The organism is Bradyrhizobium sp. WSM1417 (assembly GCF_000515415.1).
GTDB lineage: Bacteria > Pseudomonadota > Alphaproteobacteria > Rhizobiales > Xanthobacteraceae > Bradyrhizobium.
Map to the genome: position 1 here is coordinate 2,530,840 of NZ_KI911783.1, position 56,547 is coordinate 2,587,386.

General features: G+C 60.9%; 51 protein-coding genes, 1 tRNA gene and 4 pseudogenes (2 of these 56 cut by a window edge). 28 read left to right on the forward strand and 28 right to left on the reverse strand.

Annotated elements, in window-relative coordinates:
- The 7 genes and pseudogenes from BRA1417_RS0112110 to BRA1417_RS40225 form a co-directional block, all read right to left on the reverse strand.
- On the reverse strand, window positions 1-45 hold the 5' end (the start) of the coding sequence (locus BRA1417_RS0112110) for a HypC/HybG/HupF family hydrogenase formation chaperone (RefSeq protein ID WP_027515999.1). It extends 252 nt beyond the left edge of the window; the window shows 45 of its 297 coding nt (coding positions 1-45); its start codon is at window positions 43-45; its stop codon lies beyond the left edge, outside the window.
- A gap of 26 nt (window positions 46-71) precedes the next feature.
- Entirely contained in the window at window positions 72-653 is a 582-nt protein-coding gene (locus BRA1417_RS0112115; RefSeq protein ID WP_027516000.1) for a HyaD/HybD family hydrogenase maturation endopeptidase, read from the reverse strand.
- 14 nt (window positions 654-667) lie between these two features.
- Window positions 668-1,411 carry a Ni/Fe-hydrogenase, b-type cytochrome subunit gene (cybH, locus tag BRA1417_RS0112120; protein ID WP_027516001.1) on the reverse strand — a complete coding sequence of 248 codons (744 nt, stop codon included), beginning with the start codon at window positions 1,409-1,411 and terminating at the stop codon, window positions 668-670.
- 9 nt (window positions 1,412-1,420) lie between these two features.
- Window positions 1,421-3,211 (reverse strand): nickel-dependent hydrogenase large subunit, encoded by a 1,791-nt coding sequence (locus tag BRA1417_RS0112125; RefSeq protein ID WP_027516002.1) that lies wholly within the window; start codon window positions 3,209-3,211, stop codon window positions 1,421-1,423.
- 29 nt (window positions 3,212-3,240) lie between these two features.
- Window positions 3,241-4,326 carry a hydrogenase small subunit gene (locus BRA1417_RS0112130; protein WP_027516003.1) on the reverse strand — a complete coding sequence of 362 codons (1,086 nt, stop codon included), beginning with the start codon at window positions 4,324-4,326 and terminating at the stop codon, window positions 3,241-3,243.
- 201 nt (window positions 4,327-4,527) lie between these two features.
- A pseudogene (locus tag BRA1417_RS40220) lies at window positions 4,528-5,938 on the reverse strand (nickel-dependent hydrogenase large subunit); the annotation flags it as partial.
- A 9-nt stretch (window positions 5,939-5,947) separates the two neighbouring features.
- Window positions 5,948-6,445 (reverse strand): annotated as a pseudogene (locus BRA1417_RS40225) (HupU protein); the annotation flags it as partial.
- A gap of 357 nt (window positions 6,446-6,802) precedes the next feature.
- On the opposite strand from BRA1417_RS40225, the gene BRA1417_RS0112155 reads away from it, so the two are divergent.
- Window positions 6,803-7,048, forward strand: coding sequence for a hypothetical protein (locus BRA1417_RS0112155; RefSeq protein ID WP_035968474.1), 246 nt, complete (start codon window positions 6,803-6,805; stop codon window positions 7,046-7,048).
- 1,403 nt (window positions 7,049-8,451) lie between these two features.
- Window positions 8,452-8,690 (forward strand): annotated as a pseudogene (locus BRA1417_RS42665) (DUF3551 domain-containing protein).
- Between the two features lie 65 nt (window positions 8,691-8,755).
- Here BRA1417_RS42665 and BRA1417_RS0112170 read toward each other — a convergent pair.
- The 3 genes from BRA1417_RS0112170 to BRA1417_RS0112180 form a co-directional block, all read right to left on the reverse strand.
- Window positions 8,756-8,986, reverse strand: a complete 231-nt coding sequence (locus tag BRA1417_RS0112170) for a hypothetical protein (RefSeq protein WP_027516007.1) — start codon at window positions 8,984-8,986, stop codon at window positions 8,756-8,758.
- Window positions 8,987-9,189: 203 nt separating this feature from the next.
- A complete protein-coding gene (locus BRA1417_RS40230; RefSeq protein WP_245286207.1) occupies window positions 9,190-9,444 on the reverse strand; it encodes a BrnA antitoxin family protein in 255 nt (84 codons plus the stop codon).
- Window positions 9,445-9,651: 207 nt separating this feature from the next.
- Window positions 9,652-10,995: an LLM class flavin-dependent oxidoreductase gene (locus tag BRA1417_RS0112180; protein ID WP_027516008.1), complete on the reverse strand. Its 1,344-nt coding sequence runs from the start codon at window positions 10,993-10,995 to the stop codon at window positions 9,652-9,654.
- Window positions 10,996-11,555: 560 nt separating this feature from the next.
- Between BRA1417_RS0112180 and BRA1417_RS0112185 the strand changes: the two genes are divergently transcribed.
- The 9 genes from BRA1417_RS0112185 to BRA1417_RS43915 all read left to right on the forward strand — a co-directional run bounded on the left by BRA1417_RS0112185 (window position 11,556) and on the right by BRA1417_RS43915 (window position 17,586).
- Window positions 11,556-12,485, forward strand: coding sequence for a TauD/TfdA family dioxygenase (locus BRA1417_RS0112185; protein WP_027516009.1), 930 nt, complete (start codon window positions 11,556-11,558; stop codon window positions 12,483-12,485).
- Between the two features lie 26 nt (window positions 12,486-12,511).
- Window positions 12,512-12,670 (forward strand): hypothetical protein, encoded by a 159-nt coding sequence (locus BRA1417_RS45580; RefSeq protein ID WP_245286208.1) that lies wholly within the window; start codon window positions 12,512-12,514, stop codon window positions 12,668-12,670.
- A gap of 18 nt (window positions 12,671-12,688) precedes the next feature.
- Window positions 12,689-13,582: an ABC transporter substrate-binding protein gene (locus BRA1417_RS40235; RefSeq protein WP_245286209.1), complete on the forward strand. Its 894-nt coding sequence runs from the start codon at window positions 12,689-12,691 to the stop codon at window positions 13,580-13,582.
- On the forward strand, window positions 13,579-14,442 hold the full coding sequence (locus BRA1417_RS0112195) for an ABC transporter ATP-binding protein (protein ID WP_027516010.1): 864 nt from the start codon (window positions 13,579-13,581) through the stop codon (window positions 14,440-14,442). The genes BRA1417_RS40235 and BRA1417_RS0112195 overlap by 4 nt, the downstream gene beginning before the upstream one ends.
- Window positions 14,443-14,449: 7 nt before the next feature.
- The gene (locus tag BRA1417_RS0112200; protein ID WP_027516011.1) at window positions 14,450-15,310 is read left to right on the forward strand and encodes an ABC transporter permease; all 861 of its coding nucleotides are present in this window, start codon (window positions 14,450-14,452) and stop codon (window positions 15,308-15,310) included.
- Window positions 15,311-15,576: 266 nt separating this feature from the next.
- On the forward strand, window positions 15,577-15,765 hold the full coding sequence (locus BRA1417_RS45585) for a hypothetical protein (protein WP_245286210.1): 189 nt from the start codon (window positions 15,577-15,579) through the stop codon (window positions 15,763-15,765).
- A 67-nt stretch (window positions 15,766-15,832) separates the two neighbouring features.
- Entirely contained in the window at window positions 15,833-16,120 is a 288-nt protein-coding gene (locus BRA1417_RS0112210; protein ID WP_027516012.1) for a helix-turn-helix domain-containing protein, read from the forward strand.
- Window positions 16,117-17,400 carry a type II toxin-antitoxin system HipA family toxin gene (locus BRA1417_RS0112215; RefSeq protein WP_027516013.1) on the forward strand — a complete coding sequence of 428 codons (1,284 nt, stop codon included), beginning with the start codon at window positions 16,117-16,119 and terminating at the stop codon, window positions 17,398-17,400. Before BRA1417_RS0112210 ends, BRA1417_RS0112215 begins: the two co-directional genes overlap by 4 nt.
- A gap of 27 nt (window positions 17,401-17,427) precedes the next feature.
- Window positions 17,428-17,586 (forward strand): hypothetical protein, encoded by a 159-nt coding sequence (locus BRA1417_RS43915; protein WP_156948695.1) that lies wholly within the window; start codon window positions 17,428-17,430, stop codon window positions 17,584-17,586.
- A gap of 615 nt (window positions 17,587-18,201) precedes the next feature.
- Here the strand turns inward: BRA1417_RS43915 and BRA1417_RS42670 are convergent.
- Window positions 18,202-19,884 carry a PAS-domain containing protein gene (locus BRA1417_RS42670; protein WP_245286211.1) on the reverse strand — a complete coding sequence of 561 codons (1,683 nt, stop codon included), beginning with the start codon at window positions 19,882-19,884 and terminating at the stop codon, window positions 18,202-18,204.
- A 189-nt stretch (window positions 19,885-20,073) separates the two neighbouring features.
- Window positions 20,074-20,283, reverse strand: a complete 210-nt coding sequence (locus BRA1417_RS42675) for a hypothetical protein (protein WP_084462206.1) — start codon at window positions 20,281-20,283, stop codon at window positions 20,074-20,076.
- Window positions 20,284-20,441: 158 nt separating this feature from the next.
- On the opposite strand from BRA1417_RS42675, the gene BRA1417_RS43920 reads away from it, so the two are divergent.
- Window positions 20,442-20,630, forward strand: a complete 189-nt coding sequence (locus BRA1417_RS43920) for a hypothetical protein (protein ID WP_156948696.1) — start codon at window positions 20,442-20,444, stop codon at window positions 20,628-20,630.
- 581 nt (window positions 20,631-21,211) lie between these two features.
- Here the strand turns inward: BRA1417_RS43920 and BRA1417_RS0112245 are convergent.
- The gene (locus BRA1417_RS0112245) at window positions 21,212-23,683 is read right to left on the reverse strand and encodes a bifunctional diguanylate cyclase/phosphodiesterase (RefSeq protein WP_027516014.1); all 2,472 of its coding nucleotides are present in this window, start codon (window positions 23,681-23,683) and stop codon (window positions 21,212-21,214) included.
- 1,266 nt (window positions 23,684-24,949) lie between these two features.
- A pseudogene (locus tag BRA1417_RS43925) lies at window positions 24,950-25,153 on the reverse strand (transposase); the annotation flags it as partial.
- Window positions 25,154-26,579: 1,426 nt separating this feature from the next.
- Here BRA1417_RS43925 and BRA1417_RS0112270 point away from each other — a divergent pair.
- The gene (locus BRA1417_RS0112270; protein ID WP_027516017.1) at window positions 26,580-26,801 is read left to right on the forward strand and encodes a hypothetical protein; all 222 of its coding nucleotides are present in this window, start codon (window positions 26,580-26,582) and stop codon (window positions 26,799-26,801) included.
- Window positions 26,802-26,821: 20 nt separating this feature from the next.
- The gene (locus BRA1417_RS0112275; RefSeq protein WP_027516018.1) at window positions 26,822-27,226 is read left to right on the forward strand and encodes a hypothetical protein; all 405 of its coding nucleotides are present in this window, start codon (window positions 26,822-26,824) and stop codon (window positions 27,224-27,226) included.
- A 152-nt stretch (window positions 27,227-27,378) separates the two neighbouring features.
- Here the strand turns inward: BRA1417_RS0112275 and BRA1417_RS0112280 are convergent, their stop codons facing one another.
- The 4 genes from BRA1417_RS0112280 to BRA1417_RS43930 all read right to left on the reverse strand — a co-directional run bounded on the left by BRA1417_RS0112280 (window position 27,379) and on the right by BRA1417_RS43930 (window position 28,849).
- Window positions 27,379-27,723 carry a hypothetical protein gene (locus BRA1417_RS0112280; protein ID WP_156948697.1) on the reverse strand — a complete coding sequence of 115 codons (345 nt, stop codon included), beginning with the start codon at window positions 27,721-27,723 and terminating at the stop codon, window positions 27,379-27,381.
- 337 nt (window positions 27,724-28,060) lie between these two features.
- A complete protein-coding gene (locus BRA1417_RS0112285; RefSeq protein ID WP_027516020.1) occupies window positions 28,061-28,282 on the reverse strand; it encodes a hypothetical protein in 222 nt (73 codons plus the stop codon).
- A 2-nt stretch (window positions 28,283-28,284) separates the two neighbouring features.
- Window positions 28,285-28,506, reverse strand: a complete 222-nt coding sequence (locus BRA1417_RS0112290) for a hypothetical protein (RefSeq protein ID WP_051448479.1) — start codon at window positions 28,504-28,506, stop codon at window positions 28,285-28,287.
- 79 nt (window positions 28,507-28,585) lie between these two features.
- Window positions 28,586-28,849: a hypothetical protein gene (locus BRA1417_RS43930; protein ID WP_156948698.1), complete on the reverse strand. Its 264-nt coding sequence runs from the start codon at window positions 28,847-28,849 to the stop codon at window positions 28,586-28,588.
- A gap of 610 nt (window positions 28,850-29,459) precedes the next feature.
- On the opposite strand from BRA1417_RS43930, the gene BRA1417_RS0112305 reads away from it, so the two are divergent.
- A complete protein-coding gene (locus tag BRA1417_RS0112305) occupies window positions 29,460-29,639 on the forward strand; it encodes a hypothetical protein (protein ID WP_027516023.1) in 180 nt (59 codons plus the stop codon).
- A 570-nt stretch (window positions 29,640-30,209) separates the two neighbouring features.
- On the opposite strand, the gene BRA1417_RS0112315 is transcribed toward BRA1417_RS0112305, so the two are convergent.
- Window positions 30,210-31,061: a GIY-YIG nuclease family protein gene (locus tag BRA1417_RS0112315; protein ID WP_084462480.1), complete on the reverse strand. Its 852-nt coding sequence runs from the start codon at window positions 31,059-31,061 to the stop codon at window positions 30,210-30,212.
- A gap of 700 nt (window positions 31,062-31,761) precedes the next feature.
- On the opposite strand from BRA1417_RS0112315, the gene BRA1417_RS0112320 reads away from it, so the two are divergent.
- The gene (locus tag BRA1417_RS0112320) at window positions 31,762-31,995 is read left to right on the forward strand and encodes a hypothetical protein (protein WP_027516026.1); all 234 of its coding nucleotides are present in this window, start codon (window positions 31,762-31,764) and stop codon (window positions 31,993-31,995) included.
- A gap of 900 nt (window positions 31,996-32,895) precedes the next feature.
- Here BRA1417_RS0112320 and BRA1417_RS0112325 read toward each other — a convergent pair.
- Window positions 32,896-33,681 (reverse strand): IclR family transcriptional regulator, encoded by a 786-nt coding sequence (locus BRA1417_RS0112325; protein WP_027516027.1) that lies wholly within the window; start codon window positions 33,679-33,681, stop codon window positions 32,896-32,898.
- Between the two features lie 168 nt (window positions 33,682-33,849).
- On the opposite strand from BRA1417_RS0112325, the gene BRA1417_RS0112330 reads away from it, so the two are divergent.
- The 8 genes from BRA1417_RS0112330 to BRA1417_RS0112365 all read left to right on the forward strand — a co-directional run bounded on the left by BRA1417_RS0112330 (window position 33,850) and on the right by BRA1417_RS0112365 (window position 43,487).
- Entirely contained in the window at window positions 33,850-35,001 is a 1,152-nt protein-coding gene (locus BRA1417_RS0112330) for an ABC transporter substrate-binding protein (protein ID WP_027516028.1), read from the forward strand.
- Window positions 35,002-35,066: 65 nt separating this feature from the next.
- Complete coding sequence (locus tag BRA1417_RS0112335) at window positions 35,067-35,942, forward strand: branched-chain amino acid ABC transporter permease (protein ID WP_027516029.1); 876 nt, start codon at window positions 35,067-35,069, stop codon at window positions 35,940-35,942.
- 4 nt (window positions 35,943-35,946) lie between these two features.
- Window positions 35,947-36,927, forward strand: a complete 981-nt coding sequence (locus tag BRA1417_RS0112340; RefSeq protein WP_035968477.1) for a branched-chain amino acid ABC transporter permease — start codon at window positions 35,947-35,949, stop codon at window positions 36,925-36,927.
- Window positions 36,924-37,661 (forward strand): ABC transporter ATP-binding protein, encoded by a 738-nt coding sequence (locus BRA1417_RS0112345; RefSeq protein ID WP_027516031.1) that lies wholly within the window; start codon window positions 36,924-36,926, stop codon window positions 37,659-37,661. Before BRA1417_RS0112340 ends, BRA1417_RS0112345 begins: the two co-directional genes overlap by 4 nt.
- Window positions 37,648-38,355: an ABC transporter ATP-binding protein gene (locus BRA1417_RS0112350; RefSeq protein ID WP_027516032.1), complete on the forward strand. Its 708-nt coding sequence runs from the start codon at window positions 37,648-37,650 to the stop codon at window positions 38,353-38,355. Before BRA1417_RS0112345 ends, BRA1417_RS0112350 begins: the two co-directional genes overlap by 14 nt.
- A 21-nt stretch (window positions 38,356-38,376) precedes the next feature.
- Entirely contained in the window at window positions 38,377-39,693 is a 1,317-nt protein-coding gene (locus tag BRA1417_RS0112355) for an aspartate aminotransferase family protein (protein ID WP_027516033.1), read from the forward strand.
- Window positions 39,694-39,771: 78 nt separating this feature from the next.
- On the forward strand, window positions 39,772-41,442 hold the full coding sequence (locus BRA1417_RS0112360) for a hydantoinase B/oxoprolinase family protein (RefSeq protein ID WP_027516034.1): 1,671 nt from the start codon (window positions 39,772-39,774) through the stop codon (window positions 41,440-41,442).
- A gap of 2 nt (window positions 41,443-41,444) precedes the next feature.
- Window positions 41,445-43,487: a hydantoinase/oxoprolinase family protein gene (locus BRA1417_RS0112365; protein ID WP_027516035.1), complete on the forward strand. Its 2,043-nt coding sequence runs from the start codon at window positions 41,445-41,447 to the stop codon at window positions 43,485-43,487.
- A 173-nt stretch (window positions 43,488-43,660) separates the two neighbouring features.
- Here the strand turns inward: BRA1417_RS0112365 and BRA1417_RS42690 are convergent, their stop codons facing one another.
- The 7 genes from BRA1417_RS42690 to BRA1417_RS0112395 all read right to left on the reverse strand — a co-directional run bounded on the left by BRA1417_RS42690 (window position 43,661) and on the right by BRA1417_RS0112395 (window position 51,064).
- Window positions 43,661-43,945 (reverse strand): tyrosine-type recombinase/integrase, encoded by a 285-nt coding sequence (locus BRA1417_RS42690; protein WP_245286359.1) that lies wholly within the window; start codon window positions 43,943-43,945, stop codon window positions 43,661-43,663.
- Between the two features lie 527 nt (window positions 43,946-44,472).
- On the reverse strand, window positions 44,473-44,769 hold the full coding sequence (locus tag BRA1417_RS0112370; protein WP_027516036.1) for a DCL family protein: 297 nt from the start codon (window positions 44,767-44,769) through the stop codon (window positions 44,473-44,475).
- 37 nt (window positions 44,770-44,806) lie between these two features.
- Window positions 44,807-47,404, reverse strand: coding sequence for a DEAD/DEAH box helicase (locus BRA1417_RS0112375; protein ID WP_027516037.1), 2,598 nt, complete (start codon window positions 47,402-47,404; stop codon window positions 44,807-44,809).
- Window positions 47,401-48,399, reverse strand: a complete 999-nt coding sequence (locus BRA1417_RS0112380) for a DUF1837 domain-containing protein (RefSeq protein ID WP_245286212.1) — start codon at window positions 48,397-48,399, stop codon at window positions 47,401-47,403. The genes BRA1417_RS0112375 and BRA1417_RS0112380 overlap by 4 nt, the downstream gene beginning before the upstream one ends.
- Window positions 48,400-48,810: 411 nt before the next feature.
- Window positions 48,811-48,885, reverse strand: a tRNA-Val gene (locus BRA1417_RS0112385).
- Between the two features lie 155 nt (window positions 48,886-49,040).
- Window positions 49,041-50,339, reverse strand: a complete 1,299-nt coding sequence (locus tag BRA1417_RS0112390) for a hypothetical protein (protein WP_027516039.1) — start codon at window positions 50,337-50,339, stop codon at window positions 49,041-49,043.
- Between the two features lie 119 nt (window positions 50,340-50,458).
- Window positions 50,459-51,064, reverse strand: a complete 606-nt coding sequence (locus BRA1417_RS0112395; RefSeq protein WP_018458350.1) for a DUF1134 domain-containing protein — start codon at window positions 51,062-51,064, stop codon at window positions 50,459-50,461.
- A 139-nt stretch (window positions 51,065-51,203) separates the two neighbouring features.
- On the opposite strand from BRA1417_RS0112395, the gene BRA1417_RS0112400 reads away from it, so the two are divergent.
- Complete coding sequence (locus tag BRA1417_RS0112400; protein ID WP_027516040.1) at window positions 51,204-51,689, forward strand: YHS domain-containing (seleno)protein; 486 nt, start codon at window positions 51,204-51,206, stop codon at window positions 51,687-51,689.
- Window positions 51,690-51,702: 13 nt separating this feature from the next.
- On the opposite strand, the gene BRA1417_RS0112405 is transcribed toward BRA1417_RS0112400, so the two are convergent.
- Complete coding sequence (locus BRA1417_RS0112405; protein WP_027516041.1) at window positions 51,703-52,539, reverse strand: 3'(2'),5'-bisphosphate nucleotidase CysQ; 837 nt, start codon at window positions 52,537-52,539, stop codon at window positions 51,703-51,705.
- A gap of 170 nt (window positions 52,540-52,709) precedes the next feature.
- On the opposite strand from BRA1417_RS0112405, the gene chpT reads away from it, so the two are divergent.
- The 3 genes from chpT to BRA1417_RS0112420 all read left to right on the forward strand — a co-directional run.
- Window positions 52,710-53,363 carry a histidine phosphotransferase ChpT gene (gene chpT, locus BRA1417_RS0112410; protein WP_018458347.1) on the forward strand — a complete coding sequence of 218 codons (654 nt, stop codon included), beginning with the start codon at window positions 52,710-52,712 and terminating at the stop codon, window positions 53,361-53,363.
- Window positions 53,364-53,560: 197 nt separating this feature from the next.
- A complete protein-coding gene (locus tag BRA1417_RS0112415) occupies window positions 53,561-56,356 on the forward strand; it encodes a hybrid sensor histidine kinase/response regulator (protein WP_027515044.1) in 2,796 nt (931 codons plus the stop codon).
- Window positions 56,357-56,386: 30 nt separating this feature from the next.
- Window positions 56,387-56,547, forward strand: partial view of a chemotaxis protein CheW gene (locus BRA1417_RS0112420; protein WP_007606277.1) — the beginning only. Its footprint extends 310 nt past the window's final position; only the first 161 of its 471 coding nucleotides appear in the window; the start codon lies at window positions 56,387-56,389; its stop codon lies beyond the right edge, outside the window.

Sequence of the window (56,547 nt, forward strand, 5' to 3'; positions counted from 1 at the left end):
GATCCCGTTGGTCTCGACAATCGTCATGGGCAGGCCGAGGCACATGGGCAAATCTCCGGCAGTGTGGCCGATCAGGCCGGCCGCGTCTCGTAATGGAGATGATCAATGTCATTGGCGAGCAGCCGCTCGATATCTGGCAATGGCTCGGCGCGTTGGCTCACCGTGAGGCCCCATTCGGCCAGGATGGCGCAAGCGAGATTGATCGCCGGCGCGATCTGGTCGCGCACCGGCGGCGTCAGCGGCCCACCCCAGTCTTCGAGATCGAGCGGCTGGCAGCCGATCAGCACCAGATGTTTCGGGCAACGGCCGAGCAGGTCGGCCGCGCTGATGACTTCCTGGAAACCGGTCTGGTGCAGGCTCATCTTCTTGGCGCCGGTGAAACGCGGCACCTCGTCGTCACGCACAAGCTTCAATTGGCCGGGCTCGAGGCCATAGTCGATCGCGTCGAACACGATCAGGCGGTCCGCCTCTTCCAGATAGTTGACGAGATAGAGTCCCTGCGTGCCGCCATCGAGGATGGTGACGTTGTCGGGCACGGCGTAGCGGCGGTGAAATTCCTCCACTGCGCGCACGCCAAACCCTTCGTCGGCCCACAGGATATTGCCGATGCCGAGCACCAGGATGCGATCGTCTTGCGAGAATGTCGGCTTCACTTGGCGTTCCCGTCTCAGTCGCGGAATTGCCGTTCGCCGGAGATCATCGAGGAGATGATGCTCTGGCGCGACATGATGTCTTCGCGGATCGCGGTGTAGATGTGCACCATCACGAACACGACCAGCGCCCACATCCCGAGATGATGCCAGGTGTGAACGTCCTGGCTGTTCGGCCAGATCGCAAACACCCAGCCGAACAGCTTGTGCTGCCAGCTGTCGATGCCCTGACCTTCCGAATAGAGCGCAAACCCGGTGATGATCATGAAGGCCACGAACAGCGTGAATCCCGTGAACATCGCAATCTGCGCCAGAGGATTATGGCCGACATACATCTTGGGCTCGCGCTCCAGGAACGCGTACCAGCGGATTTCATGCAGCACTTCTTTCCAGAACTGCCTGCGATGCACCGGCAGATAGAAAATCTGCCGGGAGTGGTGGTTGCCGACGAAGGCCCAGAGGATGCGGGCGAGGAAGAACACCGCCAGCACCTGCCCCGCCGCGAAATGGGCAAACCGGATGTAGCCCATCACGAAGTTGTCGGACGCCTCGCCCGCGACCGTCGGCAACGGCGTTCCGATCAGATAGCCGGTCACCATAAGCACGATAATCGAGAACGCGTTCACCCAGTGACAGATCCGTACCGGCGCTTCGTAGACATAGACGCTGGGACGACCCACCGCACGTTCTCCGGAAGCATCGGCTGCGATCGCCGCGAGGTCGGGCCTGGCGTCCGAGGCGGGAGCAACTGCATCCATCATGATCCTCTCCTACCTGACCTTGACCTTGGCGAGCTCCTGGCCGTCCGGGCTCATGACGTGCGTCGAACAGGCCAGGCACGGATCGAAGGAATGGATGGTGCGCAGGATCTCTAGCGGCTGCTCGGGATTGACCATCGGCGTGTTCATCAGCGACGCCTCGAAGGCGCCAATATTTCCCTTGGGGTCGCGCGGCGAGCCGTTCCAGGTCGTCGGCACCACGCACTGGTAGTTGTCGATCTTGGTGTCCTTGATCTTGACCCAGTGCGCGAGCGCGCCGCGCGGCGCCTCGGTGAAGCCGACTCCCTTGGCCTCCTTCGGCCAGCTCTCCGGCTTCCACTTGTCGACATTGGCGGTCGAGCTATCGCCGGCCTTGATGCTGGCGACGAGCTTGTCCTGGAAGTAGCGCATCTGGCGTCCGGCCCAGACGGATTCGAGCGCACGCGCCGCCGTGCGGCCGAGCGTCGAGAACAGCGCCGACATCGGCAGGTTCAGATCCCGAAGGAACTTGTCGACCGGATCCTTGAACTCCGCCTTGTTCTGCGCGTAGCCGACGACCCAGCGCGCCAGCGGGCCGACCTCCATGGCGTGACCGCGCCAGCGCGGCGCCTTGATCCAGGAGTACTTGCCGCTTTCGTCGAGCTGCTCAATCGCCGTCTTGGTGCCCTTCGCGTTGGGTCCCAGCACGTAATTCGGCTCGGTGACGCCGTCCCAGGGATGAAGTCCCTTGGTCTCGTCGGGATATTTGTACCAGGAGTGCACCACGAACTCCTGGATCTCGTCGGGATTGGCGTGGTCGACCGGAAGCACCTCGGACAGGTTGCCGTTGATAATGGCGCCGCGCGGCAGCTTCAGGCTCTTGGCGGAATAGTCGTTGGCATGTTCTGGCACATCGCCATACGAGAGTACGCTCTGGCTCGAAAGGCCGCCGCCATAGAGCCAATCCTTGTAGAATGAGCCGATCGCCGCCACGTCGGGGAGATAGACCATTTCGTTGAACTCGATCAGACGGTCGATGATCGAGGAGATCAGGTTCAGCCGTTCCATGTTGACGGCGCCGACAGCGCCGGTGCCGTCGACATTGATCGGACAGGGCACGCCGCCGACGAGCCAGTTAGGATGCGGGTTCTTGCCGCCGAAGATGGTGTGAATCTTGACGATCTCCTTCTGGAAATCGAGCGCCTCCAGATAATGCGCCACCGCCATCAGATTGGCTTCGGGCGGCAGCCTGTACGCCTTGCTGCCCCAATAGCCATTCTTGAACGGACCGAGCTGTCCGGACTCGACGAACTTCTTCAGCCGGGTCTGCAGATCCTTGAAGTAGCCGGGCGACGACAGCGGCCAGCTCGAGATCGACTGCGCTAGCGTCGAGGTCGCCCGCGGATCGGCCGAGAGCGCGGAGACCACGTCGACCCAGTCCAGCGCGTGAAGGTGATAAAAATGGACGACGTGGTCGTGCACCTGCAGGGCAAGCTGCATCAGGTTGCGGATCGAATTGGCGTTCTGCGGGATGGTGATCCCGAGCGCGTTCTCGACCGCGCGCACCGAGGTCAGCGCGTGCGTGCCGGTGCAGACGCCGCAGATCCGTTCGGTGAACGCCCAGGCGTCGCGCGGATCGCGGTTCTTCAGGATCACCTCGATGCCGCGCCACATCGTGCCAGTGGAGACCGCGTTGCGGATGACGTTGTCGGCGTCGACATTGACCTCGACCCGCATGTGACCTTCGATACGTGTCACGGGGTCCACGACGATGCGCTTGCCGGAATTGTCGAGATTGAAGCCGTTGGGAGACTGGATACCCATGATTGTCCTGCCCTGCTGTGTCTTTTCGATCAGCTATTGTGGTCGGCGTCTTCGCGCTTGGTCGCGAGCCGCTTGACAGCGGTCACAGCCGCATGCACCGCCACCGCGGCGCCGACGGCGCCGGCCGCCACCATGCCGATCTGATCGGCGGTCTTCTCGATGCCGAACTGCTTAATGTTGGTGAGACGGTCGTAGAACGAGCCCTTGTCCCAGAAGCCGTCCTCCGAGCAGCCGATACAGCCGTGACCCGACTGGATCGGGAAGGACACGCCGCCGTTCCAGCGCACGGTCGAGCAGGCGTTGTAGGTGGTCGGCCCCTTGCAGCCCATCTTGTAGAGGCAATAGCCCTTGCGCGCGGCCTCGTCGTCCCACTCCTCGACGAACTGCCCCGCGTCGAAATGCGGGCGCCGGTAGCACTTGTCATGAATGCGCTGCGAGTAGAACATCTTCGGTCGGCCCTGGCGATCGAGCTCGGGCAGCTTGCCGAAGGTGGTGATGAAGGTGACGACGCCGGTCATCACCTCGGCGATCGGGGGGCATCCCGGCACCTTGATGATGGGCTTGTTGGTGATCACCTTGTCGATCGGAGTTGCCTGTGTCGGATTGGGCTTTGCCGCCTGCACACAGCCCCAGGAGGCGCAGGCGCCCCAGGCAATGATTGCCATCGCGTCCTCGGCCATCATCTTCAGCTTCTCGACGAACGGCTTGCCGCCGTCGATGCAGAACATCCCGCCTTCGTTCAGCGGCGGATTGCCTTCCACCGCGAGGATATACTGGCCTTTGTGCTTGGCGCGGGTCTCCTCGAGGATGGCTTCGGCCTGGTGGCCCGCAGCCGCCATGATGGTGTCGTCGTAGTCGAGCGAGATCATCGACAGCACCGCATCCTTGACCAGCGGATGCGCGGAGCGGATGAAGCTCTCCGAACAGCAGGTGCATTCGAGGCCGTGCATCCAGATCACGGGCACGCGCGGCTTAGTCTCGAGCGCGTTCGCGATGCGGCTCGCCGCCAGCGGTCCGAGACTTGTCGCCGTCAGGCTGCAGAATTTATGAAAGCTCCGACGCGTGATGCCTTGCCGCCTGATCACGCTGTAAAACGTTTCCGTCGCCGCGCCCATGAATCCTCCCGCCTTCGGCTTTGACTTTTCGATGACACAAAGGGTAGCAAGAAGCAGGCCAACAGCCTGGAGAGATTCAAAAGTGGAGAGATTCCATAACGTTGCAAATTTGAACCACTTTCATGAACGGTACGCGAGGACGCTGCCAACACGAGAAGCAGAAACAATTCGATTTGCAGCCGGCAACGAAGTTTCCGGTCCATGCGCGGTGCACACCATGCAGGGATCGAACGAGCGCACGATGTGCTGGATCGCAACCGCACGCGGGCCGGCGTCGCCGACATCAGTGCCGACCAGCGCCTGCTCCAGCGGGCCGCCGAGGTCGAAGGAATCGCGCGGCGAGAAATTCCAGGTGGTCGGCGCGATGATCTGGTAGCGCTCGATCTTGCCGTCGCGCACCGCCATCCAGTGCCCGAGACTGCCGCGGGCGGCCTCGACCAACCCGACATAGCTTCCGTCGGGGAGCTCGCGCGATTTGTCGCAGAACGGCTCCGACAGCCGCAGCGCGCGCGTCCGCTGCTCCATGGCGCAAGCGCGATGCGCGCGGTCTCGATCAGGCGCGCGATCACGCGGCTGCGCACGTTGGTGCCGTCCCGCGCGACCAGATCCGTGATCATGCCTGGCCCGCCACCGTCTGGCGCACGATCGCACCCACCTCGATCGGCTGGCCCGACAGCCGCGGCGCCTTGCACCAGCTATAGGCCGCCGGCTTGTCGGGATCTGGGACTGTGCTGCTATGGGCGGGATCCGCAAAGGAATTCCGCATCAGGCATGCGAGACGTCCTCGGTGATCTGCGCCAGCGGCAGCGGTTCGACGATTGCGCGCTGGCTGAACAGGCCGCGCGGAAACAACTCGCCATCGGCACCATGATAGGCGCCGTAGCTCATCATCGGCCCCGTGCCCCGACCGAGCCCGGTCAATGCCAGACTGTCCGCAAGCCGCAGGAAATGCGCGAAGTCGCCGCGGCCATCGCGCCAGCCGTCCAGCTCGTCGGCGGTTGCGATCGCCAGCACGTTCTCCAGCGAATCCGCGAAGACGATACGCTCGAGGAAACCTCGAAACGCCGTCGTGATCGACAAGAGCCGGATCCGCTCGCCGAGATCGATGGCGCGCGTGGTGCCGCCGTGCTGGAGCGCCAGGCTGTGGGGCCATTTTCCGGCAATGATCCCATGGTCTCGAGCAGCCGCGCCCGCGCCGGCAAGGCACCGCGCTGCCGCGGGTGGCGGCAAAGCGCTCGCGCGCCTCCTCGTGCCAGCCATGGGTGGCATAGGCCTCGCGGGCAAAGTCCGGCATAAAGTAGATGTAGAAATGGGTCAGATGGTCGGCCGCGTTCTCCGCGGCATGGGGGATGTTGGTGGCGAGCAACCCGTTGGGCGCCGCCTCGATCGACATGGCGGCGCGCAGGGCGGCCGCAGCCGCGACCGATTACGAGACCGAACAGATGCCGCGGATCCGCGGTGCCAGCGCCAGCGCATCGAGCGGCGGCCGACCTTCCAGGATCTGCTCGAAACCTCGGTAGAGCGGCGCCGTCGCCTCGGCGCGCATGACGCGGCCACTCTCGACATCGAGGCGGACTTCTAGATCGCCCTCGACGCGGTTGAACGGGCCGATCGGCTTGCCCTTCGTCGTCGCGCGACCCGGCGGCACGACCACATGGTCGGCGGTCGCGTTAAGCCCCACGCGGCGCGGCGTCGCGGACTTCGACAACGCGTCGAGCGCGACGAACCACGCCTTCGGCACGTCGGTCGGAAGCCCGACCGGAATGCCCGCGAGCTTGGCGGTCTCCAGAAAGTTCTGCCCCCCTTCGAAGCCCGGCGACGTGCAGGCGATGCAGGCATAGCCGCCCTTGGTGCAGGAGCCGCCGCCGTTCCAGGAGCGCAAGTTGCAGTCGCCGACCGCCTGCGTCGCCTTGCAGCCCAGATGCTCCATCAGGCAGCCCCGCTCCGACATGGTCTCGGCGCTGGCCTTGAACTCGTAGAACTCGTTGCGCGAGCAGCCGTGACGGGCAAGGTGATTGGCGAGGAATTTGGGCCGCCCGTAGGAATCGAGGTCGGTGGCGGCAAGGTCCTTGGTGGTCAGTGCCACGATGGTTTCCATCATCCAGCCCGGATGCGGCGACGTTGACACGTCAACATCGCGACTGAGCTGCCGAGTTGCTTCCTCGAGCACCAGACGGATCACAGCGTAGGAAAGCGCTCGCACCGGCCTTGCAGATCCAAATGGTCCGCAATTATCGGACAATCGGTGTGATGAAATCCGTCGAAATGAGCGCTCGAACGCGGAATTTAAGCGTCAAAGCGGGACGCGTTGCATTTATCAGTATCGACATCTCGTTACTGTACAGCATCGAACGCAACACACGAGCCGATTGTTGCGTAGTCCCAATTAGCGGTGCTCGCTGCCTCCTGCCAAGCTTGGTATACGTCTGCGAAAATTTTACTCACCAATAGGTCTCTGTTCAATTGGGAGTTCGCCATGGCACGTTTCTACTTTCACCTACGTGCCGGCGACGAGATTACGCTCGATGAGGAAGGAACGGAGCTACCAGATTTATCTGCGGCTGAGGGTGAGGCCGTATTAGTCGCGCGGGAGCTTCTAGCCGAAGCGATCAAGAGCGGTACGCCAGATGTGTCGGAGGTTTTGGTCATCGCAGATGAAGTGGGGCGACCGCTCAGTACCGTACCCCTCGCAACCGTTCTGCCGAGGCTCTTAAAGAAGTAGGGTGCCTCAGTTAGTGATCTGAGCATCATCCCGACGGTATTGCCGGTCCCGAGCATCCTTATTGCAGATTTATCGGCTTGCCATACGGCAGCGCCGCTATCCAAACTGCTGGATGGTGGTCCGACCAGCAGCGTCACTCAAGCGAGCGCTGGATCGCGCGCAGGCCTATTTCTTCAGGCGAACGCCCCTTCAACCTCCGATTCGTGATGGCCCGTTTCGCTTCTAGGTATCTCCGCACGACGCGTGGAAGCAGGTCTTCCTTTTAAGTTCGCACGATCAGCCTTGTATCTTGTCTATCCGCCCCGCATTCCCGCGGACACGGCTGCGCAATCAACGACGTGTAGGCGTCTCGCACCCTTTCACGGGCGCCGGATTAGCCAAGGCTGAAGATCAAATAGAGCAGGATCGCGGCCACGACGACTGTCCAGCCGATCGACGTGGCGAGAGCCCATACTTGCGGCGGCATCGGACGGCCTCTCCCGATGAAGCTAACGAAGAGATCGCTGGCGCTGGACCGCGATCTCTTGAACCCGCCTGAAAGACTCTTCGAGATGAAAGCCCTTGCCCAGGGTCCACCACTATCAAAAGCCGGACTCGCCCTGTGAAGTCAAAAACGATTCAGAGGCCAATGGAACAATCGTGACGTTGCGAGCGCGACACACCTAGTAAGCTAGGCCAGCACCGGTGGAGGGCTCGTCCTCGGGCCGAAGCCAACCAATTTGATATAGAAATGAGTGACAGTGCTCGGCGCGCAAGCCGGCGGCTGAATTGTGGGCTATTTCACAATGCTGATATTTAAAGTGAGCTAGGTAAGCGTTCGCCAAGTGCCAAATATCGATTTGCCGGGCAGCAGATGGAACGCAAGCTATCATCATTGGAGCGGCAGGCTGCCGACGCTCTCCGTCGTGCAAGAAGGTTACCTATTGGCGCGGACCGCAACGACTTACGGCAACTTGCCCGAGGGCTTCTTTGGCTGCACCGCAATGGCATGGATGCGTTGATGAACGAACGTAGTGGCAATTGGTTAGAAAAGCCGGGGCTAACTGCCGCAGCGCAATGACAGGATGGACCAAACGCCGACATGAGACCGTCGGCTTGAAATGATTGAGGTCCCAACTGAGGCGCGGTTGCGAAGCTGCAATTGGGATGGTCAAATTGAAAATGAAAAGCGCGATTGCCGCGGAGTTTTATCCGTCCCAAGCGATGAAGGCCATCTCCGGTCACGCGTGATACTGCGCGCGCATATCCTCTAAGGTTAACCTATTCGAGACCACCACCTGCGTAGTTTTGTGAGCGAGAACGTGAATTGACTTGGATCAATATTGCCTCCCGCTTAAGTGCACTAGCGTTGTGTCGACTTCGAGGAGGTTCCAATGCGCACTGTAGCTTTGACTATTCTGATGATGAGTATGGTTTTGGCAGCAGGGCAAGCCTCGGCTCAGACCTATGATTTTTCGCCTGCGCCTGCAGGGCCGGATAGCTACTGCTTGCAAGGGCCATATGGGGCTATCCCGGCAATTGCCAATTCTCCAGCTACGCCCAATGCATGGCCACCGCGAGCGGTACTAACGCCTATTGCGGGGTCAATCCCCGGTATGCGTTCGCGCGCCAGCGGCGCGGCGCCTATCGGGACCGATACTGAGCGGCAGTCACGCGGTATCGTAGCACAGTGCTGTCGGCGCAATAGCGGAGGAGCTCGCGAGGGATTCAGCGCAAACGCCAGATTGTGCTGTGCGATTGGCGCGCGCGAAGGACGGCATCGATCTCCGCAAAGTCCCTGGTGAACCGGACCTTGCCGAGCGTAGACGCAGTGTCCTTGCGCCCATAACGGAACATTTTCTGGATGAGCTGCAAAACGTTCAATCCGCGTCTCGTTGCACTGCCGCGGTCGAGCTCGGCGTCGTGTTCCCAGAAGCCGTCCGGGTCGAAAAAGATCATGGGCGTGAAATCGGCAGCCGTCTTTGTCCTACTAGTCTGTTCCGCATCCTCGAACACCTCGCGGAGAGTGCCGCCACGCCTTGCGCGTAGACGATACCGGTGCGCGATTGGGTAGCAGCGCCTCTTCCGGATGCTATTGTGGAAATGACTTCGCATACGTGGTCGCAAGGGGGAGGCGCGCCGGCGTTACAGTCGCATCGAAATCAAGTAGCCGCGATCAAAGCTTGTACGTCAAATGGGGCGAAGCGGCTGTCGAGGGACGGGCCTACAGTGTCGCACGTCACGCGCGCTTCTTCGGCTTCGTCTTCTGCTGCCTGTAGGACTGCAGCACCGCCTCGACGGCGCTGATAGCCTTCGCCCTCACGCTTGAAGAACTCGAGGACGTCCTCATCGACGCGAATGGAAATCGCCTTCTTCGGTGGAATCACGAGCACGGCATCCGACCAATTGACGTCCATGAAGTCTTGCCAGTCGGGATCATTCTTGATCGCCGCTTTGATCTCCTCGTCGGTCGGCGCCGCATCAACACGCCTCTAGTCAGCCTTGCCTTCCGGCGATCACCCCATTTTCGCCGCACAATCAACCGGATCAAACCATCGCTGCCACCTACTCGTGTCCGTACGATTGTTTCGTGAAGAACCGATAGTTTGGAGAGTGTCGGAGACCTAGGCAATCGCCCGAACCAAACTGGAGAAGAGGTTCGCCGGCCGCCTAAGGCCGTAATGATCGCGCAGCGTTGTGCCTGTGTAGTCGTGACGGAACAGGCTGCGCTTGCGCAGAATGGGCACGACCTGCTCGGCGAAGATGTCGAACCCGCCGGGCAGCCAGGGCGGCATGACGTTGAAACCATCGGCTGCGCCGTTCTCGAACCAGTTCTGGATGTTGTCGGCGATCTTCTCCGGCGGTCCGGCAATCACCCAATGGCCGCGGGCGCCGGCCAAGCGCTGCACGAGCTGACGAATCGTCGGCTTCTCGCGATCAACGATGTCGATCACCAGCTTGAAACGGCTGGCAACGCCGCTGGCGCCCTCGGTATCGATCAGATGACGAGGAAAGGGGCCATCGAGGTCAAACCCAGAGAGGTCAAGACCGATCATCTGGCGCAGCTGGGTCAGCGAATACTCGGGCTGGATCAGCTCGTTGAACTCGTCCTGCAGCCGATCGGCCTCGATTTGCGTGCTGGCGATGAAAGGACTGATGCCGGGCAGAATCTTGATCTGATCGGGACTACGGTCGAAGGCGCGCGCCTGACGCTTGATGTCGGCATAGAATTCCTGGGCGCTCGCCAGTGTCTGATGCGCAGTGAAGATCGCCTCGGCGAAACGCGCGGCAAAGGCACGTCCGTCCTCGGAAGAGCCGGCCTGGACATAGACCGGTCGTCCCTGCGGCGTCCTTGAGATGTTGAGCGGCCCACGCACGCGAAAATGCTTTCCGATGTGATTGATCGCGTGGATCTTGCCGGTGTCGGCAAAAACACCCGAGATGGGGTCGTTGACGAGCGCGTCGTCCTCCCAACTGTCCCAAAGCCGCGTGATGACGTCGAGATATTCCCGCGCCCTCTCGTAGCGTTCGTGATGCGGAGGATGCTCGGGCAAGCCAAAGTTCTGCGCGGCCTGCGGCGCGCTCGTTGTCACGATGTTCCAGCCGGCGCGGCCACTACTGATGTGGTCGAGCGAGGCGAACAGCCGCGCCAGGTTGTAGGGCTCGGTATAGGTCGTCGATGCGGTCGCGATCAGGCCGATACGCTGGGTGGCGGAGGCGATCGCGGTGAGCAGGGTGATCGGCTCGAGCCGAAACCGTTGCGCATAGCGCACATTGTCCGCCAGCGCAGGGCCGTCGGCGAAGAAGACCGCGTCAAACTTGTGCGCTTCGGCGCGCTGCGCCAGCTCCTGATAATAGGTGACGTCGAGGATGCGATTGGCTGCCGAACTCCTGTGGCGCCAGGCCGCCTCGTGATGACCGTCTGGATAAATGAAGAAGTTGAGGGAAAGCTGCCGTCGTTCGCTCATGTGTTGATCCGCGTGCATTGGGAGCTGTAACAAGCGAGACTCTACGTCTGCAGTCGGATGTCGATGAAATGAATTTGCGTTGTTGAGTTGGATGCAAGCATGAAGCTTGCGCGCAGAGCGCCAATGAAAAACCAGGGCAGTCGTCACGACGAGAAGCGGCGGCAGCTGTAGCGATTTTATCGCGTTTCTGGACGAGAAGTGCGTTGCGCCGCGTCTAATTACGTTACTCTTGCAGCCCGCCGGGCGGTCATCATTGCAAATCTTTCAGTGTCAGCATCGCTGGCGAAGCATTCGTTGCCTGTCGCCGAAAACAAAGCTGGTTTCGTTTCATTGACTGACGATCGATCGCTCGTACCATTCAAGGCCTCAACGCAAGGCCGTTTCATCATGCTCCAATCCGAACCCAGTGACCGATGTCCCGGCTCGGGCCGTCTGCCGGAGCACGTTGCGCCCGAGTAGGGCCCCTAGCCAGAAATGATTTCATCTATCTCCGCCGTCGTTTCCGCGACCGGCGCATGGCGGAGCTTTGTCCAGGGGATCGCAGTAACGAGAGCACGACCATGAGCAACACGACAACAATTGATAACGTCATTCCGCGCGCCGACATCGTCAAGCGTGCGGCCAGGCTTGGCGCCGAGATCAGGAACATCAAACTGTCGGGCGAGCTTTCGGACGAGACCATCCGTGCCATCAACCAAGTGCTGCTCGAACACAAGGTCATCTTCTTCCGGGACCAGGGACATCTCGACGATGCCGAGCAGGAGCGCTTTGCCATCAGGCTCGGCAAGCTGGTGCCCCATCCGACGGTCGGTGCGATCAAGGGCACGACGTCGATCCTGGAGCTGGACTCAGGCCGGGGCGGTGGCCGCGCCGATCAATGGCATACCGATGTCACGTTCGTCGAAGCCTATCCGAGAATCTCGGTGCTGCGCGGCGTGGTGATTCCACCCTACGGCGGCGATACCGTCTGGTCGAACACGGCAGCCGCCTATCTCGACCTGCCGGCGCCCCTGCGCAAGCTCGCCGACGAACTGTGGGCCGTTCACAGCAACGCCTATGATTATGCCGTGAAGACGCGGGCAACCGAGGCGGACAAGAAGCACTTCGACGAGGTGTTCACCGGAACGATCTTTGAGACCGAGCATCCGGTGGTGCGCGTCCATCCCGAGACAGGCGAGCGCACGCTCGTGCTCGGAAATTTCGTGCAGCGCTTCGTCGGCCTGCCGAAATACGACGGCCAGAAGCTGTTCGAGCTGTTCCAGTCGCATATCACGGCGCCGGAAAACACCGTGCGCTGGAACTGGGAGGCCGGCGACGTTGCGATCTGGGACAATCGCGCCACGCAACATTACGCGGTCAACGACTATGGCGACCAGCACCGCGTTGTGCGCCGCGCCACCATCGATGGCGATGTACCGCTCAGCGTCGACGGTCGTCGCAGCGTGACGCGCGTCAAGACATCCAAGCCCCAGACAGCCAAAGCCGCTTGATCCGGATTCGCTCAGGAGAGTTCGCAATGGTGAATACTATACTTCGATGGCTTGCCGCAACGCGCGCCGGGTTGGGACGTGCCACCCGCAAGACGTTGCGGATCTTGTTGGCCGGCGCCGTGGCGCTCGGCCTCGCGGCCCCGGCATTCGCCGAGCCGCCACTCGAGAAGACCGAGATCCGCTAGGGGGGATCGGCCGGGCAGGTGACGTTTATCGAGCTGGCCGAGGACCTCGGCTATCTCGCGCCGCTCAAGCTCAAATGGGTCGGCAACACCATCAGCGGGCCGCAGGACATCCAGACCGTCGTCACCGGCGATATCGACATCGGCGGTGCGTTCTATGGAGCGATCCTCAAGTTGATCGCGGCGAAGGCGCCGATCAAGGCGGTGGTCGGCTATTACGGCTCCGATGCCAACACGTATTATGGCTACTTCGTGAAGGAGGACAGCCTGATCAAGACGGCGCGTGACCTGATTGGCAAGAAGGTGGCGGTCAACACGCTGGGCGCACATTTGGAGTTCGTGCTGCGCGAATATCTGGCCAGGTCCGGCCTCAGCGCCGGTGAGGCCAGGCAGGTCACGTTGGTGGCGATCCCGCCGGTCAGCGGCGAGCAAGTGTTGCGCCAGGGCCAGGTCGAGGTGAGCGCGTTGAGCGGCGTCTTGCGCGACAAGGCGCTGGAACGGGGTGGCATCCGCTCGCTCTTTGTCGACACCGATCTGTTCGGCCAGTTCACCGGCGGTGCCTATGTACTGCGGGACAAATTCATCAAGGATAATCCCAATGCCTCGCGTAAGCTGGTGGAGGGGATTTCGCAGGCGATCGAATGGGCCCAGACCACAGCTCCGGAAGAGGTGAGGGCCCGGTTCGACAAGATCATCGCCGAGCGCAAGCGCAATGAGGATGCCTCCTCGATCAAATACTGGAAGAGCACGGGTGTTGCCTCCAGGGGCGGCGTGATCTCGGATGCCGAAATCCAGGTCTGGATCGACTGGTTGGAGAAGGATGGCCTGTTCAAGCCGGGTCAGGTCGAGGCTTCCGACACCTACACCAATGCGTTCAACTATTTCCGTCCCGGAAGGACGGCGGAGGCCCGATGACCACTGTGAAGATCCGTTTCGAGCATGTCCGCAAGGAGTTCGTCGTGCGCGGCGAGAGCGGCGGACCAGGCCGCCACTTCACCGCGCTTGAGGACATCACGCTCGATGTTCGCTCCGGCGAATTCCTCGCCCTGGTCGGCCCAAGCGGCTGCGGGAAATCCACCTTGCTTGATCTGCTGGGCGGGCTCACGCCGCCGACCAGCGGCCGGATCCTGCTCGACGGCCGGCCGATTGCAGGACCCGGTCGCGACCGCGGCATCGTGTTCCAGCAGTATGCGCTGTTTCCTTGGCGCACCGCCGAACAGAATGTCGAGTTCGGTCTCGATATCGCCGGGCTCAAGGCCAAGCAGCGGCGCGACATCGCGCGGCATTTCCTCGAGCTGGTCGGGTTGTCCGGCTTTGCCGACCGCTACCCGCATGAGCTCTCCGGCGGCATGAAGCAGCGCGTGGCGATCGCGCGAAGCCTCGCCTACGATCCGGAAGTGCTGCTGATGGACGAGCCGTTCGCCGCGCTGGACGCCCAGACGCGCGAGACGCTGCAGGGCGAACTGCTGCGGATCTGGCGCGCCACCGGCAAGACGATCGTCTTCATCACCCACGGCATCGACGAGGCCATCGTGCTCGGCCAGCGGGTGGCGGTGATGACGTCGCGTCCGGGCCGGATCAAGCAGATCATCGACATTCCGGACGTGCTGCGCAGCGAGGCTGACGACGTGCGCTCGCTGCCTGAGTTCGGCCGCGTGCGTCACGAGGTCTGGAGTCTGTTACGCGACGAAGTCTTGAAAGCGCAGCAAGGACAATTGGCCGTCGGCGCTGGTGCGCGCGCCGATCGCAAAGTGGAGGAGGTCACCCATGTCTAGCCTCGAGATGCTGACATTGCTGGAGGTTGCGCACGGGCGCCGAGAGCCGCTGACCAGCGTGGAAAGCACGGCATCGCCGGTTGTGGACTGGATCCACGCCGCGGCCCGCGGGCTGGCTGCCTTCGGGCACCGCTCGTTGCTGCTGATTGCCCTGTTGGCGGCCTGGGAGGTGGCGCCGCGGCTCGGGTTGATCGATCCGGTGTTCCTGCCACCCTTCTCGGAGGTGATCGCCGCGGGCTGGCAGCTTGCGCAAACCGGCGAGCTCTATGATGACGTCTCCGCCAGCCTGCTGCGTGCCTTGAGCGGATTTCTGATTTCTGTCGCCTTGATCGTCCCGCTTGGCGTGGCCGTCGGTTGGTATGCGCGTCTCGGCAATCTCGTGAACCAGTTCATCGAGATCTGCCGCAACACCGCGCCGCTTGCGCTGCTGCCGGTCTTCATCCTGCTGCTCGGAATCGGCGAAACGTCGAAGATCACGATGGTGGTCTATAGCTGCGCGTGGCCGCTGCTGCTCAACACCGTTGCCGCGGTGAAACAGGTCGATCCGTTGCTGATCAAGTCGGCGCGGACCATGGGTGCAACCCCGCAGCAGCTGTTTCGCAAGGTCATCCTGCCGGCTGCGCTTCCCACTATCTTCGTCGGTATTCGTCTGGCCAGCGCGTCGGCCATGCTGGTGCTGGTGGCCTCCGAAATGGTCGGCGCCAAGGCCGGACTGGGCTATCTCATCATCAATAGCCAGTACAGCTTCCTGATTCCGCAAATGTATTTCGGCATCCTCAGCATGACCGTCATCGGGCTGGTGTTCAATGCCATTCTGGAGGCACTGGAGCGGCGCTTCATGCGGTGGAAAGCGCCAGTGACGGCATGAGATATGGAATCAGGCGCCGCTCGGAACTTTCCGCGCGGTGGCCAGCGTCACCATGCTGCCCGGCGGCACGTCGCGGATCAGCCAGACATTGCGCCGACGGTCGATCCGCGGCTGATCGTGATTCAGCCAATGGTGATACGGCCAAGGATCGTTTCGCCGACGTAGAACACGACGCCGTCGTCCAGGATCGGATGGCGGGTGTCGCCCTTGATCACCTTGGCCTTGTCATCCGTCGGAAAGTCGCGCCTCGAGCGTGACCGCCTGATATGCAGACATTGTCGCCGATAACGGCCGATCGCGACCCCGGTGCCGTTATCGATGAAGAAGCTGGAGCGGAAGCCGGTGCGAGCGCCGGGGTGAATATGGATGCCGATCGGCCTGGCTCAATTGAAAACACATGCGTTTTGGGCGAATGTCAGCGATCGATGACATTTAACGATGTCATCGAGCGCTGACATTTTCAAATTGTCAACGAACGCCGACTTATGCTAAAGTAAGCGAACGCTGACATTTGGAAATCCCATGCTCGTACGCACACCGGCCGAACTCGGCGCCGTCCTTCGTGACCGACGCAAGAAGCTTAAACTCGATCAATCGACTTTTGCCAAACGCATTGGCGTCAGCCGCCAATGGGTGATCGAAGTTGAGCACGGTCACGCGCGCGCTGAGCTCGGTCTGATCCTTCGCGCCCTTGACGCCCTGGACATCCGCCTGGATGCGAGCACCGAACAAGCGCCGGCCGGCGGGGCCACCAGGCCAGCCGTCGATATCAACGCCATCTTGGCCAAGGCCAGGAAGAAAAAGGCATGACGAGCGAACTTGTTGCTCTGCTGGATGGTCGGGAAATCGGCCGCGTGCGCAATGACGCCCGCGGCCGGCTCACCTCTGTCTATGACAACGACTGGCGCCAGGCCGAAGGAGCCTATCCGCTGTCGCTGTCCATGCCGCTCGCGGCCGAAGAGCACGGACCTTCCGCCGTGCAGGCATTCCTCTGGGGACTCCTGCCCGACAACGAGCGCGTGCTCGAACGGTGGGCCCGAAGATTTCAGGTGTCCGCGCGCAACGTGTTTGCCCTTATTTCCCATGTCGGCGAGGATTGCGCGGGAGCCATTCAGTTCGTCACGCCCGATCGGCTGGAGGCCCTGCGAAGCGGGGCCGAAGACAAGGTCGATTGGCTCGACGAAACGGCGATCGCCAAACGCCTGCAGACCTTACGTGAGGATCACGCCGCATGGCGGTTGCCGCGCGATACCGGCCAATTCAGCCTTGCGGGTGCCCAACCCAAAACCGCCTTGCTTCTGCAAAAAGGCAAGTGGGGAATTCCCTCTGGACGCATTCCGACCACGCATATCCTTAAACCGCCGACCGGCCATTTCGATGGACACGCGGAAAACGAACATATCTGCCTCATACTTGCGCGCAATCTCGGTCTGCCCGTCGCCGACACCCAGGTGATGCGCTTCGGAAAAGAAATCGCCATCGTCATCGAGCGCTACGACCGGCAGTTCAGTGGGAACGAGATCGTCCGTGTCCACCAGGAAGATATCTGCCAGGCGCTCGGCATCCTGCCGACCATGAAGTATCAAAACGATGGCGGACCAAGCCCTGCCGCTGTGATCGAGCTTTTGCGCACCTACTCCACGGATCGCGTCGCCGACGTTGACACGTTTGTCGACGCGCTCGGCTTCAATTGGCTGATTGCGGGTACGGATGCTCATGCCAAGAACTATTCGCTGCTGCTGGCCGGAGGCCCTCACGTACGGCTCGCCCCGCTCTACGACATCGCCAGCATTCTTCCCTACGATGACGTCGATCTGCAGAAGATCAAGCTCGCGATGAAAATCGGCGGTGATTACGAGCTCAGCCAGATTAGTTTGCGCGATTGGCAGAAGTTCGCGCGCGAAACGCGCCTCGATCCTGACAAGGTGATCGCCGGACTGATTTCCATGGCCGAGCAGCTTCCGGACATTGTAGCCGCCGTACGGAAGCAAGCGCAGAAAGACGGATTGGACAATGCCATCATCGGGCATCTCGCCAAGCACCTGATCGCGAGAGCCAGGCAATGCCGTCGACTGCTCGGTGAGGCATAGTTTCCGGCGACGGCCGCCAGCAGCATCATGATGATCGGCAGCATGGTGCCGATCATCATCGGTCGACATGTCGTTGTCGAAGCCAACGGCAGCAACAGCATCAACACCGCCGCGATCGGCATGCCGATATCGATGTCGATGTCGACTACGATCGGTGATTGCTCGCGATCCGTGGCAGCCGCGTAGTCACTGCGGCTGGCGTCACCTCACGTTCGGCGTGTCCTTTCAAGGCTACGGCAGACAGCGATTTCTCCTCCGCGGACTTTCCCAATTCGGCGGGGCGCTTGCAGGTCCTCTTTTTGGCACACCCCTACGCGCCCGGCAGTCCCGTGGTCACGGCTGCGCAATCACGACGATTAGGCGTCTCGCCCCCCTTTAAGAGGCGCCGGATTAGCCAGGGCTGAAGATCAAATAGAGCAGGATCGCGGCCACGACGGCTGTCCAGCCGATTGACGTGGCGAGAGCCCACACTTGCGTCGGCATCGGACGAACTTTCCCGATGAAGCTAACGAAGAGACCGCTGGCGCTGGACAGCGGCCTCTTGAACCCGCCTCAAACTGTCTTCGAGATAAAAGACCTTACCCCGGGGTCCGCCATAATCAAACGCCGGACTCGCCACCCTGTGAAGTCAAAAACGATTCGAAGGCCAATGGAACAATTGTGACGTTGCGAGAGCGACACACCTGACAAGCTAGGCCAGCACTGGTGGAGAACTCTTCCTCGGGCGGATGCCAACCATTTGGCACAGAAATGAGCGATAGTGCCCGCATTCGCCTGCGGAGGGTGACGTAAGGCCAGCTGCTAGTCGACGGCCCCAACCTGATCGGAGAGGTCTTCGACCATACTCACGAACATGTGCGATTCCGCCCCGGGGGCGCCAATCTGCAAACGCCTCCACGAGATCACCCGGCGGCCACGAACTGGATTGCAGATCGTATCGACAATAGGCTCGAGCTGCTGGCTCTGCGCAAGTAGCTGCTGGTCGCGCTTTTCGATCAGCTCGGCCGTTTCCGGGGAAAACAATTCGCGCGCGGTCTTGCCGACAATGTCGGTGCGCGACATGCCGATCTGCTGTTCGGCCGCTTTGTTGATGAACAGATAGCGCAGACTGCGCGCGTCCTTGGCGATGATACCTTCGCGCACGTTCTCGACGACCGTGGCGAGCAGCCGTTCGGTACGCTCGAGAATACGCTCTTTCTGCCGCTGTTCCGTGACGTCCTCCTGTACGGAGACCCAGCCGCCCCCATCCATAGGCCGTTCATAAATCTTGACGATCCGGCCGTCGTTGAGCCTTACCTCGTAAGCTGCCGGCTCCTTCTTTCCGATGCGAACGAGAATGGCCGAAACGTATTTTTTGATGTCGCCGCTGAACAGCCCGTGCTCCAGGATCTCCTCGAGCGAAGACCCTGACTCGATGGTCTCGGGCAGATTATACATCCGGCGGTAGTTGTTGTTCATTGCAATCACACGTGCCTTGCCGTCGAGCATGATGAGGCCTTGCGGCATGCTGTTGATAGCGGCGGAGAGCTGCCACTTTTTGGCCTGGTACTTCTCGTTGAACGCGTCGCGCTCGGCCATCGCGGCGTCGCGCTGCTTGCTGAGGTCTAATTCAAGCTGTTCGAGTTCAATAACTTGAGCGACAGCAGCGCGGAAGTTCTGCACGGCGCGCGCCAGGTGGCCGATTTCGTCGCGCCCTCGCAGATGTGGCACCTCGCTTCCGATGTCCCCGGTTCTGATACGATCGGTCGCCTGGGCAATGTCTGAGAGCCGCGCCAGCACTGAATCCCGGATCACGAGAACATTGAGCGCGGCAAGCACCAGCGCCGCCAAACCCAGCATGAACAGGTACCCTGCCGCACAGCGATTCTGTTCGGCGAGCCCATCTGCTTCGCGAGTGCGTTCGTTGTAGCCGCGCTGCAACGCTTCCAGATCCGCATTCAACCTGCTGCGAACCGTGCTGCTGGCTTCGGTGTCCCCAAACTCGCGGGCAGCTGCGGGGCTAATCTCCACCGCCCGGCGCACCAACTCCCGGCGGAAATCGATGAATTTGGCAATCCGCCGTTTGAGGGATGCGAACTGTTCGAAGTCTTCCGAACGGACCGTAGGCTCCCAGCCGTTCATCACCTCCGCAAGCTCGTGGTTGCGCTTGAGGATTCCGTCCCCGAACTCTTTCACCTTGGCTCGTTCGGTGGACATGTAGATGCCGCGTGAGTCCATCACGATCGCATAGACGGATGCGTTGACCAGTCCGGAATTGATCGCCGCAGCAGCGGAGGAGGCTTGCATATTACGATAGGAATTCTGCAGTCGCACGGTCTGGACCGACATGACCAGAAGAAAGGCCGTAACAATTCCCAAAAACCCGGCGATCGCATAGACTTTCTCGGCGACTGTCAGGTCGTCGACCCCGCGCGCAAAGCAGATATATTTTTTCAAAAGCCGCGCGACCGGCCCGGCTCCAAGGGCTGCTATCGCAGCATTCACCACACATCCCAGCCTAAACCTGCGCAACATAAAACTATCCGATTGTCCAACCTTAAGGTTGTGCCGGTTTACGGGGGCAATGTGCGTTGAGGATCGGCCGGCGTCGGAGAGCACGTCTTCGGGGGAGAGTGGGCCGTAAGCATCCCCGCATAGGCCGCGGGCTCATTGGATTATTCTGGCGGCGAACGCTTAGGCGGCTTTATAGATCCGGACATGTTCGATCAGGTTGTCGATTCCGAAGTTAGTGAAAACCTGCATGCCATGTTCTCCGGCGCCATAGCCCCAGATTGCGCCATGTTCAATCTCAATTTCATTGGCGACTTCTCGCAGGCAACGTGACGAACCGGTGACGTGCATGGTTACACAGCTCAAGCGGCGATCGCTGATGCCAGCCTTCAATCCCAGGGAAGCAGTCCGTCCAGCCGATGAACTGGATGAGCAGAGAGGGGCCACACGAGCGACGGCTCACCTCATGTGAAGACGAAGACAAGCAGGCTCGAGCAGAGTAGCGCAACTCCTACTGCGGTCAGCCCTAGGAAACTGCTGGAGACAAGATCATGACTGCCCATGAGCGACCTCTGCGGCGAGGAATAGAGATCGGCAATCGCCGCTTCGTTCCCTTTCCAGCCAATCTCGAGATTATTATTCAAATGAGGCGCACAATTCCTGCTGGCCCCGCGATGGGACGCACGTTTCCAGCAAAATCGATGGGCAGTTCGCCGCGTTCCGGCGGCATCCTCGTTTAATGCTATGGCATCTGCAAACGGATCGCGCTCCCTCGAGGTGCAGCCAGGTTGGGGATAGGTCGAGCTCGGCAGGATGTCGATCCAGGCCTTCAATGTCTTTCACGCTCGCGACCGTCAGCGCAGGCGACTTATCTTTAAGAGAATGCTTCAGCTGCTCCAGAAAGGTTTCGCCGTTGGCCGACGAGAACGACGTCGTCCAGCGTTTCAAGCCATACTAACGCGTCGTCGTCAGTTTCGCGCCGTAGCAAGATTAACGCGTACTCTCCCTCATAGGAAAGTCAAAAGCGGCGTCGCCCGCGTTGTGCTCGTTCTTCGTGGTCTTCGTGGTCAAGCCCGCCTTTCCTAGCTGATGAGATGGATTCTTACAGCAGTCTCTATCCGGTGTGCAGCATTTGCAATCGGACTACATCATGTATCGGCGTAGGAGTTGCACGACAGGCGGTCGGGCGCATCCTCGCCACCGGCTAGCGCAGCAAAAAAAAGCGCTCCCAGATGCGGCGCCGTCACGAGAGACGGTCTCCGACCCCGATCCGGATCTGTGCGCAAATCCTTACGAACCTGGTGCTGTCGGGCCCGAAATTTCACGCCGCTCTCGAGGCCCTCGCGCCAAAACGACGCAAGAGCTGCTCCACCTCAGCGGCCGGCCTGGCGCCGCTGAATAAGAATCCCTGCACCTCGTTGCAGCCCTCTGCGCGAAGCCAATCCAGCTGCTCGGTCGTCTCCACCCCTTCCGCAGTTGTGGTGATGTTGAGGCTACGCCCGAGGCCCGAGATCGCGCGCACGATAGCGACGCAGTCGGAACGTTTCGCGAGATCCTTCACAAAGGAGCGATCGATCTTGATCTTGTCGAACGGAAAGCTGCGCAAGTAGCTCAGGCTGGAATATCCTGTTCCAAAATCATCCAACGAGATGGAAACTCCCAGCTCGCGCAGCTTGTGCAGGATCGCGAGATTGGCTTCGGTCTCCGCCAGGAACACCGACTCGGTGATTTCGAGCTCGAGCCGCTTGGGCGACAAACCCGAATTGGCGAGCGCTGAAATCACCACCTGGACCAGATTACGGCTACGAAATTGTGCCGGCGACAGGTTGACCGCGACCTTGATTTCGGACGGCCACTTCACCGCCTCGTTGCAGGCTTCACGCAATACCCACTCGCCGAGCGAGACGATCAGTCCGATATCTTCCGCCACCGGAATGAACTCCGCCGGCGAGATCATGCCCTTCTCCGGATGGTGCCAGCGCAGAAGCGCCTCAAAACCTGAGATCTTGTCAAGCGCGACGTCGACCAGCGGCTGGTAGTGCAGCTCGAATTCTCCATTGGCATAAGCGCGGCGCAAGTCGAGCTCTAGCTCGCGGCGCCGCTGCACCTGGTGATCCATCTCGCGCTCGAAGAAACGCTGCGTGCCGCGGCCATCCTGTTTGGCGCGATAGAGCGCCATGTCGGCGTTGCGCATCAGTTCCTCGCTACTCGTGCCGTCGCCAGGCGAAAGTGCAATTCCGATCGAGGCGCCAATCACCACCTGATTGCCGTCGATCTCATAAGGCTCACTCAACATACTGATCAGCCCGGCGGCGAAATCGCTCGCCTGCTTCGGCGAGGTATCGTCAGCAAGGATGATTCCAAATTCATCGCCACCGAGGCGTGCCGCCAGATTGTTGCTGGCTACACGCGACCGCAGCCTGTCGGCGACCTGCTTGAGCAGGCAATCGCCCATGGGATGGCCGAAGGAGTCGTTGACGTTCTTGAAGAGGTCAAGGTCGATGCACAACACCGCGACGCGTTTGCCGGCTGCATTGCCACTTCCGAGCGCCTCGCCTAGCCGCTCCTGGTGGAGCGCGCGGTTGGGGAGGTTGGTCAATCCATCGTGGAGCGCCATATGTGCGATGCGAGCCTCGGCCTTACGCCGTTCGGTGATGTCGACCACCGCGACCAGGTAACCTTCGCGCCCTTCGAGCACGATGCGTCGCCCGAAGGTGAGCACACAAATCTCGGTGCCGTCGGCTTTCACATGACGCCAGTGATGTTCGGACTGGTAGGTATCGCCGACGTCCCGCAGCGCCTGCGTATAGCTGAGCCACTCCTCCTTTGGCCAGATCTCGCGAACTTTCATCCGCAGGAAGGTCTCGCAAGCGTAACCGTAGTGCTGCACCGCCGCGTCGTTGACCCTCATAAAGGCCATCGTCTCGCAGTCCAACGCCCACATCGGCATTGGATTGGAGTCGAACAGCATTCTGAACGAAGCGTCTCGGCGCTTTAAGGACGTGACGTCGGAAATGACCAGGGAAAGGATCCCGCCGAAGGCGGTAATTGCCAACCGAAGGCTGCGATCATCGCTGTCGATCTCGAACTGATCACCCTGGTCGTCCTTAACCGCAGCCCGCAACCGCCCTACGACCGCTTGCGAACAGAGCAGATGGCCTCCATTGCTCAGACGCTGCCATAGCAGGCTTCGCTCTGCCACGTTGAGGAGTCTCACTGCTGCTTGATTGTGGTGCACGACCTGAAAATCAACCGGCTGGCCCGTCGCATCGCGAATGGTCGAGAGCGAGATTACGCCGTCATCGGTCGTAGAAAAGATCGCATCGGGCAGATTGTATTCCGTGCCGCGCTCGTTGATGTAGGCGCTGACCAGCGTGCCGCCCCAACGCGCCAAGGTCGGCAGCGCGAGCACGTCATACGTTCGCACCATGCCGTTGCGTACGCAATGAGCGGCGGTGAGATAAGGACGGTTGTTTGCAATCGCGTTCGCGGCTGCCTCACTGAGGACGGTCGCGCAATCCGGGCGCAGCGCGTCCATCGGAACGTCCCAGCGCTCATCGCCCAGCCATTCCTGCGCATAGCGACCCGTCCGCGAAACGGCGAATGCGTCGTTCTCGCACTTGAGCAGCATCATGTGATCGGCGAGTCGCCCGAGGCTGCCCAGCAGCACATCTTCGTAGCGGGGAAGAGTTTGGCCGGGCTTGAGTGCAGCCTGCCACTTGCGACGCAGGACCGGCATGCCCTCGAACATTCCCGTATCTAATTTCACGGATTGCTTCCTGGCAGCACCCATCACACATCCCCGAGATCCAAGCTTCCTGTCCGCGCGGCATCAAATCCTGCTCTGCTTAATTCGCTGTAAACGATTGACTTGGGCTGCAGCGAGTAGCCGATTGCGACAATCTTAAATCAGCTAGTGGTTAGCGCGCGCATGACGGATGCGCGAAGGAGTTGTGCACAGGCGGGAGTTTCGCGCGACTCTTGGTAAGAGCCGACACTGTGCTCACAAGCTTGCGAATCCTTATTTGCTATGGGTCATCGACGTACCCGGTGCAATTGGCTCGGGGCACGGCCTCATTAACGGCCTGCTGCAGGGCCACCTCGTGATCGCTTCCATGCAACGGGATGCAGGAAATCCTCGGCACAGCGGGAGAATTCGACGCAAATAGGCTGGCGAGGCCGTATGACGATGAGAAACTTCGAATGGACGTTTTGAACGTCGCGTATTTTACTGGCGGAGGTTTCATCCGTTACACGTGTCTGTACGGGCTGATGTTTGTCCGATTCGTACCAACTATGATCTGCCGGACGGACCGAGATGACGAGGAATCTGCGCGGCCAGCTGTTGCGCGAGCTCTGTCGAGAATGGAGACTTCTTTCGCCGGTTTGGCTGCGACATCGACCTCCATCGCGTGTATCTATGTGAACTTCGTCGGTACACGCGCAAGGGGTGGGCATCAGCGGACCCGCAATGTTGATGGCGACCGAGGATCTGGGCAAAGGAGATGTGCCGCAACCAAGTATATGTTGAAGAATCGTGGCGACGCGCAGCGTCAGGAGTCGGAGCATGAGAAAGAGTGATGCGACGTGGTCCGAGTGCGGTGCTGGCTTCCGCCGTCTTGAGCTTACCTCCGAGCGTGGCACGGAGGGCAGGTACTATTGCCCTGCTTGCGGCAATCTGATCGAGGCTTTCGGAGCGGCTCATCTCGTTGTTTACCGGTTGACGATACAGCCATCAATTAAAGTGCTCCGCTATCAGTAAGGCCATCTCGGTTGGCAGCCTTTGTCTTCAATATCCGGACATAGGCGCCTGACTCGTGCAGCTCGAGCCATCCGCGTTCGATGGCGGGATGGAGGCCGGTGTTATTCGGCGGCGGTGGCCTTGAGCTTGAAAAGCATCGCATAGTTGACCAGCTCGATATGCGATCGGGCATTGTTGGCTCGCGATTCATCTCCGCCGCACTGAAGCACTTTCCCAAGCGGCGATGGCCGGCATCGTCGGGGCGCCACTCTCGCGTTCGATCCTTTGGATGAGCTCGCCGAGCTTGAGCTTCTTGATCTTTGTCGCGCCGTTCTGGCGGTAGTCCTTCCAGGTGAAGGTGACGTGATCCTCGTCGAGGGCTACGAGCCGGCTGTTGGCGATTGCAACGCGATGGGTATAGCGGCCGAGATAGGCCAGCACCCGCGCGGGGCCGCCGAACGGCCGTTTGGCGTAGACGATCCAGCTGATGCGCCGCATGGCGACGAGCTGGGCTGCGAAGGCGGCAGGCTTGCCAGGGATGCGAGATCGAAGAAGTTCAGGGTGCCGGCGGTCAGAGATTCGAGGAATACGCGAATAGACTTTGGCGTCCCGCTCATGCAGATGCAGTTGGGCTTGGTAGCCGTCGGCCTTGATCTCGTAGACCCATCCCTCGCAGCGCAGCGGATTCTAGCAAGGCCACCAGCTTGCGCTGTCCCTGGGGGGTAGCCGGGAAGATCTGCCGCAGCGACAAAGAGCGAATACACGTATCCACCTTGTCCTTTGGCGACATCGATACCCACGACAACGAGATCACCTTGTGCCATCATCCACTCCCTTCCTTGCTCGGTTCGGGCTCGAAGCCCTTGCAACTGTTCGGGTTGAGGAAGACGCCGGAGCTGTCCCTCGCTCTTTTCCAAGCTCTGTCGCTTTTGGGCGCAACGGGCTCAGTTCAAGCAACGGGCGGTTGGGGCGCAACCGCCCGTTCGCACACTCTGACAGCTTTTACGGACACAAGGGCGCAGGGGAGGGCTCGGCAGCACCGCTCGCGCGAAATCGCCGTGGCGACACGGCCGCCGGTTCTCACTATGCCCAGAACCCCGCATCTGAACGCCGGGCCTGCTTTCTCGGGTGAGATCACGCGTCGTTTCAGGCCTGACCGGAAGCGGTCGATGAGCACGCAGGGCGTTCGGAGCCCGGTCAGTTCCACGACGGCGGTCGATCCCGGCCACATTCGGGTCCCGGGGCATTCGCTCAAGGTCCAGGCCTGCCATGGTGATGTTCTCACTTCCAACTCTCCCGCATCGAGCTCGCAGCGGTATCTGCGCTGCGTGTCGAAAAGCTCGGCCGGTATCGGGTGGACCTGACGCAGATTGGGCAGGCGAGGCTGCCTTCGGGCGAGATGCCTCTGCCGAACGAAGGGACCTGCGTGTGCGTCGCCTTCGACGCCGTGGCCTTCTCTCATCACGATCTCGCGCTGCGGTATCTTACTGAAATGGTGTCCCTGATCTGCGAACACTGCCGCAACCATCCCTTTCAGAACGAGATCATGCATCGTCGAGTCGGGCCCCAGCGAACCGTCTTGAAACACGGTCCAGATCGCGGCCTAGCGCCTTGGCGCGGGTCGCGACGCGCCGGATTGTCCGTTGGGGTTTTCCTGTCTTAGCGGCGGTATCGGAAGTAAAAGACGCCAGGTTGGCATCTTTTTTCCCGCGGCCCCCGGTCGCGCCGTGCTTCGTCTCCGGATGCACGGCTTCATATGCCGCCTTCCGCTTCGCGATCAGCTCGCTGCGCTGCGCTGCGCTGGGGTCCGGTCGCGGCGGATCAGGCTTTCGTCGATGCCGCTCACGGGCGCCTAATGGGACACAGAGCAAATTTCCCCGGACTAGGAACACCAGCCGGCGCCGCGAGGTTCTTCCACGCTAGGCTAGGACCTACGGAGTTCTCTTCCATGGCTACCCAGATCGTGATGGACCACACAGGCGACAGCAGACATTTTTTTGACCAAACCGCCCCCAAGGTGCTGGTCAAGGCTGAGCGGCGTTTCAAGAAGTTGACAGACCAAGGATTTACCGCTGCTACTCGGACGCCGGCCGGCGATCTCAAGGTCGTACGGACATTTGATCCGACTGCGGACGAGACGCTGTTTTACCCGCGCCTCGTCGGCGGCTAGCCACCCTCGCGGCACAGCATATCGTTTTGTTCAGACGCAACGGCGTCGGCAGTAGTGCGCGTTTGCGCGCCCTGCGTTCGCTGTATTGGAGCTTGATCGAGCAAAATGGGCCGGAAGCGCGTGCACGGCGTCTCTTGCGCAATTTTCTGTCTCCGGATCAGCGTGCGCAGTTTGATGCCGAGGGTTATTTGGAAGTCACGGGCTCTCACACCGGCCGACGATATCAAATTCATCAGGGCACCATGAGCAATGTTTTGGAGCTTGATGAAGAAACACAGCCTAAGATCGGGTGGTGTTTCGTTCCCGAACGGGCTCTGGCAGCTGGCGACGTGATGCTCGCCCAGAAGATCGCGCTCGCAACCGACGAAGCCGCAGTGCTCGCGTTTGCCCGCCGGTTTTCTCCGAGACTGCCCTCCCTGCCCTGAGTAGTGCGGGGTGCTTACTAGGCCGCTTACGGGCGGGGCCGCCGCTTGTGATGGCGGCGGCCCCTTGCCGCGAAGGCGGCGGTTACGCCAGACATAGCCACCTCAGCGACGACCGGTAGCATCAACGCAGCGCTCGCCTTACGCAATCGGATCTACTTGTTAGCCTTACTCGTGATGATCTTCTCAACATCTGCCATCGTTTCAGTGAATGCATCCCACAGCCGTTTCGCCTGAGCGGCGCTCTCTGCTTCGGTGAGATATGCAGTCTTGATCAGCAACCGGTTCAAGAGATACGTGACGCGGTCGTTGTCAGAGTGCCGGGTTCGCAGAGCGATAATCTGTCGACGCATCTCGACGAGGTCGAGCGTTTCGTGTTTTGACGGCCTCTTCAAAATCACACTCGCGCGCGTGGCCGGGCAAACGAAGCCGCCACGCCGAATATGATGGCGCGACGGCTTCGCCTGGGCGGACCCGGACGGGGGCAATGTCCGGTGCACAAAGCTAACCCTCCGATGCGCCGCTGCAATCAATTCTTCAAGTTAAGCTTGATCTCCTCGCGGGAAGTTAATTCGGGAACCGAGAAGCCCCACCGGAATGTACTTGCCGGTGAATGCCCAAGAAGGAACGTCAGGGCCTGCGTCGGAATTCCTGACTGAGCAACAGCTGCGAAACTTCGAGATGCATCGTGAGCTGTGACTGCGCGAGCCTCGCCAAATGCTTCGGGTTCTTGACCGCTATTGGTTCCGTTCACGACCCGCGAGATAGCGCCGATCGCGATCCTCTTGGAGATAACGCCCGTCGAGGCTGCGCCGTACGCGACGACGGCGGACCGTCCTACTGTTGAGGATTGCCGATGTCGAACGCGCCTAGACGGTAATCTTCGCCTACCGATTGCTCAGTCGTCGGCCGTGTGATCAAGGTGAAAGTGGCGTCGGGGTAACGCGTCCACACTTCGATGTCCTCTGAAGTGACGGTCAGATATCCGAAAAAGCACTTGTATCGACCCGGCTCCGTCACCCGGCCGATTTTGTCCGAATTGATCTTGTTGACGCGCATCGCTAGCTCCACTCGTTCTCAGGCAGCGAACCGGGCGGAGGTTTAAGTTCTTCGAGGCCGGCTTCGATCACCGCCAGTTCATCTTGGATCGCTCTTACTGCGTTTTCTGGGTTGATGCCCGATACGGCTTGCAGCTGGGCGAGCACCTTGCGACGATGTGCCAGCAAGTCGACCAGAGCGCGACGGTCCCGCACCTTCACGTAGCTAGCGACGATCAGTTCCATGGCCTTTGACACGTTCGTCGTTTCCCACCCGGTTTGACGGATTATCGGGGGCGGCAAAGTTCTGTCAGACCGGCTTCGGTCATACGATATTCGACACCTTCGCCGGTTGAGCGTCGCTCCATCCATCCGTTTCGTAAAAGAGCGAGCGTTGTTCCAGGGTGATCGGGAAGCTTCGAAGAAGACACCCAATCGCGGTCACGAAGAGGGTCGAGCATTTGCCGGTGATACTGATTAAAAGGCGGCCTGCGCGGGCGTTCGGTTTCCATGGCCGTTTGTTGCCATCGCATTGTTTACGATCAATTACGGAACGGGAACAGCCGGCAATCTTTTCTAAATGGTTCATGGATATTTTTCTGCGGCATGGAACACGAGGACGCATCTGCTTGGTTCGTTCCGGCTCTCAGGCGAAGCTACGCTCGTCTAGCAGCGTGGATGACGCGCGGTAATCGCGCGCCTGAGCCCAGCCGCTTGCCGGCGCCGCCGCGCTCAGAGCGGCCAGCTCGCTTTCCCGACCCGCCGCGGCGGCCAGCGCCGCCGCGCATTTAGGCATTGCAGGCATCGCGAATGACGAACGATCGCACATCGACGCGTCCGTGGTTGCCGGACGAAGAGGCGGAATTGCTCTCGCTCTTTGGCGCAGGTGCCACAGCTGAGGAGGTCGGCGAACGGCTAGGCCGCACCCGCCAAGCGGTCTACGCTCGCTTGCAGCGCTTTCAAAAACAGCGGGGGCGAGCGAGTAGGACGAGTGGGAAATTCTTTGCTCAGTTACTAGAGTGATCGAGCGACGGCGATCGATCTCCAAAGTCCTCAAGATCACATCCGCAGCGGAATCAAGGTAGCAATCGCATCGTCCGTTCGCCCGGCTGAAGTAACCCACAACCGATACATCGAAGGTTCAATTGCATCCGCTTCAAAAGGCACCAAGCTGTAAGTGATCGCATTGAGGCCGACCAATGACCAGCCCGACTGATGACGAATTGCGCGCCGCTGTCACCGCCGCCATTGAGCAGTGGAAGACTTCGCGCCAGCTTCCCCACCTGTCGCCGAACGATTGTGAGACGTTGAACAAGTTGATCATCACCGGACTTCAAACCGTGCTGTTCCAGCGTGCGAAGGCCTTCGACAAGCGCTAAACCGGACAGCTTGATCAAACCCGGCGGAATTCGACGATGCGATCTTTAATCGAAGCATGCGCCCGAAAGCCGGCGTTCATCCAAGCCCTTGCTTGGGTATGCCAACCTTCATGGAGCTTTCGTTGCTCCACCACGCTGTGAATTTGTGTGCCGATGCCGGAAGCTCTCTCCTAAGTGTCTCTTCCATCTCGGAGAAGGTTAGCCGAACGATTTGTCCACGCTCGCTCAAAAACCGTTGATGCAATGGTTCGTAGATCGATTTTCGGAAGCTCATGGTCTCACCGCAGAAGGCAAACATGGACGTTGTCCTAGTGCAAGTGTGTGCCGAGCTTGCGCACGGTGGCGATCACGAGAGCCGGAAGTACATCGCGGAGCAATCGATCCAAGCGGCTGAGGCAGGACAAGGGGCCTCAACAGACCTCACGGCAGTCGCACGACGCGCTTTGGTCCATCTCAACAATCGACCGCGGTCCGCCTAGAGGGCGCCAATCGGGCTGAGTGAGGGCGCCGCCGGGCTGGCTGCTGGCGGGCCCGCTCCACCAAAGGCGCTCCCGTCCTTGGAGGGTCGCTTCATCGCTCGCCTACCACCACCTTGTCTCTTGCTCTTTTATATTCGAGCAACTGCGACACAGCATCATAAGAATGGTACCTCACGTAGACACTCTTTGCATTCCTCTCGCGCAGATCGGCTAGAGCATCGGCCCAGTAGGCGACCATTGCGCGACGAACTCCGTCGAGAGCGAAGATGCGTTCGGCCTTTGCAAAATCCTCGTCGAAACTTACACTCACCGCACGTTCAGCAGCTTTGTAGTCGGCCGGTTGAACATCCCCAGCACGCTGGCCAAGCCACATGATCGTTTTGGGATACTCCAAAATCAGACGGTCGAGCACAAGGTAGTGCGAAAACTTTCCGTCCACAGGGGTTCGAGTGCTGAAAGCGACTTCGTGAGACCCGATGTTTAATGTGAACCAACGCCCTCCGTTGGTCTGCGGGAGAACGCTTAAGGTCCACGCGCCTTGAATGTCGAGGTTGCCGTACAATCCCGAAAGCTGGAACAAGCGGAAGAGAAACAGGCTGACATCGGGATTGTGGAAGAGCCGATCCGTCCTTTCGGGATCGACGCGGAGCGGCTCGCTAATCGAACGCAATTGTTCTCTAGCCTCGTGCGGAGCCACGCTGAATAGCTCCCGCGTTCCGTCGATCTCTACGTTTCGGTTGCGAAAGTGACGATGGAGAGCGTTCTCTATTGCGACGCAGTCCGTCACGTGGACAAAATCGGACAATTCCCATGGACCGTGAGGAGCATATGCCTCGCCCCCATTTATTCCGCGAAGCCGTTCGCTAATGGGCCGCTCGGTGCGGCCGATCTTTATGTAGTCGCTGTTCGGCGAAACGAGAATGTAGACAAACCCCTGCGGCATATGCGTGTTCCCCAAAACCACGCCGAACAAAGTAAAGGACCACCCGGACGTGAAACAGGCGGAACGTCTGGATTGCATGACTGGGTGCGGCAATCCTCGCGCATCGGCGGCAGATTGCTAACCAAAAGGTCTGACGAAACGATTAGTGGAATGACTGCGGGCTTCGCTAACAGCCTCGCCGCACTAAGCTTAGACGACGCAGACTGAATGAAATGGCCGGCGGGCATCACGGCCGCCGGCCATCGCTTGCGCTACCTTGGGCTAGGAGTGATCGTCAGCGCTGACCGCGAGGCCGCCGAACGCCGACTAACAACCCACTAACCAATTCGAGCGCGCTCTGGATATTTCGCGGCAACAACGCGGCGGGCCTGTGCTGCGGCCCGCGTTGAACCAGCCAACGTTTCCGACCACGCGCGCCGGATAGTGCTAAAACAGGCCGGGCATCCGCTTGCTAGCGTGGCGTTGTTGACGCGGAAGAGGACGGCAAAGGAGCCCGCCGTGATGAAGTATGCCGGCGTTGCTATCACTGCCCCGTTCCTGGATGCCCTCTTACGTTGGAAGAGCGAGCCCCACGGCGGTCGGCAAGCGCGGCCGGACCCAAGCCGATCGAGCAGAAAGACGGCGCATCACAAGGGTCAAACGCTGCCAATCGCCGTGGTTGCAATGCTAAAAGATCCTCGCCGACTGACTGGGGGGCAGCATGGTTAAGGCATTTCGCAATATGGTCATGGCATTTACTTTTGTAGGAGTTGCCGGCTGTAACATATTTTGGAATTTCATGAATGACTATATGGCCTGCGGCCTTGCGCTGGCTGCTTCAGTTGCAGCCGGCTTTTGCGTTGAGCGCATCTTCATCGAGCGGTCCCGTCGGGAGATGATCCGCCTCCACGGCGCGGACTGGCGTTCGGCGGAGAACCGACAGCTCGACTCATGAGCGTCACCCGTCGCTCGCTCGTCGTTTTCATCATCCGATTGTTCGCATTCGACCCGAGGGGCCTAGCTCGATGATCAAACTGGTCCATCCATTCCGGTTCGCTCGCATCGAGCGCCTGCGAGAGCTGCTTGAACGAGACTACGAAATGACAGTTGATCCGAATGCGGGCGTGAGCACCACGAAGCTGGTGAGACAGGATCCGCCAATGCTCGATGCAGCCTTGGTACTCGGTCGTGGTCCACGAGGGTGCGAGCTGGGTCCTTCGTTGCGAGCCATGCGAGCGCTACGGCAGCGCAGCCGGTCAATACGCCCGAGTCATCACGATCTGGAAGGGCGACGACCATAAGCCGACCCCGAGGTAGGGTGAATGCCGAAAGCGAACTCCCCGGCTCCATTGGTCCTTATCGCTTTACAATGTTGCCACAGGGATCTCGTCGTAGTCGTCACCATCGCCGCCAGCGAGATAGTCAAGAGGGGCGATCCGAACCAAGTCGGGCGCGAGGCTCAACGGCAACGGCTGGCGGAGAAGTAGTGCACGAGCTGGCAACCTGATGATTGAAGGCGGCCCTATCCTAGCGTCGCTGTCCTGTTCGTTCGTAGTCGTCAGCTTGCCGATGCAATCGGCAGGTGCGCTGTTCTGCGCGCTGGCGCTTGGCGCTGCTGCTGGTCGGCTTCGAACGCGACCTCGCTCAAGCTACGATGCGATTGAACTGGGTCTTGGAGTGCCTGCCGACATCTTTCAAGCCTCTCCCTCAAAATCAGGCGCCGCAGCTGCCGCTTCGGGAGGCCGGATAGAGGGATGGATCATCTCGGCCTCCTAAGGGCGTTGACCAAAACCCATCCACCTCAGACGAAGAAGCTAAAGCTCTCGCCCAGAAGACCCCGAGCAAATCCGGCGCGTCAGTTACGGTTACGCACCGCCAATCCGCGGGAGAGGGTCTTCGAGAGTGCCGTGGCAGTCTCGCGCAGAGCCGCGAGCCGATCATCCAGCTGCCGGTTCATGATCCTTTCAAGTGGTCCAGTCATGCCTACCGACTGAAGAACCGTGCCGTCTTCAAGCGTGACAGGAACGGCGAGAGCAGCAAGGCCCTCGTCGATCTCCCCAATGCAGGTGGCGTATCCCAGCTTGCGGACTTTTGCGAATTCCTGCTCGATCCACTTCCTGCTTGTGTGCGACTTGCTGGTTGGCTTCGGTAAACTGTTCGACAGCGCCTCGGAGATCAATTCCTTGCTCTGAAACGCCATGATTGCTTTTCCTGTTGCAGCCGCGTTCACGGGCATCTCAATCCCAGGCCTGACGTAGCCGCGCCACCTCACGTCAGGGGAGTAGGACACCGCGACCGTGACGCGAGAACCAACGAGACGGGCGAGATAGCAGGTCTCCGCCGAAGCTTCCGTCAATGCGCGAACATGTTGACCAGCCATCGACGCGTACCAACCATCGTCAGCCCCGGCGTGCAGTAAGCGCGTTAGCCGCTCTCCAATATGATAGGTGCGCCCGGCCTCACCTTCGGTGGCCAGTCCCGATCTCACGAGTCCTTTTAGCAGGCGGTGCGCGGTCGTCTTCGGCAGATCCAAGATCGAAGCGACGTCGGCCAGCGTGATAGTGCCCGCGAACGCGGCAATCACCTCCAGCACGTCGATATATCTACCGAGTGGTCCGGGCGAGTTTTCATCGTTGGACATGTGATCTGGCCATGTGCGGTGCACGCCAAATTCTGCGGCTTGACTCCGAGGGGGTCTGCCGTTTAGCGTTTCGTTATTCGGTACTACGTTCCGAAAAACGGAACGACTTGTCAAGGCATCAGATCGGTGGGGCGATCGAAAACTCTGGTTTGTGAAGGAGAGGGCTACGTGGGCATTACCCGGAAGTCATTTATCGGTTCGATCATCGGTGTAGCGGCGCTGTCGTTCACCGGTTCGGTTCACGCGCAGCAGAACGCCCCAATCTTGATTGGCGCGACCGTCCCGATGACGGGGCCGCTGTCGCTGACGGGTAAGCAATACCAAAACTCGCTCGCGATGGCCGAGGAAGACATCAACAAGGCCGGCGGGATCAATAGCCGTCAGATTAAGATCGTGTTCGAAGACACCCAGGCATCCAACAGCACTGCGGTGAACGCATTCGTCAAGCTGGCGCAAGAGACCAAGCCGGCGTTCTTCTTCCTGTCTAGCTATTCGACACAAAACCTCGCGGTTGCGCCCGAATTGGCCAAAGTACAAGTACCTGCGATGTATGCCGGCGGCGCCGACGCGGTAGCGGAAGGCGGCAATGAGTGGATGTTCCGAGTGCGTCCGGCGGATAGCGTCGCAGCCGAGGGCATGGTGAAAGCGACACTCGACGTTATCAAAGCCAAGAAGCCAGGCATTCTCTACATCCAGAACGATTTCGGCCAGGGCGGCGCGCAGACGGCTGCGAAGCGCTTTGAAGCAGCAGGCATAGCAGTTGTCGGCATGGAAGCCTACGGCCAGAACGACAAGGATTTCTCCGCCCAGCTCCTCAACCTGCGCGGTAAGGGAGCAGACACGATCCTGATCTTCAACTATCCGCAGGACGGTGCCTTGGTTCTGCGTCAAGCCAAGTTGCTTGGCCTTAAGATGCCACTCGTCACCTCGTCGGCCGCGCTGGTTCCGGCAGCAACGCAGCTCCTGTCTCCCGCCGATCTCGAAGGCGTCTGGGGTGTCGTTGATGCGTACATGGATGTCAGCGTCGGCGGTCGGATGAAAGACTATGTCGAACGCTTCAAGTCGAAGTTCGGCATCGACCCTGATCCCTACGGTCTCGCCTACTACGACGGCGCTATGCTCATGGCTGATGGCATGCGCAAGGTCGGCACCGATCCGAAGACGCTCCGCGATTGGCTTGAAGCAGTCAAGGGTTGGCAGGGTATCGGTCACGTCTACTCGTACGACAAGAAGGGCAACGGCGTGCGTGACCTTACCGTCGTGAAGGCGAAGGCGGGCACTAAGACGCTCGAGCTTGTCCAGCCTGTGACCCTCAACTGATTGCGTGGTTTGGATGGTCTGCGACCGGTTCGGCGGGTCGCGGGCCGTGAACAAGCGGGGATGTCATGGCGGATTTTGTTCAGCTTCTCGTCAACGGTCTTGCGATCGGAAGCGTCTATGCTTTGGCGGCGATCGGCTTTGTCATCGTCTATTCAGCGACCGGCGTGGTGAACTTCGCCGCCGGACAGTTCGTGATGTACGGAACGTTTGCGGGCGTCGCGACACTGATCAATCTTCAGCTTCCATGGCCGCTTGCATATGGAACTGCGCTAATCATCATGGCGATGTTCGGTGTGTTGTTCTTCGTGTCCGTCTATCTGCCGATGCGACGGGGATCGATCGTGACCATCATCATCGGCACCGTCGCTATCAGCATCACAATCCAGAATGCCGCGCTGCTGTCGTTCGGTTCGTGGCCGTTTCGACTGCCGTCTCCGGTGGAGGACAGCTCGATCGCCCTCGGCGGGACCATTATCTCAACGCATGCGCTCGGCGTCGTAGGCGTGACGGCGATCATGGTCGGCGGCCTCTGGCTGCTCTTCAATCGCACGTCGGTGGGAGTTGGAATGCGTGCCGTCGCCCAAGATCTGCAGGCGGCCAAGCTAATGGGACTTAAGGTCAACCGTCTGTTGGCGCTGTCCTGGGTGCTCGCCGCAGTGTTGGCCGGCGTCGCTGGCTTGATGCTTGGGCCGATGTGGTTCGCTGACGTCAACATGGGCGATCCGATCGCGTTGAAAGCGTTTGCCGCGACGATCATTGGCGGCTTCGGAAGTCTCCCGGGCGCCATTGTCGGCGGTCTGTTTGTCGGTTTGTCGGAAGTGCTTGGTGCATCTTACGTTTCGTCTGCCTACAAGGATCTGATCTCCTTCGGTATCATGATTGCCTTCTTGCTGGTGCGTCCGCAGGGCGTTTTCGGCGAGAAGATCCAGGATCGAGGTTGATCCGATGGCTCCGCGCATACCTCTTCTCATCGCGGCGGCCGTCTTGGTCGTGGGTGGCCTGCTCGGCGCGATGCTTCCGGAATACTATCTGCGTCTTCTCAACGTCTCGGCAATCTCGGCCGTTGCGGTGATCGGGCTCAACTTTGCCTTCGGTTATGCAGGCCTTATCTCACTTGGCCACGCGGCATTTGTCGGGATGGGCGCCTACGGTCTCGCGATCCTGACCACGACCATTGGCTGGTCGCCTTGGCTGGCGGCGCCGACGGCGATCGTGGCGACCGCCGTGCTGGCGGCGCTTGTCGGTTACCCACTGCTGCGCTTGCGCGGCCACTATCTTGCGCTAGCGACGCTCGGCCTCAACGTCTCGCTTTACATCGTGACCTCAAATTGGATCGCGCTTACAGGCGGCACCAACGGTATTGCGCGGATTCATGAACTGGCGATCGGTCCGCTCGCCTTTTCCGGCGAGCACCAGTTCCTTTGGCTCGCGCTGGTGGTTTTGGCGCTGGTCGCTGCAATGGCGGCGATCATGCACGCTTCCCGTCATGGACGTGAAATGATGGCGGTGCGCGATGACGAAATCGCGTCGGAAATGATCGGTATCGATACCACACGTGTGAAGATCATGGCGTTCGTGCTGTCAGCCGTGTGCGCTGCCATCGCCGGTTGCCTGTTCGCGCTTCATGTCCGTTTCGTGGCGCCTGAGGACTTCACCTATGCTCATTCGATTACTTATCTGGCAATGCTGATCGTCGGCGGTGAGGGCACGATTGTCGGCGCCATTCTCGGTGCCGCACTGCTCACCTTCCTGCCGGAATGGCTGCGCTTTCTAGGCCCCGCCTATCTGCTTTTCTTCGGCCTGCTCATGCTGTGCATTCTGGTGTTCCTGCCGACGGGTCTAGTCGGCCTTGGAAAGCGATTGCGCCGTGGGTCGCGGAAGCCCGTTTCATCGATATCCGCTCGTGCTCCGGAGGCTACACCATGAATGTGTTGGAGGCGCGTAGCATCCACAAGCGCTATGGCGGTCTTGCCGCTTTGTCGAACGTTGATCTGACTGTCGCAAAGGGACAATTCGTCGCGGTAATCGGCCCGAACGGTGCCGGTAAATCGACGCTCCTGAACGTACTGACCGGCCTCGCATTGCCCGACGAAGGGCAGGTGCTTCTCGATGGTCACGCCGTGACACGCATGGCGACCAATCGGCGTATTCGCGCTGGACTTGGACGAACCTTTCAGCACGGTCGGGTCTTCTCGAGGCTCAGCGTTCTGGAGAATGTTATGACTGGCGCAGCAATACGTGGCGATCTCAGCGAAGGCGGATTGCGTGACGTCTCGATGGAGATCATCAAACAGATGGGTCTCGGTGCAGAAGCACAGGAGGCTATTGGGTCGCTGTCCTACGGCCGCCGCCGAATGGTCGAACTGGCGCGTGCGCTCGCGTGTCGCCCGCATGTGCTTCTGCTTGATGAACCAGCAGCGGGCTTGAACTCCGGCGAGGTCGATCAGCTTGTCGATCGGCTGAACGAATTGCGGGCCGCGCACGGCCTCGCGGTCGTTCTGATCGAGCACAATATGGGCATGGTCATGCGACTCGCCGAACGCATCTTCGTGCTCAACTTCGGATGCAAGATCGCTGAAGGGACGCCTTCGGAAATCCAAACCGATCCGGCGGTGTTATCGGCCTATCTGGGCGAGGGTTATGTCCATGCTGGCGTGTAGAAATCTCGTCGTCGCCCACGGCGACATTTTGGCGCTGCAAGGCGTGAGCCTGAACGTGAATGCGGGAGAAGCCATCGCCCTGATCGGCGCCAACGGCGCCGGTAAGACTACCCTGTTGCATACCATCTCCGGCCTCAATCGGATCGCTTCTGGGGATATCGCCTTCGAAGATATGTCGATTGCGAATTGGTCTACCGACCGCCGCGTCGCCAAGGGTATCGCGCACGCGCCCGAAGGGCGGCGCATCTTCCCGGGCCTATCGGTCGAAGAGAACCTAACGCTAGCGACCGTGACGTGGCGGAAATGGGGGCGATCTATCGCAGCGGATCTCGAACGGGTGTTCGAATTGTTCCCTCGTCTCAAGGAGCGCCGGCGACAGCTTGGCTGGTCGTTGTCCGGCGGTGAGCAACAGATGCTGGCGATCGGGCGTGCCCTGATGGCAAGGCCGAAGCTGTTGCTGCTCGATGAACCGTCGCTCGGTCTCGCGCCGCGTCTCGCTGAGGAAGTCTATGAGCGCGTCAAGCTGATCGGAGAGGCAGGCCTCACTATTCTCGTGGTCGAGCAGAACACAGTGCTCGCGCTGTCAGTCGCCGATCGCGCCTACGTGCTGGAAAACGGGCGGATTGTGCTCGAGGGACCTGCGGACGAACTCAAAAATAATGCGCGGGTGCGCGAAGCCTATCTGGGCCGTTGAATCTGGAATCAAGGAGACCCCATGTATCCCGAAAATCACAAGCAATCGCGCGACCTCTATCAAAGAGCTCTGGAGAGCCTGCCGGGCGGCAATACCCGCACCACGGTCTTTATGAAACCGTTTCCGATTTATGCGGCATCGGGGTCGGGTTGCCGTGTCCGCGACGTCGACGGCAATGAATATATCGACTGCATCAATAACTTCACTTCGCTGATCCATGGCCATGCGCATCCGGCCCTGATCGAGGCGGCAAGCAGACAACTGGCGCTCGGCTCCGCCTTCGGCATGCCGACGGCCTCCGAGATCGATCTCGCCGAGTTGCTGACGGCACGCTTGCCGTCGGTCGAGCAGGTGCGCTTTGCCAACTCCGGCACCGAAGCCGTAATGATGGCGCTGAAAGCCGCACGTGCCTACACCGGACGCCCGAAGATCGCGAAATGCGAGGGTGCCTATCACGGTTCGTATGACTATGCGGAGGTCAGCCTCGATCCGACGCCGTCGGCGTGGGGCGGCAACGCTCCGGTGTCGGTGGCCTATGCGAAGGGTACACCAGACAATGTACTGGCGGATGTCGTCACCATTCCATTCAATGACATCGAAGCGGCGGTGAGTCTAATCCGCGAGCATGGTGAAGAACTCGCCTGCGTGCTCGTCGATCCGATGCCGAACCGCGCGGGTCTTGTTCCGGCCGACAAAGCGTATCTCGAAGCATTGCGTCGAGTGACGCGTGAGGTTGGTGCGCTACTGATCTTCGACGAAGTCATCACCTTCCGCCTCGGATATCACGGTGCGCAGGGTTTGTGGAGCATCGTTCCAGATCTGACCACGCTCGGCAAAATCATCGGCGGTGGCTTTCCGGTCGGTGCCATCGCTGGCGGCAAAGAGTTCATGTCGGTTTTCGATCCGACGTCAGGCAAGCCCGCGCTGCCGCATGGAGGCACCTTTTCGGCGAATCCCATGACGATGCGGGCAGGAATTGCGGCAATGGAGCTGCTCGACAGCGCGGCTTTCGCGCGGCTCGACGCGATTGGTCAGGCCGTGCGCGATGGCATCGACGCGGCGTTCCGGAAGACGGGCGTGCCCGGGCGCACGATCGGCTTGGGATCGCTGCTGAAGATCCATTTCACTGACCGGAGCATCCGCGACTATCGTACAGCGTATTTGAACGAAGTCGAGACGAAGCGGAAGTCCAAGTTCAACGCGGGCCTGCTGAACCGCGGCATCTTGGCGGCCGATTACGGATTGATGGCGCTGTCTCTGCCCATGACCGATGCCGACGTTGAGACGATTGTCTCGGCTACAGCGGCTTCGCTGGAAGAGGTCGCAGCGCTCGACTGACCGACCGTTCTCTGGTGACCGCTACGCCTGGCGTCGGGCTGACGCCGGGACGGATCCCCCATTTTCGCAGGGCAAGCGATGACTTTGAAGATTGATCCTATCACACGCTCCGTGGTGCAACATCGGCTCAGTTCGATCGTGAACGAGATGGGAGAAGCGATGCTTCGCACCTCCTATTCTCAGATCCTTAATTCCAGCCGCGACTTCTCGCTCGGCATCTGCGACGTGCGCGGACGCCTCATCGCACAGGCTGATCATATACCGGTGCACGTTGGCGCACTGTCGTGGGCGACACTGGCCGTGGAGGAGCGATTTGAGAACATCAGACCCGGCGATGTGCTGCTGCTTAACGATCCTTATCACGGCGGCAGCCATTTGCCCGATCTCACCGCCTTTGTGCCGGTATTCGACGGTGAACGCCGCCTGTATTGGACCATCGTCCGAGCGCACCAGAGCGACATCGGCGGAGCCACCCACGGCGCCTATAATCCGTGCGCGACGGACATCTGGCAGGAGGGTCTGCGTGTGCCGCCAATCCGTCTCTACGAGGCGGGCAAGCTGCGTGACGATCTGCTCGACATGCTGGCACTCAACGTGCGTAACCCCCGCGATTTCCGCGGCGATCTCGCAGCGATGGTCGGCGCCGCTCATCTCGGCGAGCGCCGCGTGCGCCGTCTGTTCGAGGAGTGCGGCGGCGATACCGTCGAAGCCGCTGTCGAAACTATCCTTGATGCTGCCGAACAACAGACGCGTGCCGTCCTCTCCACTTGGAAGGACGGCGTTTTCTACGGTGAGGCATTCCTCGATGACGACGGCCACGGCCGCAACGACATCCGGATCGCGGCGAAAGTTACCAAGAAAGGCACTGATATCGAAATCGATCTGTCGGACTCCGATCCGCAGACCACGAGCTTCGTGAATTCCTCGCATGCCAATATGCAAGCTGCAGTCGTAATGGCCTTCGCCTATCTGATAGATGCCGACATTCCGAAGAATGCCGGGGCATTGCGGCCGCTCAAGGTGGTGGCCAGGCAAGGCACGATCGTCTGGGCCGATCCCGGCCTGCCTGTGACCATGTGCACTAGCCATCCCTCCAACGAAATCGTCGAAGCCATCGTCAAGGCATTGTCGGCATCGTGTCCGGACCGCGCGATGGCGGGCTGGAGTCGACGCTTCCGCATCGCCATCCAGGGCGAGGATCCCCGCACGGGACGCGGATTCATCTGGCATATGTTCCAGGCACGACCGGGCGGCGGTGCGTCGTCCGCCGGTGATGGATGGTCGTCGATCGGTGAGTGGCACACTGTCGGCGGCATCAAGTTCGGCAGCATCGAGGTCGCGGAGGTTCGTTTCCCGTTGCATTTCAGTCATCATGAATTCCGCGCAAATTCTGGCGGCGAAGGCAAGCATCGTGGTGGTCTCGGCGTCTCCCTCGATCTCGTTATGGAAACTGCAAAGCCAGCGCTGGCGAACACGGCAGGTGAGGGCACACGCCATGGCGCTTGCGGCATGCTGGGAGGTAGCGACGGCGCACCGCATCATTATGCTCTGATTTCGAACGGTAAGGAGCCGCGCGTGCTCCGCACCAAAGAAGTTGGCATCAAGGTGTTACCCGGTGACCGCTTCGAGATTCGTTCCAGCGGTGGCGGAGGATGGGGGCCACCGGAGCAGCGCTCGCAACAAGCGCACGCGCGCGATGTAGCGCAGGGGCTCGCGATCAGTATCGTAACGACGAACCGGGTAGCTTAAAGATGTTTACGATTGGAATCGATGTCGGTGGCACGTACACGGACCTGGTCGCGATCGATCGCGACGGGCGGACCGTCTTTGCAAAGTCACCTTCCACGCCTTCGGATCAATCGATCGGAGTGATGACAGGTCTTGAAGAGTTGGCTCGTCGGGTCGGCATGTCCCGTCATGAAATGCTCGGCAAGGCCGATCGCCTCGTGCACGGCACCACGGTGGCGACCAACGCGTTGCTAGAGCGCAAGGGCGCGAGGGTAGCTTTGCTGACCACCCAGGGACACCGCGACGTCATCGAGATGCGCGAGGGTCTGAAGGGTGATCGGTACAATTTGCGTTCGGCCCCGCCGGTGCCGCTGGTGCCCCGCGAGCTTCGGTTGGGCGTACGCGAGCGCATCAAGCCGGATGGTGAAGTGCTGATTCCGCTCGATCAGGAATCGCTCGGAGAGGCGATCGCCGCGATCCGTGCGTCTGGTGCCACCTCCGTTGCGGTTTGCTTCTTGCACGCATACCGCAACCCGGCACACGAGATCGCCGCAGTGGACCGGCTACAGCGCGAGCTGCCTGACCTCAACGTTTCGCGGTCCAGCGACGTGCTACCTCAGATCAAGGAATACGAGCGCGTTTCGACGACAATTGTGAATGCTTATGTGGAGCCCGCGGTTCGCCGATACCTCACCAATCTGGAAATGCGCCTAAAGGAAGCCGGATTGGCCAGTAGCCTGTTCATTATTCTCTCGCATGGCGGCATGGCGCCCGTCGAAGAGGCCGCGCGGCTTGCTGCCGCTACTGTTCTTTCAGGCCCGGCGGGCGGAATTTCCGGCTGTCGACGATGCGCAGATTTGTTGGGGGTTCCCGATCTCGTTCCGTTTGATATGGGAGGAACGAGCACCGATATTTCGTTGATCGCCGACGGCCATGCCACGCTGTCAGCAGACGGCGGATTGGCCGATCAGCGGATCGCACTGCGCAGCCTGGACATCGCCAGCATTGCGGCAGGTGGCGGATCGATCGCGTCGATCGACGTCGGCGGCACGTTTCGTGTTGGTCCAGAAAGTGCGGGCTCCGTACCCGGACCCGCATGCTACGGCAACGGCGGAACTGAGCCGACTGTCACGGATGCAAACGTCATTCTTGGATATCTTGATGCGTCCGCATTCATGGGAGGCAAGCGTCCGCTAGACCGCAATGCCTCTGAGGTAACGATCGATCGGCTGGCGAAGGCCCTGGGTCTATCGCGCGATGATGCTGCGGCCGGAATCTATCGAATGGTCAATTTGCGCATGGCCGATGGCATCCGCTTGATGACCTTGCGCCGCGGCGTAGATCCACGTCGCTTTGCCCTACTCAGTTTCGGCGGTGCCGCCGGCCTTCATGCAGCCGAAGTTGCACGCGAACTCGAAATGAAGCGGATAATCGCGCCCACAGCCGCATCAGTGCTATCTGCTTGGGGCATGCTGACAAGCGATCTCCGATACGAAGCTAGTAGCACGCACTACAGCGCAGGCAGACGTATCACGCCCCAAGAGGTGAGGGCCGTCTTTGCTGGTCTCGAACAACGAAGTGTCAGTCATCTAACTTCGTGGTTTGGTGGAAAAATTGTAACGGAACGTTCCGCGGAAATGCGGTACGGCGAGCAGATCTTTGAGATCGACGTGCCGCTCTATGGTCTCGATTGGGATTCCAACGAGATTGTTGACAGGATCGAGGAGCTGTTCCATCGGCGCCACGAGGAACTTTACACATACTCGTCTCCGGACCAGGAAGTCGTTTTCGTGAACGCGAGGGTGGCGGCGGTCGGCGTTATTCCGGAGCTCGGGCAAGTTGTTCGCGGCCAGGCCATTTCAGAGGCCTGCAAGCCGAAAGGCGTGCGGAAGGCTTTCTTCGGCGAGTGGCGTGACGTGCCCATATTCACTGCGGAAGAACTGAGACCAGGGAACGAGATTGAAGGGCCGGCGATCATCGAAGCGGAGACCACGACTGTGGTCATTAACAAATTGGATCGTGTTTCCGTCAACGAGCTTGGCTGGCTTGATATCTCCCTTGGGTGAGCGTTAATCTTGCATTCGGTCCGTTGACGAATTGTCGTCCCCGTCACGACTTGCCACTTGGGAGGAATCTGATGTGGAAGGCGATTATCCATCGTGACCTACTCTTGCTGGAAGCAATCAGGAGCAATTTCAAGCTTGGGGAATCTACGACACCTAGCCTGCAACCAGCGTTGCTATGAATGGGTCCATCGAGGGTTGTCAGCCTTCTGCATTTTGTGCAGGTCTTCAGGTTTTAGATTGGTATAGCGTCGCAGCATTCGCCAATCTTTATGCCCGGTCACCAATGCAACCTGTTGTATTGAAAACCCAGCTTCGAATAGTCTGCTCGTTCCTTCGTGGCGCAGTTCGTGGAAACACAAATCATCAATATCGATGGCATCGCATGTCTTGTGGAAGGCAGCTCCCACGGACTTTGAGTGGTAGGGAAAACGCCACCGAGGCCGCGCGTGAGAATCCATTGCTCGAGTATGATCTGCCACGCATCGTAGCCCGTCGAATTGAGAAGAGGAACCACTTGATGGTTTCCCTCCTTACGTCTCGGGTCTTTGCGATCGCGAATAGTAACTGTCCGCTTCTGCATGTCCAAGGCGACGGCGCGACACTGGTGGCGCAGCGCATCGTTCGATGGCTTTCAGGACCAGGTAGCGAGACTATCCATACCGACCGGTAAAGGTGGAGGGAGGTCGCGGCGGTCTTCACCGTTCTCGCTCCAGAACGCCGCAATGAAATCGCAACGAATTGGCTGAAAACAGCGTGAACAAAACGGGACGGAAGTGCCCGTCACAGCAAGAAAAATCAACAGCTTAGAAGATGCTCACTGCGTTCGGGACGAAGGCGTTGGACGTGGTCAGATCGCAACTTGGACAGAATGTCGGTATCGGTGGTTGCGCCTCCGCGATTTGAACCCGCGAAGATCTTCGCCCGACCAGGCCGAGAACTGCGCACCGCTTGTTCTAACCGAGCTCGGTTGAATACGAATTGCTTGCTAGGTGCCGTAGATACAGGCCCTATGAGAAAATTTTTCGGTCGTTCCGTCAGTACGGTTCAACCAGAAGCACTTCGTACCGAAGTCAGCAGTTCGGACGCTAAAGTGGGTAATTCCGCATCCCTTCTTGGCCTCGGCATCGGGATGGTGCTCCAGTGCCGTTCGTAGAATCACAGTGTCATCGGCGCCAACCCGATCGCCCACGTCGTACCGGTGAAGCATGTCATTCAAATATGCAACGGCGTCACCTCTTTTGGCGAAGTGCAGTGGACCGAGGTCGATCGGCTTCGCGGGCATGTGAAATCTCCATTTCAATCAAGCGGTAAAATTACTGTCAAAGTCGTCGAGCGGCCAGAAGCCGCTCGCGTACCTCGCGGACGATGATGACAGGGAAATCCATGGCTTCGAGCTGACCTTCGCGTTCGGTGACCCACGCGACGCAGTCCTCCTTGCTGAGATCGTCGCGAGCGATCTTCTCGTACAAAGCCACCGCGCTCATGCGGGAGAGACCGAGTTCCATGAGTGAGAGGAGGGTCCTCGACGAAATACCAAACTCAAGTTGTGTGCCGATGTCCACGCCGTGATCAATCAGGTCCTCACGGTTGATCTGGCGGAGATGCAGGTGCAGGACATCCATGTAGGCAGACAGATACTTCGGCGCCTTGAATCGCGCGACTTGCTCGACCAGCTCCATCGTATTGCGGATCAGCACCGGAAGGCTGTAAGTCCTGCCGGTGGTACGGTGCCACTCGATGTTCCTGCGAATCATCTCGGCCAGCGAGAGCCCCTTCAGCCACTGAACGACGATCAACGCGTATAGCCTGATCGCCTTCTCGGGTTCGAAGGCGGGGAATAGATGCTTATTGATCCTCCCCAGGATTGTAACGAATCGGTCGTAGCTGTCTTCGCTCGCGACCTCGGCAGGCAGCAGATTCTCGACGTCGCCCGCGTACGATCGGAACGCTTCAAGTAGCCGCTGAAGGCCGATTGCGCTCACTCCGGGATGCCGTGCGAGAAGGTCGACGTCGATTTCGATTTGTGCTGCAAGCGCCGCTAGCGCTTGGTCGAGCTTCGCCAACGACGCGGCATCGTGGCGCTTCGAGAGACTGGCCGCCGATATGGACCCGAGCCGCATGAATGTGGTGAGCAGATAGGCGCCAACCTGTTCGAATTTATCTGAGTCCTTGAGGCTGGACAGGTCCGAGACTCCGCGCCTTGAAAGGTAGTCCGCCATACCGTCACCAAGCTCGAGCACCGCATCGCTTTCGCGCTTAATGGGATAGCGCGCGCGGCTGGGTACGCCGGTGGGCCAAGCCTCCGTATCCTCCGGGTCGATACAGATGATGTTGCCTTGAAATTCATTGCCCCAACGGCCCGCGCGGCCGGCTAGGTTCCAGAAGTCGTGCGGCTCCATCGGGTGGCCAATTCCCTTCCGCGGTCCGCGCAGCACAATCGTGCGACACGACAGGTTCACGCCCTCAATCAGCGTCGAAGTGCAAACCAGGAAGCGGATCTTGCCCAATCGGAAGAGACGCTCGATCTCGAGCCGGATCAGCGATGGCATATTGCCGAAGTGGAACGCGACCCCGCGTTCAACGAGCGGTGCAAGGCGGAAGTTGGGGTGTACGCCCTTCCGGGCGAGGTCGGCGAGTTGTGCAAGCTCTGGATCGATTGACTCGGGCTGAGGCAGGAGCTGACTGATCAGATCGGCGACATCCTCCGACTCTCCGGCGCCGTTCGTGTAGACGAGCGTTCCGCCTCTTTGGCCCGCCGCTGCGGCGATGAACGCCAGGCGCTTCCTAAGTCCCGCCGGCGTGCTTGCGAGCTCGAGCGTTCCGACTGGAAGTGCCGAACCCTGCTGCTGTCGGACAGTCAATTTCCAGAGCTTCGGCTTGCGCGGTGTTTGGTTCGCGACGATCAGGTTCTGGAGGACGGTGGGAGCGTCGCTGTCGATGGCCACAGTCTGCACACCGTCGGGCGCGTCTGCTAGCAACGCCTCCGGGTTCTGGGTCGCGGGGCTGATGAACACGACCTTCAGCTTCGAGTTCGCACGGCTAACCCGCTCTATTGCGTCCTGCAAGACCACGCCGCGTTGGCTGTCCCCGATCTTGTGCGCCTCATCCACGATAAGCAAATCAATCGAGAACGTGCCGGCGAGCACGTTGGCGAGAAGGTGCATTCGCTCCTGCGTGAAGACCAGAACCACTTGCGCGCCTCCAGCGCGCGCGGCTTCGTATTTGTCGCGGAGGGGAAGGGACGACACCTCGATGCCCTTGGTCTTGCCGAGTAGACCTTGGAGAGTGGTCTCGATCTCCGAGACTAGCGCGCGGGTCGGGGCGAGGTAGACTGCGACCCGGGTGTCACCCGCGGTCAGTTGATCGATCAACCACTGAAGGACGAGAAACGTCTTGCCGGAGGCAGTGGGGGCGGACGCGGAGAGCCAACCTCCTCCGCCTGCACTGTTCCAGAAGCGTTGCTGAAAATCGTTCATCTGTAGCCAAGCGCCGCTCGATTCCACCAGGATGGAACGGTCCATCTCGCGACGCTGGGATTCAAGGCGCAGCGCCACACCTAGCCGTCCGTCGAGACCGGCCGTCAGCAGGTGGCGATCGTTGGCTAGCGCGATGGCCCGGAAATTAGAGAGCTTGCCTAAGAGGACGGCGCCCGCGTCCTTGAGTGCTTGATCGTTCGTCAGAGAGATCGCCGCAGTTGCGATTCGGAGCGCGCCCTCCTGGTCGATCCGTTGATCGGACCGCGCCAATATGCTGCCGGCGAGCAGCAACCTTGGCCAATCGATCGCCACGGTGGAGGGGGCGGCGGGCTCGGCTACCAGATTGTCCAGTTCGGTGCGCACGGTGAGTCGGACGATTGCATCGAGATCGTCACGAATCCCTTCCTGAAGAAGCCACGACTGGAGACCGGCTAGGCTCATTCCGTCTTAATCCCCATCGCGCTGAGAAATGCAGCGCGGAAGCCATCCGCCGACGGCAGCGGGACGCAAAACAGCTCGATTTCCATCTGGTCGAGCTTCTCCGACTTGAGCCGCTCGCCGATCTTTTTTCTCCAAACGGTCAGTTCAGAGCGGGAGGCCTCAACAATCTCGTCCGCGATCGCCTCTACGTCGTCTTTTGGATAGAACGGCGCGTCGAAGCCCACGAGGGCCACGCCGCAGTATCGGACCCGCTTGGACATCACCGACGATTTGTCAAAATACTTTTTCAGGGCGTCGGTGAGTGTCGCGTCACTAAGGTCGGCCTTGTCGCTCAGGAGAACCAGATCGCGTTCCCTGTCGGCTTCCTCGTGTTCTGGTTCAATGAGGAAGGGAGCGAGTGAGGCAAAGCAGTCGCGGATCGCGGCTCCCACATCCTTGTAGATTTTGGACTCACCCCAGTAGAGTTTCAGGATGCCTTCCGGCATCACGCCAGCGTACACCCCATCGGCTCCATGGTAATGTAGGCGCGTGTCTGTCTTGAGATCCATCTTGCAGAGAATCTGAGGCAGCTTGAGAAAGCGCTCGGCCAATAAGAACAGCAGCATCTCGCCGCCCTCGCCGGTCTTCGCCAAATCGGTGAACGACCGCTTGGCCCGCTCGACGAGTTCGGCTACGGCCTCGGTGCTATTGTACTTGGCGTCGCGCGCCTTCGCGGCAGCGAGTTTCGAGCGCGGTATCGCATAGTCGGCTACGGCGTTACGCATGAACTCGGCCAGCCGGTACGGCTGGACGCGGCCGTTTCCATCCACTGTGAGGCAATGACAGTGGATCTTGACCGAATGACCCTCGATGAGGACGTCGCGCTCCACCAGCATAAGGTGAACGTCGAGTGCTTCCGGATGCCCTGTCAGCGCAGACGTGAGATCGGTCGCGGTGATGGTCGACAGACGGCCTACCCCCTTGTTCGTACGCCCGTCTGCCCCCAGACGAGTCAACCCCTAATTGTACCCGGCTAGGCCTCCGCAGTCCATGTTCGGTCGGAATTGCCAGCGAATTCGCATGATCGCGAGCTGCGTTTTCACGCGCCGTGGACTACACCAGCACCATCGCGCGCGTCGTCTCGGTCGCTCGGAAGCCTAGAGCAGTATCGGAACTGATCAAGGACGAGGGGGTGCTCTATACGGAATCAGGCTCGCCAAGACGCGGCCGCCGTCTGCACCTGGACGGTTGGCTTCTCGAGGCGGACTTCGATGAACGCGGCCCGAAGGTTCTAATAAGTCAATCGGATGGCGTTGAGGTCCGGCGGCAGCGATTTTTTTCGCATCGATGTGCCCGCATTGTGCCCCGATTTTGCTGGGGCACACCCCCGGGGAGCCAGCTGTTAAGTCCTTGAAGCGGATCAGAAATGGTGGGCGCACAAGGGATCGAACCTTGGACCTCTCCCGTGTGAAGGGAACGCTCTCCCGCTGAGCTATGCACCCGAAACCATCATGCAGGCGACCCGTGTTTCGGCCGCCGGCGCTTTGGAGCCCGCGATTTAGAAGTGCGGGCCGAAGGTGTCAAGTTTCGAGGCGCTGCCCGGCCGGAAAACCTTCCCCCGGACCCGCAATCCGGCGGTGAGGCCGTTTCGGACCGCTTACGCGCCCTGCTGGCGGGCGCGGGAGGCGTGGGCCTGGAGCGCGCGGATGCGTTCGGCCAGTGTTCCGCCGCCTTCGGGCAGGGTGCCTGCGGCCGTGCCGTTGGTCGGGGCGTCATTGGCCGGGCGCGGCGCCGGCCTCGGCGGCTGGCCCGCCTCCGCCGCGAGCAGGGCCTCGATCGGCGAGTTCGGCCCTTCGAGCTGCATCGCGAGCTTGGCCACCTCGGCGGCGATGTCGTTGATGCGTTCGCGCAACAGCGCGTTCTCCATCCGCTCGGTCGCCCAGGAGCTTTCGGCCTGTTGCTGGATCGCATTGATGTCGCGCTGGAGCTTGGCGCGCTCATCGCGAGCGGTGCGGAGCTGCTCCTCCAGCGCGGCCTTTTCCGCGCGGATCGATTCCATTGCCGCCGACGATTTGCCGCCGCTCAGGGCCGCGATCTCGACGCGCAGCTCCTTGATGGTGCGCTCGGAACTTTCATTGGCCTGGCGGAGCTGGTTGTTTTCATAGTCGCGCTCGGCGAGCAGCTTGCCCTGCGTGGCGAGGCGTCCTTCGAGATCGCCGACGCGGCCCGACAGCATCTCGGCCTCTTTCACCTGCAACATGAGCTGGCGATCGAGGTCGGTGACGCGCTGGCTCAGATTCTCGACCCGGCCGCGCGCATCCGAAAGCTCGCGCGAGGCGGTCTCGGATTCGGTGCGCTCCTGGGCCAGCCGCGCCTGCGTCGCGGCAAATTCCTTTTCGGCGTCGCCGACGCGGTTCTTCAGCTCCTCGATCTGCGCACGGACCACAACCAGCTCGACCTGACGGCTCTCCGCCATCATCGAGCGGTCGGACAGTTCGGAATTGATCTTTGCGAGCTCGCCCTGCTTGTCGGTCAGCGCGAGCTCGGCGGCGCGCAGGGCCGCGGTCTTGGCGTTGAATTCCTCTTCGGTGGCGCGGAGCTGCTCCTTCACCGCCTTCTCGCGCGCTTCGAGCGCGAAGATCGTGGCGTTCTTCTCGCCGAGCTCGATCTTCATGCGGTTGATGGCGTCGCTCTTCTTGCCGAGCTCGGCGAGCTGGCTCGTGGTCTTGTTCTTGAGCTGGTCGACGCTCATCTCCAGCCGTCGCGCCGACATGGCGAATTCGGCGCGGAGCTGGTCCTTGTCGGCCTGGATCTCGGCCATCGACAACGGCGTGGCGGCCTCGAGCCGGCGCGTGGTCAGGCGCACGGCGCGGTTATGCACCAGCGGCACGATGGCGAGCCCGCACAGCATCGAGAGTAGGAAACCGATCGCCAGGTACATGATCGGTTCGACCATGGGCCAGAACTCCCAAAGCTAAGGAAAAATTTACCAAGGACATTGCATGCGGGGCCGGCAAAAAGCCAGCCCCGACATGTCGTTAACCTTGATCCGTCACCGCGGGGGAAAGCGGAACGCTAGAACGGGTTCCAGGTCGCGCGCGGGGTGAATTTCAAATAGCCGATATTGGCTCCCAGCCGCAGGCCGAGGCCCGAGCGGATCGGCACCAGCACGATGTTGTTGGCGGTGAGCGCCGTCATGCCGAAGCCGCCGATGATGTAGGCCGAGCCGTCGAGGCCGGCGAAGCGCTGGTAGATCGCGTTGGTGGCGGGCAGATTATAGACCAGCGTCATGGTGCGCGCGCCATCGCCACCCCAGTCGAAGCCGAGCGAGGGACCCTGCCAGTAGACCCTGAGGTCGCCGGCGTTCTTGGTGTAAAGCGTGCCTTCGCCGTAGCGCAGGCCGGCGACGAAAGCGCCGGACCCTTCCTCACCGAGGATATAGCCGTTGGGCAGGCCCCATTGGCTGACCGCCTTCTCGATGATCGAGGCGAGACCGCGCGAGACATTGCCGAAGAAGCGGTGGCCGGCGTTCACGAGTTCGTCCGGCCCATAGGTGCTGGGCGTCTGGGTCCGCTGCGGCGGCGGCAAATCGGGCGGTGGCGGCTGCTGGGCGGAAGCCGGACTGATCCACCCGACCATCGCGGCAAGCGCGACTGCGGCAAGGCGTGATGCGAAAGTCATAAAAGAACCCCTGGTACCGAATCCGGTCGCTTCCTTAACCTGACGCCAACAGGCACGGCTCTAGGTTGCGCCGGATGTCCCCTCGACTCGGATGTTATCCGCAGCAACTATGACGGCACAACGGCAGGAAGCCAGCCCTTTGCGCCCCGGAATTGCCTTGATCGGCCTTCTGGTCTGCATGCTGTCGGGCATTTGGATCCTCTGCATGGGGTTGCCGGCGCAGGCGGCCACCACCGAGCGGATCGTCGTCAACCGTTTCAGCGGCGTGGCGATCGAGGGCTTCGACCCCGTGGGCTATTTCGTCGACGGCGCGGCCGTGCAGGGGACGGCCGAGTTCGAGGCGAACCTGTGGGGCGCAGTCTGGCGCTTTCGGAACGAGGGCAACCGCGCCTCTTTCCTCGCCCATCCCGAGGTCTACGGGCCGCAGTTCGGCGGCTACGATCCGGTCGATATCGCCCGCGGCGTCACCATCGCCGGCAACCCCCGCTTCTTCGCGATCGCAGCGCAGCGGCTCTATTTGTTCAGCCGGGAAGCCAATCGCGACGCCTTCGCCGCCAATCCCGAGCGCTTCCTCTACGAGGTGGGCAAGCGCTGGCCGGCCCTCCAGGACAAGCTCAGCCGGTAGCGCCTTGACGACGTCAGAGTCTTGAGAGTCTTGCCGCCTGCGGGTCACCCCAGGCGATGAACTCCGGGATGATGAAGCCGCCATCGTGCCGCTCGCCGAAGCGGAGTGCGCCGCCCTTGCCGTCGGTCACGCTGCCGCCGGCCGCGGTCACGACCGCGTAGCCGGCCCCGACGTCCCATTCACAAGTGGGCCCGAAGCGGGGATAGATGTCGGCACTGCCTTCCGCGATCCGGCCGAATTTCACGGCCGAGCCGACCGTCTTCCTGGCGGCGTTGGGGCGGTGATCGATGAAGGCCTCGGTTCGGGGATCTCCATGCGAGCGGCTCACCGCGGCGATCCAGGGCTCGCCCACGGGCGGCAACTTGCGGGTATGGATCGGCTCGGCAGCGCCGATCGTCGCGCCGTCGAACCTGACGCGCTCGGCGCCGCGGCCGACGATGCCGCGCCAGAGCAGCCCGAGGGCCGGGGCGCTGACGATGCCCAGCAGCGGCACGCCCGATGTCACCAGGGCAAGGTTGACGGTGAACTCGTCGCGCCCGGCAACGAACTCCTTGGTGCCGTCGAGCGGATCGATCAGGAAGAAGCTGTCGCGGAACGGCGGCGAGGCGAGCTGGGTCCGCTCTTCCGAGAGCGTCGGGATGTCGCCCGCAAGCTGCGCCAGCCCGTCCGCGATGATGCGGTCGGCGGCAAGGTCGGCCTCGGTCACCGGCGAGCCGTCCTGCTTGCCGTCGACCCGCATCGCCGTGCGGTTGACCGCAAGGATGGCTTCGCCCGCTTTCACCACCAGCGCGGTGAGCGGCTCCATCAGGTGGGAGGCGGCCGCGCCGTCGATGATCCGCTTCACCTGCATGCCTCATTCATCGTCAATTCCATCCCTCCTCGGTGATTCGCCGCGGCATTAGGGCCGCTTCGAACCGATCGCAAGCTAGCTGCCACGTGCCAGCGAATGTTAGAACCTGCGGCATTCGTCAAGCATGCTTGATTCGCCGCGTCCGCGCCGTGCAATTCCAGGAACCCTTTATGTCTGACGCTTCGTCACCCGCTACCGCCACCGCTCCAGATGCGCTCGAACTCGCTGCGCTGCTGTGCTCACGGGTCTGCCACGATCTCATCAGCCCTGTCGGCGCCATCGTCAATGGGCTCGAAGTGCTCGACGACGATCCCAAGCCCGACGACCGCGAGTTCGCACTCGACTTGATACGCAAGAGCGCGAAAACCGCCTCCGCCCGGCTCCAGTTCTGCCGTCTTGCCTTTGGTGCGGCCGGCTCGTCCGGCGCGCAGATCGATCTCGGCGATGCCCAGACCATGGCGCGCGGCCACATCGAGGACGGCAAGTGCTCGATCACCTGGAATCTGCCGCGGATCCTGCTGCCGAAGAATCGCGTCAAGCTGTTGCTCAACATGCTGGTCGTTTCGCAGCACACGATCCCGCGCGGCGGTACGCTGACGATCGATCCGATCGGCGAAGGCGAGACCATGAGCTTCCGCATCACTGCGACCGGACATAATGCGCGCCTGCCGCAGAACATCTCCGAGCTCCTGAGCGGCGAGCGCGGCCCGGCCGCGGATGCACATGCGATCCAGCCTTATTATACGCGGCTGTTGGCAGAGGCTTGCGGGCTCACTGTGAGGCTCGCGCACGAAGGCGAGGCCATCACCATTATCGCTTCGTAGACACGTCGCCGCTCTCAAACGTTAATCGAATCTTTACAAGGCGCTTCGGCTTGTCCGGAGCGCCTTATCTCTTTGTTGATTCCGTTCTTTTCCACATACTCAACCAATATTAAACGCTTTGCGGTGAAGCTGGCCCCATTCCGAATTGGCGCATCACGTCTTGTGTGCGCGCCCTCCCTGTATGAAGGCCTGTTTTCATGGATGATCTGTTGCGGGAGTTTTTGACGGAAACCAGCGAGAGCCTGGACACCGTGGACAATCAGCTGGTGAAGTTCGAGCAGGAGCCGAACAACGCCAAGATCCTGGATAACATCTTCCGCCTGGTCCACACCATCAAGGGCACGTGCGGCTTCCTCGGATTGCCGCGACTGGAAGCGCTGGCGCATGCCGGCGAGACGCTGATGGGCAAATTCCGTGACGGCATGCCGGTGACCGGGCAGGCGGTGACGGTGATCCTGTCCTCGATCGACCGCATCAAGGAAATTCTGGCCGGGCTGGAGGCGACCGAGGCCGAGCCCGAGGGTACCGACCGCGACCTCATCGACAAGCTGGAAGCGATGGTCGAGCAGGGCATGGCGGCCATGGCGGCCGGCGCCGTGGCTGCTCCCGTGGCCGAAGCGCCGCCGCTGGTGCCGGACGCGCCGGCTGCGGTGGAAGCCGCGCCGTCCTCCGGCGTGCTGGCCGACCCGAGCCTGGAGCGTCCGCTGCGTCCGGGCGAAGTCTCGCTCGACGAGCTCGAGCGCGCCTTCCGCGAGACCGCGATCGAAGTCCCGGTCCCCGTTGCCAAGGCTGAAGTCAAGGCCGAGCCCCAGCCTGCCGCTGAAGCCCCGGTGCCTGTTGCCAAGGACGCTGCCAAGGAGACCAAGGCGCCCAAGGACAAGGCCGCGCCGAAGAAGTCGATCGCCGACGAGGGCGCCGGCGAGGGAGCCAGCATCGCCAACCAGTCGATCCGCGTCAACGTGGATACGCTGGAGCATCTGATGACCATGGTCTCCGAGCTGGTCTTGACCCGCAACCAGCTGTTGGAGATCTCCCGCCGCAACGAGGACACCGAGTTCAAGGTGCCGTTGCAGCGGCTGTCCAACGTCACCGCCGAGCTGCAGGAAGGCGTCATGAAGACGCGCATGCAGCCGATCGGCAATGCCTGGCAGAAGCTGCCCCGCATCGTTCGCGACCTCTCGAGCGAACTCGGCAAGCAGATCGAGCTGGAGATGCACGGCGCCGACACCGAACTCGACCGCCAGGTGCTCGACCTGATCAAGGACCCGCTCACCCACATGGTGCGCAACTCCGCCGACCATGGCCTGGAGACCCCCGCCGAGCGTCTCGCCGGCGGCAAGGGCGAGCAGGGCACCATCCGCCTGTCCGCCTATCACGAGGGCGGCCACATCATCATCTGCATCGCCGACAACGGCCGTGGCCTGAACACCGACAGGATCAAGGCCAAGGCGATCTCCTCAGGGTTGGTCACTGAGGCCGAGCTCGAGAAGATGAGCGAAGCCCAGATCCACAAGTTCATCTTCGCGCCGGGCTTCTCCACCGCGGCCGCCATCACCTCGGTGTCGGGGCGTGGCGTCGGCATGGACGTGGTGCGCACCAATATCGACCAGATCGGCGGCACCATCGACATCAAGTCGGTCGCCGGTGAAGGTTCCTCCGTCACCATCAAGATCCCGCTGACGCTCGCCATCGTCTCCGCGCTGATCGTGGAAGCCGCCGGCGACCGCTTTGCGATCCCGCAGCTCTCCGTGGTCGAGCTGGTGCGGGCCCGCGCCAATTCGGAGCACCGCATCGAGCGCATCAAGGACACCGCGGTGCTCAGGCTGCGCAACAAGCTGCTGCCGCTGATCCACCTCAAGAAGCTCTTGAAGATCGACGACGGCGCCGTCTCCGATCCCGAGAACGGCTTCATCGTGGTGACGCAGGTCGGCAGCCAGACCTTCGGCATCGTCGTCGACGGCGTGTTCCACACCGAAGAAATCGTGGTCAAGCCGATGTCGACGAAACTGCGTCACATCGACATGTTCTCGGGCAATACCATCCTGGGCGACGGCGCGGTCATCATGATCATCGACCCCAACGGCATTGCCAAGGCGCTCGGCGCCGCCGGCTCCTCGGCCCATGACATGAACAACGAGAACGGGACGCACAGCATTGGAAGCGGCGAGCAGACCACCTCGTTGCTGGTGTTCCGCGCCGGCTCGTCCCAGCCCAAGGCGGTCCCGCTCGGGCTCGTCACGCGCCTCGAAGAGCTGCCGGCCGACAAGATCGAGTTCTCGAACGGCCGCTACATGGTGCAGTACCGCGAGCAGCTGATGCCGCTCGTCGCCATGGAGAGCGTCACCATCGCGAGCCAGGGCGCCCAGCCGATCCTGGTGTTCTCCGACGACGGCCGCTCCATGGGCCTCGTCGTCGACGAGATCATCGACATCGTCGAGGAACGGCTCAACATCGAGGTCGGCGGATCCTCCTCCGGCATTCTCGGCTCGGCCGTGATCAAGGGCCAGGCCACCGAAGTGATCGACGTCGGCCACTTCCTGCCGATGGCGTTCTCCGACTGGTTCACCCGCAAGGAGATGAAGCCGTCGCTGCATTCGCAATCGGTGCTGCTGGTCGACGATTCGGCGTTCTTCCGCAACATGCTGGCCCCGGTGCTCAAGGCGGCCGGCTACCGCGTCCGTACCGCGCCGACCGCGCAGGAGGGCCTGGCTGCGCTGCGCGCGCAGAGCTTCGACGTGGTCCTGACCGACATCGAGATGCCCGACATGAACGGGTTCGAGTTTGCCGAGACCATCCGCTCCGATAGCAATCTGGGTGCGATGCCGATCATCGGGCTCTCCGCGCTGGTGTCGCCGGCGGCGATCGAGCGCGGCCGTCAAGCCGGCTTCCACGACTATGTCGCCAAGTTCGACCGTCCCGGTCTGATCGCGGCGCTGAAGGAACAGACCGCGGGCGCCGCCGGTGCCTCCGAGCTGAGCCGCGCAGCCGCCTAAACCCAGCGGGATGGATCAGGAGATACGCACATGACCAAGAAGACCCAGTCCGGCGAAGGCGCCATGGTCGAATACGTCACCGCGATGATCGGCGGCCAGCTGTTCGGTCTGCCGATCTCCCGCGTCCAGGACGTGTTCATGCCCGAGCGCGTCACCCGCGTGCCGCTGTCCTCGCGCGAGATCGCGGGCGT

What these genes read in the sequence shown, in the direction of transcription:
- BRA1417_RS0112390 (WP_027516039.1), bottom strand. Translation starts at nt 50,339, where the DNA reads ATGGTCGAACCGATCATGTACCTGGCGATCGGTTTCCTACTCTCGATG.
- BRA1417_RS0112375 (WP_027516037.1), bottom strand. Translation starts at nt 47,404, where the DNA reads ATGAGCCTAGCCGGTCTCCAGTCGTGGCTTCTTCAGGAAGGGATTCGT.
- BRA1417_RS0112355 (WP_027516033.1), top strand. Translation starts at nt 38,377, where the DNA reads ATGTATCCCGAAAATCACAAGCAATCGCGCGACCTCTATCAAAGAGCT.
- BRA1417_RS0112320 (WP_027516026.1), top strand. Translation starts at nt 31,762, where the DNA reads ATGGTTAAGGCATTTCGCAATATGGTCATGGCATTTACTTTTGTAGGA.
- BRA1417_RS40230 (WP_245286207.1), bottom strand. Translation starts at nt 9,444, where the DNA reads ATGGACGTCAATTGGTCGGATGCCGTGCTCGTGATTCCACCGAAGAAG.
- BRA1417_RS0112345 (WP_027516031.1), top strand. Translation starts at nt 36,924, where the DNA reads ATGAATGTGTTGGAGGCGCGTAGCATCCACAAGCGCTATGGCGGTCTT.
- BRA1417_RS0112335 (WP_027516029.1), top strand. Translation starts at nt 35,067, where the DNA reads ATGGCGGATTTTGTTCAGCTTCTCGTCAACGGTCTTGCGATCGGAAGC.
- BRA1417_RS43930 (WP_156948698.1), bottom strand. Translation starts at nt 28,849, where the DNA reads ATGAACCATTTAGAAAAGATTGCCGGCTGTTCCCGTTCCGTAATTGAT.
- BRA1417_RS0112200 (WP_027516011.1), top strand. Translation starts at nt 14,450, where the DNA reads ATGCTGACATTGCTGGAGGTTGCGCACGGGCGCCGAGAGCCGCTGACC.
- BRA1417_RS0112360 (WP_027516034.1), top strand. Translation starts at nt 39,772, where the DNA reads ATGACTTTGAAGATTGATCCTATCACACGCTCCGTGGTGCAACATCGG.
- BRA1417_RS0112340 (WP_035968477.1), top strand. Translation starts at nt 35,947, where the DNA reads ATGGCTCCGCGCATACCTCTTCTCATCGCGGCGGCCGTCTTGGTCGTG.
- BRA1417_RS43920 (WP_156948696.1), top strand. Translation starts at nt 20,442, where the DNA reads ATGACTGCCCATGAGCGACCTCTGCGGCGAGGAATAGAGATCGGCAAT.
- BRA1417_RS0112290 (WP_051448479.1), bottom strand. Translation starts at nt 28,506, where the DNA reads ATGGAACTGATCGTCGCTAGCTACGTGAAGGTGCGGGACCGTCGCGCT.
- BRA1417_RS0112180 (WP_027516008.1), bottom strand. Translation starts at nt 10,995, where the DNA reads ATGAGCGAACGACGGCAGCTTTCCCTCAACTTCTTCATTTATCCAGAC.
- BRA1417_RS0112285 (WP_027516020.1), bottom strand. Translation starts at nt 28,282, where the DNA reads ATGCGCGTCAACAAGATCAATTCGGACAAAATCGGCCGGGTGACGGAG.
- BRA1417_RS0112270 (WP_027516017.1), top strand. Translation starts at nt 26,580, where the DNA reads ATGGCTACCCAGATCGTGATGGACCACACAGGCGACAGCAGACATTTT.
- BRA1417_RS45585 (WP_245286210.1), top strand. Translation starts at nt 15,577, where the DNA reads ATGCAGACATTGTCGCCGATAACGGCCGATCGCGACCCCGGTGCCGTT.
- BRA1417_RS0112125 (WP_027516002.1), bottom strand. Translation starts at nt 3,211, where the DNA reads ATGGGTATCCAGTCTCCCAACGGCTTCAATCTCGACAATTCCGGCAAG.
- BRA1417_RS0112130 (WP_027516003.1), bottom strand. Translation starts at nt 4,326, where the DNA reads ATGGGCGCGGCGACGGAAACGTTTTACAGCGTGATCAGGCGGCAAGGC.
- BRA1417_RS0112185 (WP_027516009.1), top strand. Translation starts at nt 11,556, where the DNA reads ATGAGCAACACGACAACAATTGATAACGTCATTCCGCGCGCCGACATC.
- BRA1417_RS0112365 (WP_027516035.1), top strand. Translation starts at nt 41,445, where the DNA reads ATGTTTACGATTGGAATCGATGTCGGTGGCACGTACACGGACCTGGTC.
- BRA1417_RS0112210 (WP_027516012.1), top strand. Translation starts at nt 15,833, where the DNA reads ATGCTCGTACGCACACCGGCCGAACTCGGCGCCGTCCTTCGTGACCGA.
- BRA1417_RS0112170 (WP_027516007.1), bottom strand. Translation starts at nt 8,986, where the DNA reads ATGATCTTTTTCGACCCGGACGGCTTCTGGGAACACGACGCCGAGCTC.
- BRA1417_RS0112215 (WP_027516013.1), top strand. Translation starts at nt 16,117, where the DNA reads ATGACGAGCGAACTTGTTGCTCTGCTGGATGGTCGGGAAATCGGCCGC.
- BRA1417_RS0112405 (WP_027516041.1), bottom strand. Translation starts at nt 52,539, where the DNA reads ATGCAGGTGAAGCGGATCATCGACGGCGCGGCCGCCTCCCACCTGATG.
- BRA1417_RS45580 (WP_245286208.1), top strand. Translation starts at nt 12,512, where the DNA reads ATGGTGAATACTATACTTCGATGGCTTGCCGCAACGCGCGCCGGGTTG.
- BRA1417_RS0112370 (WP_027516036.1), bottom strand. Translation starts at nt 44,769, where the DNA reads ATGCCCGCGAAGCCGATCGACCTCGGTCCACTGCACTTCGCCAAAAGA.
- BRA1417_RS0112325 (WP_027516027.1), bottom strand. Translation starts at nt 33,681, where the DNA reads ATGTCCAACGATGAAAACTCGCCCGGACCACTCGGTAGATATATCGAC.
- cybH (WP_027516001.1), bottom strand. Translation starts at nt 1,411, where the DNA reads ATGATGGATGCAGTTGCTCCCGCCTCGGACGCCAGGCCCGACCTCGCG.
- BRA1417_RS0112415 (WP_027515044.1), top strand. Translation starts at nt 53,561, where the DNA reads ATGGATGATCTGTTGCGGGAGTTTTTGACGGAAACCAGCGAGAGCCTG.
- BRA1417_RS0112195 (WP_027516010.1), top strand. Translation starts at nt 13,579, where the DNA reads ATGACCACTGTGAAGATCCGTTTCGAGCATGTCCGCAAGGAGTTCGTC.
- BRA1417_RS43915 (WP_156948695.1), top strand. Translation starts at nt 17,428, where the DNA reads ATGATGATCGGCAGCATGGTGCCGATCATCATCGGTCGACATGTCGTT.
- BRA1417_RS0112305 (WP_027516023.1), top strand. Translation starts at nt 29,460, where the DNA reads ATGACCAGCCCGACTGATGACGAATTGCGCGCCGCTGTCACCGCCGCC.
- BRA1417_RS42690 (WP_245286359.1), bottom strand. Translation starts at nt 43,945, where the DNA reads ATGGATTCTCACGCGCGGCCTCGGTGGCGTTTTCCCTACCACTCAAAG.
- BRA1417_RS0112245 (WP_027516014.1), bottom strand. Translation starts at nt 23,683, where the DNA reads ATGGGTGCTGCCAGGAAGCAATCCGTGAAATTAGATACGGGAATGTTC.
- BRA1417_RS0112315 (WP_084462480.1), bottom strand. Translation starts at nt 31,061, where the DNA reads ATGCCGCAGGGGTTTGTCTACATTCTCGTTTCGCCGAACAGCGACTAC.
- chpT (WP_018458347.1), top strand. Translation starts at nt 52,710, where the DNA reads ATGTCTGACGCTTCGTCACCCGCTACCGCCACCGCTCCAGATGCGCTC.
- BRA1417_RS0112155 (WP_035968474.1), top strand. Translation starts at nt 6,803, where the DNA reads ATGGCACGTTTCTACTTTCACCTACGTGCCGGCGACGAGATTACGCTC.
- BRA1417_RS0112350 (WP_027516032.1), top strand. Translation starts at nt 37,648, where the DNA reads ATGCTGGCGTGTAGAAATCTCGTCGTCGCCCACGGCGACATTTTGGCG.
- BRA1417_RS0112395 (WP_018458350.1), bottom strand. Translation starts at nt 51,064, where the DNA reads ATGACTTTCGCATCACGCCTTGCCGCAGTCGCGCTTGCCGCGATGGTC.